Below are 55,656 nucleotides of genomic sequence, written 5' to 3' on the forward strand. Positions count from 1 at the left end.
GCACCATGTTCGCCCTGGTTGTCGGCGCGCTGGCAGACACCATCGGCTTCAGCCCGCTGTTTGCGGTACTGGCCGTCTTTGACCTGCTGGGCGCGCTGGTTATCTGGACGGTGCTGAAAAACAAACCGGCTGACGATGACTCGACGCCGCTTAGCAGCCGCAAACCCGCCACGCAGAGTTAGATCATGTGCTGATATGACCGCTTATCGAGCCGCCTTCTCAGGCGGCTTTTTCATGCCTGCTAGTGGTGGAAAGCGTGTAAAAGTGGTATAACAAATCGAATATTGTCGCCATCTTGCGGGAGCGAATATGGAAATCATTGAACCACGCCGTCTGTATCAGCAGCTTGCCGCTGAGCTGAAGACGCGCATCGAACAAGGTGTCTACCTTGTAGGGGATAAGCTGCCCGCCGAGCGCTTTATCGCCGATGAAAAAAACGTCAGCCGCACCGTGGTTCGTGAAGCCATTATCATGCTGGAAGTGGAAGGGTATGTCGAAGTCCGCAAAGGGTCGGGTATTCATGTCATCTCCAACCATCCCAAGTACCAGCAGGTGGCCGATGAAAGCCTTGAATTCGCCAACTATGGCCCTTTTGAACTCCTGCAGGCGCGGCAGCTAATTGAAAGCAATATTGCTGAATTCGCGGCGACTCAGGTGACCAAACAGGACATCATGAAGCTGATGGAGATTCAGGAGAAAGCGCGCAACGAGAAGTGTTTCCGCGACTCCGAGTGGGATCTCCAGTTCCACGTCCAGGTGGCGCTGGCCACGCAGAACAGTGCGCTGGCGGCGATCGTGGAAAAAATGTGGACCCAGCGCGTGCATAACCCGTACTGGAAAAAGCTGCATGAGCATATCGACCTGCGCACGGTCGATAACTGGTGCGACGATCACGATCAGATCCTGAAAGCCCTGCTGCGTAAAGATCCCAACGCCGCCAAGCTGGCGATGTGGCAGCATCTGGAAAATACCAAGCAAATGCTGTTTAACGAAACCAGCGATGACTTTGAATTTAATGCCGATCGCTACTTATTTGCCGATAATCCGGTAGTTCATCTCGATACGGCGGCCAACAGCGCGAAATAAGCGCTTATCCTGACGGCGCGCGGCCCCTGCGCGCCTGCCCCCCAGGCCGGCTGGAGTAAGTAAAACATATATAGTGTCAGCCTGTGTAAATCCTCTCGCCTCCCACCGCCGCAATCAGCAAAATCAACGAGCAACACCTTGCAATTTCTCTGACGTAAAGTCAGCTGATTTGTTACAATTAGATGCATTTTGCCGTTCTGGGGGTAAGTGTTTACTTACTTCAGTCTTATACAGGGAAGCGTTCAGAGCGCCTAAGCAGCGACCAAAATCTCATAAAAATCTTGTCGCCCAACATGCCACGCGCTCAGACGTGCCGTTAACCGATGTACCAGGAATCGTGAATGGAACTTTTAACCCAGTTATTGAATGCCTTGTGGGCTCAGGATTACGAAACGCTCGCGAATCCCTCCATGATTGGCATGCTGTATTTTGTCTTGTTTATGATTTTGTTCCTTGAGAACGGGTTACTGCCTGCCGCGTTTTTACCGGGGGATAGTCTGCTTGTACTCGTGGGCGTGCTGATAGCCAAAGGGGCGATGGGCTTTCCGGAAACCTTGCTGCTGCTTACCGCCGCCGCCAGCCTCGGCTGCTGGCTGAGCTACATTCAGGGGCGCTGGCTGGGCAATACGCGGATCGTGCAAAACTGGCTGTCGCATCTGCCCTCTCACTATCATCAACGCGCGCATCACCTGTTTCATAAGCATGGGCTCTCCGCGCTGCTGATCGGCCGCTTTATCGCCTTCGTGCGTACGCTGTTGCCGACGATTGCCGGCCTTTCAGGCCTCAATAACGCTCGCTTTCAGTTCTTTAACTGGATGAGCGGCCTGCTGTGGGTGCTCATCCTGACCTCGCTGGGCTATCTGCTGGGCAAAACCCCGGTATTCCTCAAGTATGAAGATCAGCTGATGTCCTGCCTGATGCTCCTTCCGGTCGCGCTGCTGGTCTTCGGACTGATCGGCTCGCTGGTGGTGCTGTGGAAGAAAAAATACAGAAGCCGGGGCTAATGATGGTCATTAAACGCCCCTCCCTGCGCCAGCTGAGCTGGCTGCTGGGTGGCTCTCTTGTGCTCTGCGCGCTGTTCTGGCTCTGGCTGGCAGTGCAGCAGCAGGAGGCCACGCTGGCGATCCGTCCGGTTGGCCAGGGCGTCAGCATGCCGGACGGCTTCTCCGTCTGGCATCATCTCGACGCCAACGGTATCCGCTTTAAGAGCATTACGCCGCAAAAAGATGGCCTGCTGATTAAGTTCGACTCCACCGCCCAGGGCGCGGCGGCGAAAGAGGTTCTCGGTCGCGCTCTGCCACATGGTTATATTATTGCCCTGCTGGAGGACGATAACTCGGCCACCGCCTGGTTATCCCGTCTGCGCGACGCGCCTCACCGGCTCGGGTAAACTACCGCCTTACTGCGTTTTTTACGCAGTCTGGTGGTTTCCTGCATTTGTTACTATGCTTAAACCTGCGGGAATCAACGCATTCCCGTTCACCATCGGGAACGGGTATATCCTCCGGGTATACCCTCAGACAATGGAAGGTACTATCCATGAAACACCGCATCGCTCTGCTTCTGGCCCTGACTTCACTTAGCGCCAGCGCCATAGCAGCCTCTCCCTGCCAGGAAAAAGAGCAGGATATTCAACGAGAGATCAGCTATGCCGAAAAGCATCATAATCAAAGTCGCATTGATGGGCTAAATACCGCGCTACGTCAGGTACGGGAAAACTGCAGCGACAGTAAACTCAAAGCCGATCATCAGCAAAAAATTGCCAAACAGCGGGAAGAGATCGCTGAACGTCAGCGCGATCTGCAGGAAGCCCGGAAGAAAGGCGATGCGGACAAAATCAACAAACGCCAGCATAAACTCAATGAAGCGCAACAGGAGTTAAAAACGCTGGAGTCTCGGGACTACTAATAACAGTTAACTTTCGCAACACGGACCACGCTACAGGAGAACGACATGGCTAAAGAGAATGTGACTGACGACCTTCGTGCAGAACTGAAAACGCTGGCGGATACCCTGGAGGAAGTTCTGAATTCCTCGGCGGACAAGTCGAAAGAAGAGATTGGTAAACTGCGTAGTAAAGCAGAGAGCGCGCTAAAAGAGAGTCGTGCCCGCCTGGGTGAAACCAGCGATGCGATTTTGCGTCAAACGCGCGAGACCGCCGCGCGGGCGGATGATTATGTTCGCGAAAATCCGTGGACAGGAGTCGGGATTGGTGCCGCCGTCGGGCTGGTGCTGGGTGTCCTGCTGTCGCGTCGCTGATTATGGCGAATACTCAACACACGCAGGGGCCAGGCCAGCGCGTGTTCTCCATTGGCCAGCGTATCGTCACGCTGCTGGTCGAAATGGTGGAAACACGGCTGCGCCTGGTCGTCGTGGAGCTGGAGGAGGAGAAAGCCAACCTCTTCCAGCTGCTGATCATGACCGGACTGACGCTGCTGTTTGCCGCGTTTGGCCTCATGAGTCTGCTGGTGCTGGTTATCTGGGCCGTTGACGCCCAGTACCGCCTGCACGTCATGATCGCCACCACCGTCGTTCTGCTCCTCGCCGCCGCGATCGTGGGTATCCTTACCCTACGTAAGGCGCGCCGCTCCACGCTGCTGCGCCTGACGCGTAAAGAGCTGGAGAACGACCGTGCCCTTCTGGAGGACGATAAACCGTGAATGGCCGACAGGAGCGTGAACGGCAAAAGGCGCTGCTGCTGCGCCAGATCCAGCAGCAACGACTGGAGCTTAGCGCCTGTCGTCGCCACTGGCTGGAGGCGACAGCGCCCCTCGATCGCGGCTGGCATACGCTGCTGAGTTTACGTTCGTGGCTGATGGTTGGCAGCGGTTTGATGGCCGTCTGGTCCATACGACACCCGCACTTTTTGATGCGCTGGACCAAACGCGGTCTCGGACTGTGGAGCACCTGGCGGATGGTCCGCGGGATCCTGCGCCAGTCGTCAACACACTAGCAGCCCGGAGCGCGGGCGCTTATCCCGGCGCCCCGCTCTGCCATTTCCCCGTCCGATACAATACGCCGTTCGCGGCAGCCGGGGCCTTCGCCGCAACCCGCGGTTAGCCCCCCTCAGATCTCAATTCATTCCGCTCAGCCACCCGATATCGGGACGGGTAGTTCCCCTCGTCGCCAGAAAATTTCTCCTCACCGCACTTATTGCTCAGAAACTTTGAAGAAGATCTACAGTTTTCCTTGCTAACAATTCCCTCTCCGCCTCGTTACTATCCTCTCCATCGACAGCAACACCGTGTAACCACGCGGGATTGCGCTAAAAAACAAAACTGCCGCCCTTTGGGTTTTCTGGAGTAAGAAATGAAAAAATTAGAAGATGTTGGTGTACTGGTAGCGCGTATTCTGATGCCGATTCTGTTTATCACTGCTGGATGGGGCAAAATCACTGGTTACGCCGGAACCCAGCAGTATATGGAAGCCATGGGCGTGCCGGGAGCACTGCTGCCGCTGACCATTCTCCTTGAATTCGGCGGCGGTCTGGCGATTCTGTTCGGTTTCCTGACCCGTACCACCGCGTTGTTCACCGCAGGCTTTACGCTGCTGACCGCGTTCCTGTTCCACAGCAACTTTGCGGAAGGCGTGAACTCGCTGATGTTCATGAAAAACCTGACCATTGCTGGCGGTTATCTGCTGCTGGCCATTACCGGACCGGGCGCATTCAGCATCGACCGCGTACTGAATAAAAAGTGGTAAGCGCACTATACTGAGTAAAAATCTAAAAAAAGCGAGGGGATATCTCCTCGCTTTTGCTATCTGCAGGAGGAAGTAATGGGACAATTAGTCGACGGCGTCTGGCAAGATACCTGGTATGACACCAAATCCACCGGAGGACGATTCAAGCGTTCCGTTTCGGCCTTCCGTAACTGGCTCACGGCCGATGGCGCGCCGGGGCCTGCGGGCGAAGGTGGCTTTGCCGCGGAAAAAGACCGTTATCATCTGTATGTTTCTTTAGCCTGCCCGTGGGCGCACCGCACGTTAATTCTGCGCAAGCTGAAAGGACTGGAACCCTTTATATCCGTCTCCGTAGTCAATCCGCTGATGCTGGAAAACGGCTGGACCTTCGCCGATGATTTCCCTGGTGCTACCGGCGACCAGCTCTATCATCATCAGTTCCTCTATCAGCTCTATCTGCAGGCTGACCCGCACTATACCGGTCGCGTCACGGTCCCGGTATTGTGGGACAAAAAACAGCAGACCATCGTCAGCAATGAGTCGGCAGAAATCATCCGCATGTTTAATACCGCCTTCGATGGTCTGGGCGCCAGAGCCGGGGATTACTATCCGCCGGCGCTGCGGGAAAAAATCGATGAACTGAACGGCTGGATCTACGACAACGTCAACAACGGCGTGTATAAGGCCGGCTTTGCCACCAGCCAGCAGGCTTACGACGAAGCGGTCGGGGCGGTCTTTACTTCACTGGAGCGGCTGGAGCAGATCCTCGGTCAGCATCGTTACCTGACGGGAAATCAGCTGACGGAAGCCGATATTCGCCTGTGGACCACGCTGGTACGGTTCGACCCGGTATATGTGACGCATTTTAAATGCGACAAACGGCGCATTAGCGATTATCTCAACCTGTACGGTTTTCTGCGCGACATCTACCAGATGCCCGGCATCGCGGAGACGGTGAGTATTCCGCATATCCGCCACCACTATTACCGCAGCCATAAAACCATTAATCCAACCGGCATTATCTCCATTGGACCGCAACAGGATCTCAACGAACCCCACGGCCGCGATCAGCGCTTCCGTTGATCTTTCGGGCGCCAGTGATGGCGCCCAATAATTCAGAAAACAGATATTTACCCACCATTCATTCACGTCTATTCTTATTGCGATCGCTTAAAAAACAAGTGATTGACGGTTAATTGAGGCGTAGAAATGGACTGGTATCTCAAGGCATTAAAAAACTATATAGGATTTGGCGGCCGTGCGCGGCGCAAAGAGTACTGGATGTTTATTCTGGTCAACCTCATCCTGACCGGCGTATTGAGCATCATCGATAAAATGCTGGGCTGGCAGCGGGCGGGCGGCGAAGGCATTCTGACGACCATCTATGGCGTACTGGTCTTTTTACCGTGGTGGGCGGTGCAGTTTCGGCGTCTGCACGACACCGACCGCTCAGCCTGGTGGCTGCTGCTGCTGTTGATCCCGGTCATCGGCTGGCTGGTGATCCTGATCTTTAACTGCCAGCGCGGCACCGAAGGCAACAATCGCTTCGGACCCGATCCGAAACCCTTCTCCTATTAATCTTCCCGCTCCTCCCGTTAACGGGAGGAGCGTCTTCATCACTATCTACCAGCAAAGAGCTTGGGGATCTCACGCAGACACCAGGACTTCGCCTCGCCCATGCTGTCCCGCCGCCAGGCCATGATTATGTCAATTTCATTGGTGTATTCCGGGCTGACAACCCGCAAACGTCCTTCGGCAATATCCTTCTCCACCAGCGGATAGGGCATGGTCGCCACGCCTAGCCCGGCCAACAGGGCCTGGCGCTTATCTTCAATGGTACTCACCGTTAAGCGCGGCTGTTTATCCAGCAGCTGAACGGTAAGGACGGGCCGCTCGCGTGCGGTATCCGCTACTGCGACGCCGCGGTATTTCACGCGGGTCACTTCCGAGAGCGGTTCCGGCTCGTGGTGGATCGGGTGATCCGGCGCCGCGACGTACACACTGAGCACCGAATAGAGTTTGCGCGAGTTAATCTCCGAGGAGGAACGAAAATGCATATCCGGCGCGACAACAATATCCGCCCGCCCCTGCTCCAGCCGCTCCCAGGCGCCGGCCAGCACTTCGGTGATAATCGACAACTGCGTATTAGATTTGGTCGCCAGTTTTTCAATTAGCGGAAACAGATCCGGGGTGGGCACCAGCGCTTCGGTGACGATCGTCAGGTGGGTTTCCCAACCGCGCGACAACGCTTCCGCATCGGTGGTGAGTTTATCCGCCGCTTCGAGCAGCACGCGCCCACGCTCAAGCAGCATCCGTCCCACGTTGGTGAACTTCGTGCGATGACCTGAGCGGTCAAACAGCACCACGTCCAGCTCCTCTTCCAGTTTTTGCATGGTATAGCTCAGGGCGGAAGGCACGCGTCCCAGCTCATCAGCCGCGGCAGCAAAGCTCCCACGGCGGTCGATCGCATCCATCACACGCAACGCTTCCAGCGTTAATGCTCTCTCTTTGGCCATCGCTTTCTCATTCAGGAAATTTGAACATACCGGGCAGAATATCTGGCTAACAATACAGCGTCCATACCTTTACCATTGATTTAGTGTAAAGAGAGGTCAAGAACATGATTACTACCCGAACAGCCAAACAATGCGGACAAGCAGACTTCGGCTGGCTGCAGGCCCGCTACACCTTCTCCTTTGGCCACTACTTCGACCCGAAATTACTGGGCTTCGCGTCCTTGCGCGTCCTCAACCAGGAAGTGCTGGCGCCCGGCGCTTCCTTCCAGGCCAGGACGTACCCAAAAGTCGATATCCTGAACCTGATTCTGGAAGGCGAAGCGGAGTATCGCGACAGCGACGGCAACCACGTGCAGGCCAAAGCCGGTGAAGCGCTGCTTATCGCCACCCAGCCTGGCGTGAGCTATAGCGAGCATAATCTGAGCAAAGAGCAGTCGTTAACGCGAATGCAGCTGTGGCTCGACGCTTGCCCGCAGCGGGAAAACCCGCTACAGCAGAAAACCGAAGTGGTGAGCGCACCGCTGCAGCTGCTGGCCTCGCCGGAGGGAGAGAACGGCAGTCTCCAGCTTCGCCAGCAGGCCTGGGTCTACCATATCGCACTGGAGAAAGGAGAGCAGATTAGCGTGCAGCTACATGGTCCACGGGCTTATCTACAGTCGATTCACGGCACCGTCCATGCCGTCGCGCAGGAACAACAAAAACAGGCTCTCACCTGTGGTGACGGCGCATTTATTCGTGACGAAGCTAACATTACCCTCGTCGCCGATACGCCGCTGCGCGCTTTGCTGATAGATTTACCGGTGTAACAACGGAAGGGATGGAGTCTGTCAGTGAGTAAAAAGAAAAACAGAAAAAAGGCGTCCCCGACGCCATCAGCCCCGACGCAGCCGGAAACCGCCGGCGTCGTCAGCTTTGGTTATGATGAGATGCTGAGCGAACTGGAAGCCATTGTTGTCGAAGCGGAGATTCGTCTGCGGGATGAAGAAAGTCTCGCCTGAAAAGGCAATATCAATGATTCGATTTTCGTTTATAGCCTGAAGATAATATCGGCCCCGAAAGGGGCCGATGACATTATTCGCTCAGCGCGTCGGCAAGATCTTTTTTCACCTGGGTACGCTGCTCCGGCGTCAGGACCTGATTCACATCGAAATAATACTTCACGCGGTAATAACGCACCTGCTGATCGATCTTACTGAAGGCAGCCAGCTGATCCTTGACTGCCTTTTCATCCCATTTTCCGGAATCAATCACGTTAATCAGGGCGCCATCTTTAATGTCTTGCTGCGAAATCTGTTGAACATTATTTTCCAGTTGCTGATGCAGGCTTTTAATTTTCGCAACCTGATCGCTGGTGAGTTTTAAGTGCTGGACAATAGGGTCCTGCGCCGGCGCTGGCGCCGCCTGCACGTCCGCGGCTTGCGCAGACAGAGAGAAACCGGTAGTCAGAAGGGCTGCAAACGCAATACGGGTCATTAATTTCATTGTTTTATCCTGAAGTGAAAGTGTCTGAAATAGCGGTTTATTATTTTACAGTTGGTAGTGAATAAATGTAAAAAATAATACCTAAAGATTATTCACAGCGTGCACCTGATCACAAACCATTCAATACATAAGAAATTCAAATGTTCTCACCAAATGAATTCATATGAAAAATACCACGTTTATATAAAATGACTTTAGCGCTTATCACGGAAATTAATTGACAGTAGCCACGGTTACTTTATTTAATTAGCGAGAAAGATGTCATACATAAAAGCAGGGATATCATTTTTAAAATATATAAGGAGATAGTTATGTTATTACGCACTCGCGTATTACCGCTGTTTTTTGTCATCTCGCTGTTAAGCGGCTGCGGCCTGGCTTCTAAAGCCTTTTATTCCGCGGGAGACAAATTATTTCAACCGGGAGATGACGCCGTCGCTTCGATGCAGACGTATTCAGTCGCCCAGTTCCTGCAGCCGTTTACCCTCAACCCGGCGAAGGCCAGCAGCGATTATCTGGGCAAATGGGTCAAGGTGCGCGGCGTGATTGTCGACATTCGCCGAATGAGCGGTATCGCCGGCAGCTACTATTTTACCGTGACCATGCGAGATGAGCAGAATAAAACGGATAAACGTCTGACCTTCAATTTTGGCTCACATAACAGCGCAGACGTTGAGGCGTTAAGCAATGGCAGCGTCGCCACGATCGTCGGTCAGGTTCATCAGGTACAAGATTCCACGATCCCGACGCTACAGAATCCTAAGGTGGTTAAATAACGGTAGCTGACCGATAAACCGCTTTCCGCTTTCCTAATAGTCAAAACCCCGCCGCAGCGGGGTTTTGACATAAAAAGGTGAAACTGACCGATAAGCCGGGTTCTGTCGTGGACAGTCATTCATCTAGGCCAGCAATCGCTCACTGGCTCAAGCAGCCTACCCGGGTTCAGTACGGGCCGTACCTTATGAACCCCTATTTGGCCTTGCTCCGGGTGGAGTTTACCGTGCCGCGGACTGTTACCAGCCGCGCGGTGCGCTCTTACCGCACCCTTTCACCCTTACCTGATCCCGCTTACGCGGGCCATCGGCGGTTTGCTCTCTGTTGCACTGGTCGTGGGCTGTGACACCCCCCAGGCGTTACCTGGCACCTTGCCCTATGGAGCCCGGACTTTCCTCCCCTCCGCCCGTCTCCCCCCGAAGGAGGACGACGACGAAGCGGCGACTGTCTGGTCAGCTTCGGCGCGCAGTATAGAGGGTTTACCGCCCGTTGTCATCCTTCTGTCGTCATCCCAACCTGCAGGGTGGCGGCGATATTGCGCGACGCGCGGTAAATGTTATCAAACGCCCCGCGAAATGCCTCTTCCAGCGTCGAAACTGTGGTTAACACGCTGAAAACCGCATCGATACCGTGCTGGTGAACCACGCCAACGTCGTGGGTCAGGCTGCCAGCAATACCGATCACCGGCTTACGGTATTTTTTCGCCACCCGGGCTATCCCCACCGGCACCTTACCGTGAATAGACTGGCTATCGATCCGCCCTTCTCCGGTGACCACCAGCGAGCAGTCATGGATCTGCTCTTCCAGCTTCAGCGCCTCGGTAACGATCTCAATCCCGCTACGCAGTTCCGCATTAAGAAAAGCCATCAGCGCCGCGCCCATGCCGCCGGCCGCCCCCGCCCCGGGGATCGGCTTAACGTCCACCTGCAGCGACGCCTTAATGACGTCGGCGAAGTGCGCCAGATTACGATCCAGCTCAACGATCATCGCCTCGGTCGCCCCTTTCTGCGGGCCAAAGATCCGCGACGCGCCGCGCTCGCCCACCAGCGGGTTAGTGACGTCACAGGCCACGTGGATCATCCTGTCACGTAAGCGTGGATCGATGGCGGAAAGATCGATCCGGCTCAGACGGCTCAGGCTACCGCCGCCATGGCCGATCTCCTGCCCCTCGGCGTCACAAAGGCGGGCGCCTAGCGCCTGCATCATGCCCGCTCCACCGTCGTTGGTCGCACTGCCGCCGATACCGATAATGATCCGTTTCGCGCCATGTTCCAGCGCCTGTAATATCAGCTCGCCGGTACCGCGTGAAGTGGTGATGAGAGGGTTGCGTTTTTCGGGCGGAACGAGTCCCAGGCCACTGGCCGCCGCCATCTCAATAAACGCAGTGACGCCATCGCCGGACATGCCCCAGCAGGCCTCCACTTTCTCGCCCAGCGGGCCAGTCACCCATGCGGAATGTTCCGTTCCCTGCGTCGCGGCAATCATCGCCTCCACCGTTCCCTCGCCGCCGTCGGCGACGGGCATGGAAACATACTGCGCGTCAGGGAAAATTTCCCGAAATCCTTTTTCTATCGCCTGAGCTACCTCGGTGGCAGAAAGGCTTTCTTTGTAAGAGTCTGGGGCAATGACGATTTTCATAATTTTGTAGCCTGACAGTGCCGCGCAAGGCAAGAATAACAGGGCGCGCAAGGCGCCCTTCTTGTTAGCGAGTGACTTCCACTTTCGCCAGTTTTTCGTAGTAGCACGCCAGCGCGCTATGGTCCGCGGTGCCCAGACCGTCTGCGCGCAGCGCCTGCATCATCTCCATCACCGCCGCTGTCAGCGGCAGCTGAGCGCCCACGCCGTGTGAGGTATCCAACGCATTGGCCAGATCTTTAATATGCAGGTCGATACGGAAACCCGGCTTGAAGTTACGATCCATCACCATCGGCGCTTTGGCATCCAGCACGGTACTGCCCGCCAGGCCGCCACGGATCGCCTGATAGACCAGATCCGGATTGACGCCAGCTTTGGTCGCCAGAGTCAGCGCTTCAGACATCGCTGCGATGTTCAGGGCGACAATCACCTGGTTAGCCAGTTTGGTGACGTTGCCCGCGCCGATGTCGCCGGTATGCACCACGGAGCCCGCCATCGCTTTCATCAGATCGTAGTATTTATCAAAGATCGCCTTATCGCCGCCGACCATCACCGACAGGGTGCCGTCGATGGCTTTTGGTTCGCCGCCGCTCACCGGCGCGTCCAGCATTTCAACACCTTTGGCCCTCAGCGCTTCGCTGATTTCCCGGCTCGCCAGCGGCGCGATAGAGCTCATATCAATCACCACGGTGCCCGGCTTTGCCCCTTCGATAATGCCGTTTTCTCCCAGCGCCACCTCTTTCACATGCGGAGAGTTCGGCAGCATGGTGATAATGACGTCGCATTGTTCGGCAATCGCCTTCGGCGTCGTGGCGGTCTCTGCACCCGCGGCGATCACGTCGGCAATCGCTTCCGGGTTACGGTCGGACACCACCAGCGAATAACCTGCTTTCAGCAAATTTTTGCTCATCGGTTTACCCATAATGCCAAGACCGATAAAACCCACTTTGATTGTCATAATGTTCTCTCTCTTCATCCTGGTGATTATTTTTTAAACGCATCAGCAAGTTTCTGCGTTGCTGAGCGGAAGACGCCCAGATCGCTGCCGACGGCGACGAAGGTCGCGCCCCATTCCAGATAGCGGCGCGCATCGGCTTCCACCGGCGCCAGAATGCCACTTGGCTTACCGTGTTTCTTCGCGCTGGCGAAGATATGCTGGATGGCGCGCTGTACCTCAGGATGGGCGGCATTGCCCAGATGACCTAAGGCCGCGGCCAGGTCGCTCGGGCCGACGAACAGGCCGTCGACGCCGTCAGTCGCGGCAATCGCCTCGACGTTGTCCACCCCGGTCTGGCTCTCAATCTGCACCAGAATGGAAATGTTCTTGTTGGACTGGGCGAAGTAGTCCGCCACGGTGCCAAACATATTGCCGCGGTGGGAAACGGAAACCCCGCGGATCCCTTCCGGCGGATAACGGGTCGAAGACACCGCCTGCGCCGCCTGTTCAGCCGTCTCGACAAACGGCACCAGGAAGTTATAGAAGCCGATGTCCAGCATGCGCTTGATGATGATCGGCTCATTGGTCGGCACACGGACTACCTGCGCGCTGGAGCTGCCCTTCAGCGCCATCAGCTGTGGGATAAGCGTGGTCACGTCGTTCGGCGCGTGTTCCGCATCCAGCACCAGCCAGTCGAAACCGGCCAGACCCAGCACCTCGGTGCTGATCGGGTTAGCCAGCGCGCACCAGCAGCCAATCTGCACCTGATGAGCCGCCAGCGCGGCCTTAAATTTGTTCGGGAAAATTGCGTTATCCATGATGTTTACCTTGCGTTAATCGTTGCTTACTTCTGCAATTCCAGGCGTTTAATCTCGCGAACCATAAATATAATCAGCAGAATAAAATAGCGAGTTGGTATTCCTTGTTTCTCATCCCATCCAGGATCATGAAGATATTCATCAAACACAGAACACCTTTTATTATTTTTTTAATCGGGTTCTTTATTTGTTAAATAGACGATATCAACGCTCTCTTATTGCCTATCAGCTACCTCAAAAACATGACACAGTATAATCAGCCTGCCATCGCCAGACACCATGCATAATCACAATATAAATGTCTTATCTGACGCTTTAGTTAGGCAAATGCCACAAGTCATGGGCGCTAATCCACAGTTCTCATGATTGCCTGTCGGTGCGTGAGCGTCGTCGCCGAGAGGGGTGACACAGATCACATTTTAAAGCCATTACTCCTGACATTCTTTATTTCATTATTCTTTTCTACAGCACCAGAATGACCATTTCATTCTTTTTTTAGCACCTGTTTGGAGATGACTGGACAATGGCTGACATTGCAATTCGACAACAATCGCCAACCGCGTTTTATATTAAAGTTGACCCGACAGATAACGTGGCGATTATTGTTAACGATCGGGGATTGACCGCCGGAACACGTTTCCCGGACGGCCTGACGCTCGTCGAACACATCCCACAGGGTCATAAAGTAGCCCTGGTGGATATCCCTGCCCGCGGTGAAATCATCCGCTACGGAGAAGTGATTGGCTTCGCCGTGCGCGACATCTCACAGGGAAGCTGGATTGACGAATCGCTGGTGGAACTGCCCACCGCCCCGCCGTTGAACACCCTGCCGCTGGCGACCAAAGTGCCTGAACCCCTACCGCCGCTGGAAGGCTATACCTTTGAAGGGTACCGCAATGCCGATGGCAGCGTGGGCACCAAGAACCTGCTGGGCATCACCACCAGCGTGCACTGTGTTGCGGGCGTGGTTGATTATGTGGTGAAAATCATTGAACGCGACCTGCTGCCGAAATACCCCAACGTCGACGGCGTGGTAGGCCTGAACCACCTCTACGGTTGCGGCGTGGCGATTAATGCACCGGCGGCGGTAGTGCCAATTCGCACTATCCACAATATCGCCCTCAACCCGAATTTCGGCGGCGAGGTGATGGTCATTGGCCTCGGCTGTGAAAAGCTGCAGCCGGAACGCCTGCTGCAGGGCACGGAAGACGTCAAAAGTATCCCGGTGGACAGCGCCAGCATCGTCAGCCTGCAGGATGAAAAGCATGTTGGTTTTAAATCGATGGTCGATGACATTCTGCAGGTCGCCGAGCGCCACCTGGCGAAACTGAACCAGCGCCAGCGGGAAACCTGTCCGGCTTCAGAGCTGGTGGTCGGCATGCAGTGCGGCGGCAGCGACGCCTTCTCCGGTGTGACCGCCAACCCGGCGGTGGGTTATGCATCCGACCTGCTGGTGCGCTGCGGCGCGACGGTGATGTTCTCGGAAGTGACCGAAGTCCGCGACGCCATCCATCTGTTAACCCCGCGGGCGATTAACGAAGAGGTCGGCAAACGCCTGCTGGAAGAGATGGCCTGGTACGATAACTATCTCGACATGGGCAAAACCGACCGCAGCGCCAACCCCTCCCCCGGCAACAAAAAAGGCGGCCTGGCTAACGTGGTGGAAAAAGCGCTGGGTTCTATTGCTAAATCAGGTAAAAGCGCCATCGTCGAGGTGCTCTCTCCAGGCCAGCGCCCGACCAAACGCGGCCTGATTTATGCCGCTACCCCCGCCAGCGATTTTGTCTGCGGCACCCAGCAGGTCGCCTCTGGCATTACCGTGCAGGTGTTCACCACCGGTCGCGGCACGCCGTATGGCCTGATGGCGGTACCCGTAATAAAAATGGCGACCCGTACCGAGCTAGCCAACCGCTGGTATGATTTAATGGACATTAACGCCGGGACCATCGCCACTGGCGAAGAGACGATTGAGGATGTCGGGCGGAAGCTGTTCGAATTTATTCTCGACGTCGCCAGCGGACGCAAGAAAACCTTCTCCGATCAATGGGGCCTGCACAACCAGCTGGCGGTGTTTAACCCGGCGCCGGTGACCTGATCGAGAGCGTGAGAATTTAACTACTTTTAGCCCGGATTTATCCGGGCTTGTTGGTTACGGATGCTGTGCGGCAAGGAAAGCGATTCTGCCCTTTTCTTCCGACATTTCTTCCGACATTTCTTCCGACATATCGGATGACGTTCAAGCCGCCCTTCAATTTCTGAAGAGCGGCTTGCTGCTCCCAAAGTCAGTTTACAGGCTTACTCCCCCTGCTGCTCCAGGGCGTACTTATACAACGCATTTTTCTTCACGCCGTGGATCTCCGCGGCCAGCGCGGCGGCTTTCTTCAGCGGCAGCTCCGCTTGCAGCAGCGCCAGGGTACGCAGCGCGGCTGCCGGCAGCGCCTCTTCCTGGGCCTTAAAGCCTTCGACAATCAACACCATCTCGCCTTTGCGGCGGTTTTCGTCTTCCTTCACCCACGCCACCAACTCGCCGATCGGCGCGCCGTGGATCGATTCCCAGGTTTTGGTCAGCTCGCGGGCCAGCACCACGTAGCGGGATTCTCCCAGTACCGCGCAGATATCTTCCAGACTCTCCACCAGACGGTGCGTTGACTCATAGAAGATGAGAGTGCGCGGTTCTTCTTCCAGCGCCTTCAGGGTATCGCGGCGGCCTTTCGATTTCGCCGGCAGGAAGCCTTCATAGCAGAAACGGTCGGAAGGCAGACCGGCGGCGCTCAGGGCGGCGATGGCCGCACAGGGACCCGGCAGCGGCACCACGCGAATATTCGCTTCGCGGCAGGTGCGCACCAGATGATAGCCAGGGTCGTTAATCAGCGGCGTGCCGGCATCGGAGACCAGCGCGATGTTTTGCCCTTCTTTCAGTTTAGCGAGAAGTGTTTCCGCCTTTTGCTGCTCGTTATGGTCGTGAAGTGCAAATAAGCGGGCGTTAATCGCAAAATGTTGCAGCAGCAAACCGGTGTGGCGGGTATCTTCCGCAGCAATTAAATCAACAGCTTGCAACACTTCCAGTGCGCGCTGCGTGATATCAGACAGATTCCCTATCGGAGTGGGCACAATATAGAGCTGCCCCTGAGAATTATCCGCTGATTCGTGTTGTTTCATTGTCTCGTCCGTATTGCCGATTTAATATTGAGCATTGAGCAAAAAAAATATCACTGGACACTTATGGTACCGTCAACATTTCTTCGTTCTAAGCCCGCGCGCTGTCTGCCCGTATTGCTGGCGACGCTTCTTTTTGCTGGCTGCGGCACCCACACGCAGGATCAAAGCACGGCGTTTATGCAGGGTACATCGCAGGCCAACTCCAGTTTCTACCTACAGCAGATGCAGCAAAGCACGAATGATAGCAAGACCAACTGGCAATTACTCGCCATTCGTGCACTGCTGCAGGAAGGGAAGAAGCAGCAGGCCATCGACCTGTACAACCAGCTGCCGTCGAACCTGAACAGCACCCAGGCCCGTGAACAGTCGCTGCTGGCGGTGGAAGTGAAGCTGGCGCAAAACGACTATCAGGGCGCTCGTACTCTGCTGGCAAAGCTCGACCCGACAAGCCTGGATCAACCCCAGCAGGCGCGCTACTGGCAGGCGCAAATCGATGCCAGCCAGGGCAAACCATCGCTGACCCTGCTGCGCGCCTTAATCGCCCAGCAGCCGCTGCTGAGTGACGCGAAACAGCGTCAGAAAAATATTGATGCGACGTGGCAAGCGCTCACCTCGATGCCCCAGGACCAGGCCAATGCGCTGGTGATCAACGCCGATGAAAATACCCTCCAGGGCTGGCTGGATCTGCAGCGGATGTGGTTTGACAACCGCAACGATCCGACGCTGCTGAAAGCAGGCGTTAAAGACTGGCAGACGCGCTATCCGCAAAATCCGGGCGCCAAAATGCTGCCGACGGCGCTGGTGAACATGCAAAACTATAAGCCCGCGTCCACCAACAAGATTGCGCTTTTTCTGCCGCTGAACGGTCAGGCGTCGATCTTCGGCCGCACTATCCAGCAGGGCTTTGAAGCCGCCAAAAATGGTGCGCCGTCGGTGACGGGTAGCGCGGTTCCCGCGCAGGTTGCCCAGGCGGCGAATGTCTCCGGTAATGATGATGTAGTGAGTCCGTCGCAGGCAGAAGTCAGCGATCTAACCGCCACCGGAAGCCGCGCTGAACCGGTGCAAGCCCCGGCACAAGACCAGGCGGCGCCTGCCGCGGAACCTACAGCCCAGGCGCCGGCAGCGTCCGCCACGCCGCAGACCACCGCTTCCCCGGTCACTCAGCCGGTCGCCGCCCCGACCGCACAGCCTCAGCCCGCAGTCGCCAGCGCTGCCAATCCCTCTGCGGAACTGAAAATTTACGACACCACCAGCCAGCCCATCAGTCAGTTGCTTGCCCAGGCTCAGCAGGATGGCGCCACTTTAGTCGTCGGGCCGCTGCTGAAAGAGAACGTAGATGATGTGATTAAGAGCAACACGCCGCTCAATGTACTGGCCCTCAACCAGCCGGAGAAAGTCGAAAGCCGCGCTAACCTCTGCTATTTCGCGCTTTCCCCGGAAGACGAAGCGCGTGACGCGGCCCGACATATCCACCAACAGGGCAAGCAGACGCCACTGCTGCTGGTTCCGCGCGGTGCGCTGGGCGATCGCGTGGTTAGCGCGTTTGCCGACGAATGGCTGAAGCTGGGCGGCGCCAGCGTCCTGCAGCAGCGTTTTGGATCCACGGCCGAGCTGCGCGCCGGCGTCAACGGCGGAGGGGGCATTGCGCTGACCGGCACCCCGGTCTCCACCCTGCCTTCGGCCCAGAACAGTTCCCTCGGCAGTGCGGATGAGATGCCGGTGAGCAGCGGCGGCAGCGTGGACGCCGCCTATATCCTCGCCACCCCGGAACAGATTGCCTATATCAAACCCATGATCGCCATGCGCAACGGCAGTCAAAGCAATGTCACCCTGTACGCCAGCTCGCGCAGCGCCCAGGGCACCGCAGGGCCGGATTTCCGTCTGGAGATGGAAGGGCTGCAGTATAGTGAGATCCCGATGCTGGCCGGCAGCAACCCGGCGCTGATGCAGCAGGCGCTGTCCGCTGTACGTAATGACTACTCGCTGGCGCGCCTGTATGCCATGGGAGCTGACGCCTGGTCACTGGCGAACCACTTCACGCAAATGCGCCAAACGCCGGGCTTCGAGCTGAACGGCAATACCGGCGATCTGACGGCCACCCAGGACTGCGTGATTAACAGGAAACTGTCATGGCTCAAGTACCAGCAGGGAAAAATCGTTCCGGCCAGCTAAGCAAACAGACTGGCGATGCCTGGGAAAACCAGGCTCGCCGCTGGCTGGAAGGCCAGGGCCTGCGTTTTATCGCCGCTAATGCCCGCGAGCGTGGCGGCGAAATTGACCTCATCATGCGCGACGGCGCCGTCACCGTTTTTGTCGAGGTGCGCTACCGCCGTAGCGCCCGGTACGGTGACGCGGCGGCCAGCGTCACCCCGCAAAAACAACAACGACTGCTTAAAGCCGCCCGTTTGTGGCTCTGCCGACAGAATGGGAGCTTTGAGACTGTGGATTGCCGTTTCGATGTGGTAGCCTTCACCGGAAACGACATCCAATGGCTAAAAAACGCCTTTGGCGAATAGCGTAATACCAGAAGTAAGGGATCCCGTGCTCGACAGAATCAAAGCCTGCTTTACCGAAAGCATTCAAACCCAAATTGCCGCAGCGGAAGCACTCCCGGACGCCATCTCCCGGGCGGCGATGACGCTCGTGCAGTCCCTGCTCAACGGCAACAAAATCCTCTGTTGTGGTAATGGCACCTCCGCCGCCAACGCACAGCATTTTGCTGCCAGCATGATTAATCGTTTTGAAACGGAACGCCCTGGTTTACCCGCCATTGCACTTAATACCGATAATGTGGTCTTAACCGCCATCGCCAACGATCGTCTGCATGACGAGATCTACGCCAAGCAGGTGCGCGCCCTGGGACACGCCGGCGATGTGCTGCTGGCGATCTCTACGCGCGGTAACAGCCGGGATATCGTCAAAGCGGTGGAAGCCGCCGTGACTCGCGACATGACTATCGTCGCGTTAACCGGCTATGACGGCGGTGAGCTGGCTGGCCTCTTAGGTCAGCAGGATGTCGAAATCCGCATCCCCTCGCATCGCAGCGCGCGTATTCAGGAGATGCATATGCTAACCGTCAACTGTCTGTGCGATTTGATAGATAACACCCTTTTTCCACACCAGGACGATTAAGGAGAACACATGAAGGCTCTCTCGCCCCTCGCCATCCTGCTTTCTGCACTATTGCTGCAGGGCTGCGTTGCCGCCGCGGTAGTCGGAACGGCAGCTGTCGGCACTAAAGCCGCAACGGACCCGCGTACGGTGGGAACCCAGGTCGATGACAGCACCCTGGAACTGCGCGTCAATAGCGCCTTGTCGAAAGATGAACAGATTAAGAAACAGGCCCGCATCAACGTCACGGCTTATCAGGGCAAAGTCCTGCTGACCGGCCAGTCGCCGACGCCGGACCTCTCCGCCCGCGCCAAGCAAATCGCCATGGGCGTGGAAGGGACCACGGAAGTGTTTAATGAAGTGCGCCAGGGCCAGCCGATTGGTTTAGGGACCGCCTCGTCTGATACCTGGATCACCACCAAGGTGCGTTCGCAGCTCCTGAGCACCGATCAGGTCAAATCCTCGAACGTGAAGGTGACCACGGAAAACAGCGAAGTCTTCCTGATGGGGCTGGTGACCGAGCGCGAAGGCCGGGCTGCCGCGGATATTGCCAGCCGGGTGAGCGGCGTGTCCCGGGTGACTACCGCCTTTACCTACATCAAATAAACCTGCAGTCTCCCGGCTGGCGCTGCGCTTAGCCGGGCTACCGTCCCCTATGCGTTGGGTGCCGGGTAAGGCGTAGCCGCCCGCCAGCCAATCCGGCTATCCATACGTTTACGGCAAACTACACCAGCGCCAGCGCACCGACAATCGCCCCGCAAAGCGCCACCAGTCCGCCCGTCAGCCACAGCGCTTTGGCCGGGAAGGCTTTGCGCAGCATAATCAGCGACGGCACGCTCACCGCCGGCAGAGTGATGAGCAGCGCCAGCGCGGGCGCTGTCCCCATGCCAGCCAGCATCATCGTCTGCACAATCGGAATTTCCGCCGCGGTAGGGATCACAAACAGGCAGCCGGCGATCGCCATCGCGATGACCCAGAACAACGTGTTATCCACCGCGCCATCGGCGTGCGGGAACAGCCAGACCCGCGCCGCTCCCAGCACCAGTACCGCGAGGATATAAACCGGGATCGTGTTCCAGAACAGGGTCCACAGCGCCCGCAGCCAGCGGCTAAAGAAGCTGTCTCTGGCCGCTTCAGACGGTGCAGCAGGCACCGCTACCGGCTGCGTCGCCGCCTCTTTCACCCATTTCTGCACCAGGGTCGCAACAATCAGCACCGTCGCCAGGCCAGCGACCAGGCGAACCAGCGCAAACTGCCAGCCCAGGACAAAGCCCATAAACACCAGTGTCGCCGGGTTGAGCAGCGGGTTACCCATCCAGAACGCCAGCGCCCCGCCCATCGACACCTGTTGTTTACGCATGCCAGCCGCGACCGGCGCGGCGCAGCAGGTGCACATCATGCCAGGCAGTGAAAAAATCGCCCCCAGCAGCGTGCCCTGAAAACGCGATTGTCCCAGGGTGCGCAGCAGCCAATCGCGCGGGATGAGCACCTGAATCAGCGACCCGAGCAGCACGCCGAGCACTGCCGCTTTCCAGACGGCGAGGAAGTAAACCATCGCATAGTCCCACGCGGCTTTCAGCGGATTGGCGTCGGCCTGGGCGAGAATGGATTTACCGATACTGTGGGTTTCCGCGGCGGTGAAGGCTTTCCCGTAATAGGGCTGCCATTTGACGAACCACAGGCCGACAATCACGACGAGAAAGAAAAGCGCGGGTTTCCACCATTGAAACGGTGACGCCGCCTGAGATGAAGACTGACCAGTCATAGCATTCCCCAGCAAGAAATGTGGATATGAATTGAAGCCGTGAATAGTACGCCGGATATTTGCGTTTGCAAAACGCTATTCAGCCTGCTGCGCGGCGCGCTCCCGCAGCTGGGATGACGTCAGAATTTGCACGCCTTCCTGGGAGGGCGACAGCGCCTCCGCCAGCAGGGCAATCGCCACGTCACGGGCCGGAATCGCTTTCCAGTTTCCTGGCAGCAGCCGGAACAGCGGTTCGAGGAAAGTCTCATTGGCCCGTTTTTTTTCCCGCTCGCCTGACAGCATCGACGGCCGGGCGATGGTCAGCCGCGGCCAGGCCTGTTCAATCAACGCCGCCTCCATTTCCCCCTTCACCCGATTGTAGAAAAACGGCGAGTGGGCATTGGCGCCCATCGCGCTAACCACCAGCATATGCTGCGCACCAAGTCGTTTGCCGGTCAGCGCGGTATCAACCACCAGCGTGTAGTCAGCATGGACAAAGGCCTCTTTGCTTCCCGCTTCCCGACGCGTCGTCCCCAGGCAACAGAAGACGATATCGACCGGGTCGACTACCTGCGCCAGGGCATCGGTCAGCTGGGGATCGTGGGGATTAAAGACACCTTCCGCCGGCGCCAGAGGGCGACGCGTCGGCGCGGCGATGGTGCTGATGCTTGGCTCATTCTGCAGCAGCCGGAGTAAGTGACCGCCAACTAACCCGGTCGCACCGGTTAATAATACCTGACTCATTGATTCTCCTTTACAGAATTCTCCGCCTTGCACTTTCGGGCTCATGTTCCAGGCTTAATACCTTACAAGGTAAGTATCCACCATCATCATGGAATTACCTCATTGACCATCCAGATAGCGGAGGAAGCATGAGTAAAAAGATAGCCGTGCTCATTACCGACGACTTTGAAGATTCTGAATTTACCTCTCCCGCCGACGCGTTCAAGCTCGCCGGGCATCAGGTCGTCACGATCGAAAAGCAGGCTGGCAAGACGGTGAAGGGTAAACAGGGAGAAGCGGAGGTGGCCATCGACAGAGCCATTGATGACGTCACACCGGGCGAATTTGATGCCTTGCTGCTGCCCGGGGGCTATTCCCCTGATCAGCTGCGCGGGGATGAACGCTTCGTCACCTTTACCCGCGATTTCGTCAACGGCGGGAAGCCGGTGTTTGCCATCTGCCATGGCCCACAGCTGCTGATCAGCGCCGATGTGATCCGCGGGCGTAAGCTCACGGCGGTGAAGCCTATCGTGGTGGATGTGAAAAACGCCGGGGGCGAGTTTTACGACCAGGAGGTGGTGGTCGATAACGAACAGCTGGTCACCAGCAGAACGCCGGACGATCTGCCGGCCTTCAATCGCGAAGCGCTACGCCTGCTCGGCGCCGGCATCACGCCGCCAGTGTAACTTTTTCCCGAAGCCCAGCGTGTTATCGGTAAACTTGATTTCGTCCGGACGAATCTCCCATACCGGCGCCGACAGCATGCGGGCCACTGGAAAGCGCTTGACGTAGCGCTGGCGCATCCGCGCCTCTTCGTCACCGCTCAGACGACGGATCTCGCCTTTGAACTGCACGCCGCGGATCAGGGCCACGGTTTTTGGCTGGCCATTAACCGTACCGGCCACTTTCGCCCGTTCGCCGGTCATCTGACCGTGGCGGGTGTGCTCATCGCTGAGCAGATAAAAGGCCACGGTATCCTGGTCATAGACGTAAAAGGCATTCGCACACCACAGCTCGTCGTCGCGGGAGACGCACCAGGTGACGACGTGCTGCTTACTCAGCCAGCGACCAATGGCAGCAAGGGTTTCCATCTTTCTTCTCCATTATGCTATGGTGCACACACCTTACCATAGTGACTTTGTGACCGTGTGCTGGTTTCTGTATCTCATTCGAACCGCGGACAATCGCCTTTATACCGGCATCACCACCGATGTGCCGCGCCGCTTTCGCCAGCATCAGGCGGGAAAAGGCGCGAAGGCGTTGCGCGGTAAAGGCGACCTGCTGCTGGCCTTTAGCCACGAGGTTGGTGAACACTCACTTGCGTTGCGACTGGAATACCGCGTTAAGCAGCTAACGAAGCGCGAAAAAGAGCGCCTCGTTGCCGGAGAGGATGCCTTCGATACCCTGCTGGCGAGGCTCAAAGGCGATTAAAATGGTCGCTGTATTCTACCTGGCCGTGGACGCCTTCGAGAGCGTCATCCGCCAGACGGTGAACCTGGAACGCCTCCGCGCTGTCCGGCCAGCGGCAGCGGAGATCGAAGCGCGCGGCCGGCTCAAAGCCGAAGCGACGGTATAAATCCGGGTCGCCCAGCGTCACCACCGCGGCATAGCCGAACTCATTCAGCGAATCCAGCCCTTCATAGACCAGTTGCCGGCCAATGCCCTGTCCACGATAGTGTTCATCCACCGCCAACGGCGCCAGACCGACCCACTGCAGCTCTTCACCTTCCACTGCAACCGGGCTGAAGGCAACGTAGCCGATCACCTGGCCTTCATCATCCGTTGCCACCACCCCCAGCGTGATCAGTCCATCTTCACGCAGATCGTGCACCAGCTGCGCTTCGGCATCGCGGCCGAAGGTACGACGCAGCAGCGCGTCGATTCCCGGTGCATCAATCCCAATCTCCACTCGAATCAGCATGCCTCACCTACCGATGTCTGTTCAGGTTTCTGCGGGCTCTTCAGTCCAGCTTCGACAAAATCCGCCAGTTGCAGCAACATCACGCGCAGCGCTTTTGGCATCTGCTCGAGCTCAATGGCGTCCATCAAATTTTTTACGTACAGCCCCAGCTCCGTATCGCCTTCAATCACCAGACGACGCTGGAAGAATAGCGTATCCGGATCCTGCTTGCGCGCGGCAATCATTAACAGATCGCTGGCGTCGGCGCTGAAGCTGACGTCGGCGTCGGCCTGCTGGCTGACCACCAGGCGACCATCGACTACCGAGGTATACCACAGCAGACCGATGTCACGCACATGAATACTTAACCAGCGCCCCTCGAGAAACGCCAGTTCTCCCTCTGCCAGCGCCTGACGGAACTGCCAGCTTAGCACCTGCTCCAGCACCTGGCGCTTGAGGGCAAAAGGCGCCAGCTTAACCGGCACGCTCAGTAAAGACGGGCCAAAGTGGACCAGCCGGGAACGCAGTTTATCCAACACAAGCTTTACTCCATGAATGCAATTGTTCCGCTATTGTGCCATATCACATAAACAACATAGCGGCGTAAATCAACAAAAACGCGATGACGGCCGCCAGTTATTGGCGCCACCAATACACTTTTAACTGCCTCAAATCAAAAATTGTCACCAGAAGGTTAACTAAAATCCCTGCTCGTTAACCATTCAGCGTCCCTGACGGGCCGCATTTTTCAGGAAAAATTATGGAGCTGCTCTGCCCAGCCGGTAACCTTCCGGCGCTTAAGGCGGCCATCGAAAACGGCGCCGATGCCGTCTATATCGGGCTGAAAGATGACACCAACGCCCGCCACTTTGCCGGCCTTAATTTCACCGAAAAGAAACTGCAGGAAGCCGTCAGCTTTGTGCATCAGCACCGTCGTAAGCTACATATTGCGATCAACACCTTCGCCCATCCCGACGGCTACGCCCGCTGGCAGCGCGCGGTGGACATGGCCGCCCAGCTGGGCGCCGATGCGCTGATCCTGGCCGATATCGCCATGCTGGAGTACGCCGCGGAGCGTTATCCACACATTGAGCGTCACGTTTCGGTGCAGGCTTCCGCTACCAATGAAGAGGCGATTCGCTTCTATCATCGCAACTTTGACGTGGCACGCGTCGTACTACCACGAGTGTTATCTATTCACCAGGTGAAGCAGTTGGCCCGCGCCACGCCGGTGCCGCTGGAAGTCTTCGCCTTCGGTAGCCTGTGCATCATGGCGGAAGGCCGCTGCTATCTCTCTTCCTACCTGACCGGCGAATCGCCGAATACCGTCGGCGCCTGTTCACCTGCCCGCTTCGTGCGTTGGCAGCAAACGCCGCAGGGGCTGGAATCTCGCCTTAATGAGGTGCTGATCGACCGCTATCAGGATGGCGAAAACGCCGGCTATCCGACGCTGTGCAAAGGCCGCTATCTGGTCGATGGCGAGCGCTATCACGCGCTGGAAGAACCCACCAGCCTCAACACCCTGGAGCTGTTGCCGGAATTGATGGCCGCCAATATCGCCTCGGTGAAAATCGAAGGCCGTCAGCGCAGCCCGGCGTACGTCACCCAGGTGGCGAAAGTCTGGCGCCAGGCGATCGACCGCTGCAAAGCCGATCCGCAGAATTTTGTGCCGCAATCCGCCTGGATGGAAACCCTTGGTTCGATGTCCGAAGGGACGCAAACCACCCTTGGCGCCTATCACCGTAAATGGCAGTGAGAAACATGAAATATTCATTAGGGCCGGTGCTGTACTACTGGCCAAAAGAGACGCTGGAAGATTTTTACCAGCAGGCGGCAAACAGCAGCGCCGACACCATTTATCTCGGCGAAGCCGTGTGCAGCAAACGCCGCGCCACCAAAGTTGGCGACTGGATCGAGATGGCAAAAGCGCTGGCCGGTAGCGGCAAACAGGTGGTGCTGTCTACCCTCGCGCTGGTGCAGGCCTCTTCCGAACTGGGCGAACTGAAGCGCTATGTCGCTAACGGCGAGTTCCTGATTGAGGCCAGCGACCTTGGCGTGGTGAACCTCTGCGCCGAACGCAAGCTGCCGTTCGTCGCCGGGCATGCGCTGAACTGCTATAACGCCGTCACTCTGCGCCTGCTGCTGAAACAAGGCATGATGCGTTGGTGCATGCCGGTAGAGCTTTCCCGCGCCTGGCTGGCAAATTTACTGACCCAGTGCGAAGAGCTGGGTATTCGCAACCAGTTTGAAGTGGAAGTGCTGAGCTACGGCCATCTGCCGCTGGCCTATTCCGCGCGCTGCTTTACCGCCCGCTCGGAAGACCGGCCAAAGGACGAATGCGAAACCTGCTGCATCAAGTACCCGACCGGACGCAGCATGCTGTCGCAGGAGAACCAGCAGGTGTTCGTGCTCAACGGTATCCAGACGATGAGCGGCTACGTCTATAACCTTGGCAACGAGTTAACCTCGATGCACGGCCTGGTGGATATGGTGCGCCTGTCGCCGATGGGCAACGAAACCTTCGCTATGCTAGAGGCCTTCCGCGCCAACGAAAACGGTGCTGCGCCACTGGATCTTACCAGCAATAGTGATTGCAACGGCTACTGGAAACGGCTGCCCGGTCTGGTGCTGCAAGCCTGATAAACCGCTCACTTTGTTAACAACAGTGCTCAGATTTTAATGCATTATTAAAGATGCAGCTTTTCTGGCTGGCGCGTCCAGGATGCGCCAGGCTGGAAGAAGACCTTCAATCTGATGACGATGCTGTAGCAAAGTGAGCCTTTATGACTGACAAATCTGTTCCGTTCTCGGTGCTCGACCTGGCGCCGATCCCGCAAGGATCTTCTGCCAAAGAAGCCTTTACCCACTCTCTGGATCTCGCCAGGCTGGCCGAATCGCGCGGCTATCACCGCTACTGGCTGGCGGAGCACCATAATATGGTCGGCATTGCCAGCGCGGCGACCTCAGTGCTGATAGGCTATCTCGCCGCCAATACCACCACTCTGCATCTCGGTTCCGGCGGGGTGATGCTGCCCAACCACTCACCGCTGGTGATCGCCGAGCAGTTCGGCACCCTGAATACCCTTTATCCCGGGCGTATCGATCTCGGCCTTGGCCGCGCGCCAGGCAGCGATCAGCCGACCATGCGCGCCCTGCGCCGCCATATGAGCGGCGATGTCGATAACTTCCCGCGCGACGTGGCGGAACTGGTGGACTGGTTTGACGCCCGCGATCCGAACCCGCACGTGCGTCCGGTTCCCGGCTATGGCGAACGAATTCCGGTGTGGCTGCTGGGCTCAAGCCTGTACAGCGCCCAGCTGGCGGCGCAGCTCGGCCTGCCGTTTGCTTTCGCCTCGCATTTCGCGCCGGATATGCTGTTCCAGGCGCTGCATCTGTATCGCAGCAATTTCAAACCTTCGGCGCGGCTGGAAAAACCGTACGCGATGGTGTGTATCAATATTATCGCCGCCGACAGCAACCGCGATGCGGAGTTCCTCTTTACCTCTATGCAGCAGGCGTTCGTTAAGCTGCGGCGCGGCGAAACCGGACAGCTGCCGCCGCCGGTGGAAAATATGCATCAGCTGTGGTCAGCGTCCGAGCAGTATGGCGTGCAGCAGGCGTTAAGCATGTCGCTGGTCGGCGATAAAACGAAAGTCCGCCACGGCTTAGAGTCCATTCTGCGCGAAACCGAGGCGGATGAAATCATGGTCAACGGCCAGATCTTCGACCATCAGGCTCGCCTGCATTCGTTTGATTTGGCGATGCAGGTGAAAGAGGAGCTGTTGGGGTAACACAAACGTCAGCCCGGTGGATGTTATGCCACCGGGCATTAACCTTACTGATAAACCGGCAGCAGATTAAAGCTCGACAGGAAGTGCACCACCGCGTTGCCGAGACCAAAGAGCAGGATCAGCACAATCATCGCTTTTCCGCCCCACACGCGGAACTGTGGGCTGCCGAAGCGTTTACGCGAAGCGCGGGCCAGCAGCGCCGGCACAATGGCCGCCCATACCGTCGCCGCCAGGCCGGCATAGCCGATGGCGTAAAGGAAACCATCTGGTTTCACCAGCCCGCCAATCATCGGCGGGATAAAGGTCAACAGCGCGGTTTTAAAGCGCCCCATCGCGCTATCGTCAAAGCCAAACAGATCCGCCAGATAGTCGAACAGACCCAGCGTCACGCCGAGGAACGAACTGGCGACGGCAAAGTTGGAGAACACTACCAGCAGCAGATCCAGGCCGCGGTTATTCAGTACGCCGCTCAGGGCCTGCACCAGTACATCAATGTTACCGCCCTTCTGCGCAATATCGATAAACTGCGGACGCGGGATATTGCCCATCGTCACCAGCAGCCAGACCACGTACAGACCCAGCGCCAGCAGCGTACCGTAAATCAGACAGCGGGTAATGGTGCGCGGATCCTTACCATAATATTTCATCAGGCTCGGCACGTTACCGTGATAGCCAAACGAGGCCAGGCAGAACGGCAGCGTCATCAGCAGGTAGGGCGCATAGGAGGCATTCTTCTCCGCGACGTTAAACAGCGTCGTCGGTTCGACGTGTCCCAGCAGGCTGCCGAAGGTCAGGAAGAAGGTGATGACCTTGGCGCCGAGCACGATAGCCGTCATGCGGCTCACCGCTTTGGTGCTCATCCAGACAATAAATGCCACCAGCAGCGCAAAGCCGAAGCCCGCCGCGCGCGCCGGTACGTTCAGCGACATTTCACTGAAGGTATGGTGCAGGATCGAACCGCTCGCCGAAATATAGGCGTAGGTCAGGATATACAGCACAAAGGCGATCGACACGCCGTTCACCAGGTTCCAGCCCTTGCCGAGCAGGTCTTTGGTGATGGTGTCGAAACTGGAGCCAATCCGGTAGTTGAGGTTGGCTTCCAGGATCATCAGACCGGAGTGCAACATGCAGAACCAGGTAAAAACCAGCGCCGCCAGCGACCAGAAGAACCACGCGCCGGACATCACCACCGGCAGCGAGAACATGCCCGCGCCAATAATCGTGCCGCCGATAATCACCACGCCGCCAAACAGGGACGGCCGGGTGGTCGTAGTGGTTAGTGTCGCCATTTACCGAAATCTCCAGTCAAACAAACTTTCCCACAGTGGGTGCGACGCACTGTACCAGTACACGAGTACAAAAGAAATAAAAAAAGCCCCAATCATGACGATCGGGGCTGTATTATTTACTTTACGCTAGCGTGTTGCGCTAATTACGCATCGCCACCGAAACGACGACGACCAGCGGAGTCATCACGGCGCGGCGCAGCTGCATCGTCACGACGCGGCGCACGGCCTTCACGACGTTCGCCGCTGAAACGACGACCATCACCACGACCGCCTTCACGACGTTCGCCACCGAAGCTACGGCCGCCTTCACGACGCTCACCGCCGAAACCACGACCGCCTTCACGACGTTCACCGCCGCCACGACGTTCAGTGCGCGGCTGCGCATCGCCCATCAGCTGCATGTTCATCGGTTTGTTCAGGATGCGGGTGCGAGTAAAGTGCTGCAGTACTTCGCCCGGCATACCTTTCGGCAGTTCGATGGTGGAGTGAGAACCGAACAGCTTGATGTTACCGATGTAACGGCTGCTGATATCGCCTTCGTTAGCGATCGCGCCAACGATATGACGAACTTCAACGCCGTCATCACGGCCTACTTCAATGCGGTACAGTTCCATCTCGCCAACATCACGACGCTCACGCTTCGGACGATCTTCACGATCGCCACGCGGGCCGCGGTCATTACGGTCGCCACGACGCTCGAAACGGTCATCACGATCGCGGAACTCACGCTTAGGACGCATCGGCGCATCCGGCGGGACGATCAGAGAACGTTCGCCCTGGGCCATTTTCAGCAGCGCGGCGGCCAGCGTTTCCACGTCCAGCTCTTCGCCTTCCGCCGTCGGCTGGATTTTCGCCAGCAGCGCACGGTACTGGTCCAGATCGCTGCTTTCCAGCTGCTGCTGAACTTTAGCCGCGAATTTTTCCAGGCGACGTTTGCCCAGCAGTTCTGCGTTTGGCAGTTCTACTTCAGGGATCGTCAGTTTCATCGTACGTTCGATGTTACGCAGCAGGCGACGCTCGCGGTTCTCAACGAACAGCAGGGCGCGGCCAGCACGACCCGCACGACCGGTACGGCCGATACGGTGAACGTAAGACTCGGAATCCATCGGGATGTCATAGTTAACAACCAGGCTGATACGCTCAACGTCCAGACCACGGGCCGCAACGTCGGTAGCGATCAGAATGTCCAGACGACCGTCTTTCAGACGCTCCAGCGTCTGCTCACGCAGCGCCTGGTTCATATCGCCGTTCAGCGCGGCGCTGTTATAGCCGCTACGCTCCAGCGCTTCAGCCACTTCCAGGGTCGCGTTTTTGGTACGCACGAAGATAATCGCCGCATCAAAGTCTTCCGCTTCCAGGAAGCGCACCAGCGCTTCGTTTTTACGCATGCCGTAGGCCGTCCAGTAGCTCTGGCTGATGTCCGGGCGCGTGGTGACGCTGGACTGAATGCGCACTTCCTGCGGCTCTTTCATAAAGCGGCGGGTAATGCGACGAATCGCTTCCGGCATGGTGGCAGAGAACAGCGCGGTCTGATGACCTTCCGGGATCTGCGCCATAATGGTTTCTACGTCTTCGATAAAGCCCATGCGCAGCATTTCATCGGCTTCGTCCAGTACCAGACCGCTCAGTTTAGAGAGATCCAGCGTGCCGCGCTTCAGGTGGTCCAGCAGACGACCTGGGGTACCGACAACGATCTGCGGACCCTGACGCAGAGCGCGCAGCTGCACGTCATAACGCTGGCCGCCGTACAGGGCAACCACGTTTACGCCGCGCATATGTTTAGAGAATTCCGTCATTGCTTCAGCAACCTGTACCGCCAGTTCGCGGGTCGGCGCCAGCACCAGAATCTGTGGTGCTCTCAGCTCAGGATCAATATTGTTCAGCAGCGGTAAAGAGAACGCTGCGGTTTTACCGCTACCGGTCTGGGCCATACCCAGAACATCGCGGCCGTCCAGCAGATGCGGAATGCACTCAGCCTGGATCGGAGATGGTTTTTCGTAACCCAGATCGTTAAGCGCTTCAAGGATGGGAGCCTTCAGGCCCAGATCTGCAAAAGTGGTTTCGAATTCAGCCATGTAGTACGTGTGCCTCAAAATTAATGGCGGCCAGTCTACATAACTCATCGTGAAAATTTACGGTAATTTTCATTGAAAAGTGTGAACCGGCTCAAAGTAGGTGTATTAACGAACAACAACGCCCTCACCCGCAAAGGTGATGGCAAGCAAAAAACTATGGGCTGATGTGTTCGTCAGCTATTGCTGGTCCGATTCTGCCAGGTCATCTTGCTCCTGGCCCAAGAGCGATAATTCCAACAATGCGTATCGGTGCTCAACGTAGTTATGTACGTTGTTAGCGACCGCCAGTTTGAACAGTGCCGTAGCGCTGTCCTTGTCCCCCAGACTTAGGTAGTACTTACCTAAATAGAAGTTGGTTTCACTGAGATGCTCAGCGAGCGAGGTGTTATCCGTTGCGTCTGCCTTCAGACGAGTCATCAGCTCTTTTTCGCTAATGTCGCCAAGGTAGAACTCGACAATGTTCCATCCCCATTGCTCTTTGTCCGACTTGTTTAAGCGCTCTCTGAGTGCTTCAAGCGCCCGCTTCTCGTCGAGTTTACGCTCGGCGATATAAAGCCACAGGCTACGGAAAGGATCATTGGGATCGTCTTGATAAAACGCCAGCAGATCATCTTGCGCTAACTTAGCCCGGCCGCCGTAATACAGGGCGATACCGCGGTTCAAGTGCGCGTAGTTGTAAGTTGGATCAAGCTCAAGTACAGAATCAAACGCTTCATAGGCAGCATCAAAATTGCCTGCCTGCGTTAAGTAAATGCCTAAGTAATTGAATACTTCAGGCATATCGGGTCGGATTGCCAGCGCTTGTGAAAAATCATTTCGCGCTAATGCCCTCAGACCGAGACTATCATACAACACTCCGCGCTCATATAAAAGCTGTGCGCGTTCGTCATCGGATAAAGCCCGACTGGCAAGAATTTGTTCCATGCGTGCCAGAATCACTTCTTGCTGTAAAGTCGGTTGCAATGGTACTGCGAGGACGGCGTCCTTACGCCAGGCGGTGCTACTGCATCCTGCCAGCGTGAGAGCTGTCGCCACGAAACACCAGCGCAAAAAAGGCTTCATTTCCCACTCCCGAAGACAACGATTGGATGAACGTCCTGTTCCCCGGCTGCAAACGAGGCGTCCTGCCCGTAAAACGCCCTCCGCAAAAGCGGAGGGCTAACGGCAACCTTACTCGCCCTGCTCGGCGACCGGAGCTTCCGGCGCTGCGGCAGACGGAGTCTGTTCAGTTGCTTCTTTGATGCTCAGACGAACACGGCCCTGGCGGTCAACTTCCAGAACCTTAACCGGCACTTCCTGACCCATCTGCAGGTAGTCAGTCACTTTCTCAACGCGCTTATCAGCGATCTGCGAGATGTGAACCAGACCTTCTTTACCGCCGCCGATGGCAACGAACGCGCCAAAGTCAACGATACGGGTCACTTTACCATTGTAGATGCGGCCAACTTCGATCTCAGCGGTGATCTCTTCGATACGACGGATAGCATGCTGTGCTTTATCGCCGTCGGTCGCTGCGATCTTCACGGTACCGTCATCTTCGATTTCGATGGTGGTGCCGGTTTCTTCGGTCAGGGCACGGATAACAGAACCGCCTTTACCGATAACGTCTTTGATCTTGTCCGGGTTGATCTTGATGGTGTGGATACGCGGTGCGAATTCAGAGATATCGCCGCGCGGCGCGTTAATCGCCTGCTCCATCACGCCCAGGATGTGCAGACGCGCACCTTTAGCCTGGTTCAGAGCAACCTGCATGATTTCTTTGGTGATACCTTCAATTTTGATATCCATCTGCAGCGCAGAGATACCGTCGCGGGAACCCGCAACTTTGAAGTCCATATCGCCAAGGTGGTCTTCGTCACCCAGGATGTCAGACAGAACGACGAAGTTGTCGCCTTCTTTCACCAGACCCATTGCGATACCCGCAACGGCGGCTTTCACCGGCACACCCGCATCCATCAGCGCCAGAGAGGCGCCACAGACGGAGGCCATGGAAGAAGAACCGTTGGATTCGGTGATTTCAGACACCACGCGAACGGTGTACGGGAATTCGTCGATAGTCGGCATCACGGCCAATACGCCGCGCTTAGCCAGACGACCGTGACCGATTTCACGACGCTTCGGAGAACCCACCATGCCAGTTTCGCCTACGGAGTACGGAGGGAAGTTGTAGTGGAACAGGAAGGAGTCGGTGCGCTCGCCCATCAGTTCGTCGATGTTCTGCGCGTCGCGTGCGGTACCCAGAGTCGCGGTAACCAGCGCCTGCGTTTCGCCACGGGTGAACAGTGCGGAACCGTGAGTACGCGGCAGTACGCCGGTACGAACGTCCAGACCACGGATCATGTCTTTTTCGCGGCCATCGATACGCGGCTCGCCTGCCAGTACGCGGCTACGAACCACGTTTTTCTCGATGGCGTGCAGGATTTCACCCAGCTCGTTAGCGTCCAGGGTTTCATCTTCTGCTACCAGCGTGGCGATGGTTTCAGATTTGATCACGTCAACCTGAGCGTAACGCTCTTGTTTGTCGGTGATACGGTAAGCATCGCTCAGGCGGGATTCAGCCAGCGCAGCCACGCGCGCGTTCAGCGCTTCGTTGACGGCTTCTGGCTGCCAGTCCCAACGCGGTTTACCGGCTTCTTTCACCAGGTCGTTGATGTTCTGAATAACAATCTGCTGCTGCTCGTGGCCGAAGACCACCGCGCCCAGCATCTGGTCTTCGCTCAGCAGTTCAGCCTCGGATTCAACCATCAGCACGGCCGCTTCAGTACCGGCAACCACCAGATCCAGTTTGCTGGACTTCAGTTCTTCCTGGGTTGGGTTCAGTACGTACTGGTCGTTGATGTAACCCACGCGCGCGGCGCCGATTGGGCCATTGAACGGAATACCAGACAGGGACAGCGCAGCGGAAGCGCCGATCATCGCGACGATATCCGGGTTAACCTGCGGGTTAACGGAAACGACGGTGGCGATAACCTGAACTTCGTTAACGAAGCCTTCCGGGAACAGCGGGCGAACCGGGCGGTCAATCAGACGCGCGATCAGGGTTTCGCCTTCGCTTGGACGGCCTTCACGACGGAAGAAACCACCCGGGATTTTACCGGCAGCGTAAGTACGCTCCTGGTAGTTAACAGTCAGCGGGAAAAAGTCCTGGCCTGGCTTCGCTTTTTTCTGACCCACAACGGTCACGAATACCGCGGTGTCATCCATGCTAACCATCACAGCGGCCGTTGCCTGGCGCGCCATCATGCCGGTTTCCAGGGTTACGGTATGCTGGCCGTACTGGAATTTACGAACGATCGGATTAAGCAAAATTCTATCCTTTTTATCTATAAATCACGCCATATCAAAGACATAGCGTCTATTGACCCGATCCTCTGCATCCTCGCGACTAATGACAACCTTTACCCGCCCCTGCGGATGAAGCCTCTCATTAGCCGCGCGAACCTCTGCATGAAGATCATTACTAGCAACAATACATGAGTTTTGAATGAATTGCTGCCGCCCGGTCGAAAAAAGGGGCCGTCAGGCCCCTTTTTCTGAAACTCGCAGAATTAGCGACGCAGACCCAGACGCTCGATCAGCGCAGCGTAACGTGCAACATCTTTACGTTTCAGGTAGTCGAGCAGTTTACGACGCTGAGAAACCATGCGCAGCAGACCACGACGGCTGTGGTGATCTTTTTTGTGCTCTGCAAAGTGGCCCTGCAGGTGGTTGATCTGTGCAGTCAGCAGTGCAACCTGAACTTCGGTAGAACCGCTGTCGTTTTCGCCACGACCAAACTCAGAAACGATTTTTGCTTTAGCTTCAACGCTTAGAGACATTTTAGAACTCCAAAAATTAAAAGAAAGAAAGGGTGCCGATCTCTAATTCAGCGACCCCTGATGCAACGCCCGAAAATGTTAAAACACTTTAGCGGACGTTAAGCGGCGATATTCTACTCGTAGCAGGCTTTTATCGCAAGAAAAGCGCTTACGCCGGGTATTCCACCACCAGACGACGCGGCGCCACGCGGCCTTCATCGTCAATTTCGCCCATGCCGAGAAACTTGCCGGATTCGTTTTCCATCGCCCGCACCAGCCCGTTAAGCGGCGCGCCTGACTGACGAACCGGGTTACCGTTTTTAAAGTAAACCGCGGAGGTCTCCGGAATCGCCACCAGCGGATAGTCCGACGCCGGGCTGTCCATCGGCATCAGCAGCGGATCAAGCAGCTGCGCGGCAGGAATATCCTGCGCTGCCGCCTGATCGACCAGCGCCTGCAGCTGCTCGAGGGTCACCATCCGCTCAACCGGGTATTTGCTCACCGCCAGGCGACGCAGGAAAATCACGTGCGCGCCGCAGCCGAGCTTTTCACCTAAATCATCGATAATCGTCCGGATGTAGGTGCCTTTCGAGCAGTGGATCTCCAGCTCCAGTTCATCGCCTTTATGGCGAATAAACAGCAGCTCATAGACCGTAATCGGCCGGGCTTCACGCGGGACCTCAATGCCCTGACGAGCATACTCGTACAGCTTCTTGCCCTGATACTTCAGCGCCGAGTACATCGACGGTACCTGCTGCGTCTCGCCGCGGAAACTATCCAGCGCCGCCGCCAGCTGCTCGTCGCTAAAGGTTAGCGGACGCTCTTCCACCACCTGACCGTCGGCATCGGAGGTATCCGTGCGCTGGCCCAGTTTGGCGATCACGCGATAACGCTTATCGGAGTCCAGCAGATACTGGGAAAACTTGGTCGCTTCGCCAAGACACACTGGCAGCATACCGGTCGCCAGCGGATCCAGCGCGCCGGTGTGGCCAGCGCGGTTGGCGTTATAAATACGCTTTACTTTCTGCAGCACATCGTTACTGGAAGCGCCCTGAGGCTTGTCCAGCAACAATACGCCGTGCACGTCGCGGCCGCGACGACGAGGACGACTCATCAGTCCTCCTTGCTGTCGTCCGGGTTCACACGACGTTCATCGTCGTGTTTCACCACGCTGGTGACCAGGTTGGACATACGCATCCCTTCCACCAGCGAGTTGTCGTAGAAGAAAGTCAGTTCCGGCACGATACGCAGACGCATCGCTTTACCCAGCAGGGAGCGGATAAAACCAGAAGCTTCCTGCAGCGCTTTGATGCCCGCTTTCACCGCGGCTTCATCTTTGTCGTTGAGGAAGGTGACATACACCTTGGCATAGGCCAGGTCACGGGACATTTCCACACCGGAAACGGTGGTCATCATACCCAGACGCGGATCTTTGATTTCACGTTGCAGGATGATGGCAATCTCTTTTTGCATCTCCTGGGCCACACGCTGCGGGCGACCAAATTCTTTCGCCATAATAAGTTCTCCAGAATAAAGACAAAAAAGGGGCCAAAAGCCCCTTTTTAAAATGATTGCCGGGTGGCGCTTCGCTTCCCCGGCTGCTTAGCCATCAAATGATTAATCGATGCTACGCTGGATTTCGATGATTTCGAACACTTCGATCATATCGCCAACGCGAACGTCGTTGTAGTTCTTCACACCGATACCACATTCCATGCCGTTACGGACTTCGTTAACGTCATCTTTGAAGCGGCGCAGGGATTCCAGCTCGCCTTCATAGATAACCACGTTGTCACGCAGGACGCGGATTGGGTTGTGACGTTTGATCGTCCCTTCGGTAACCATACAGCCCGCGATGGCGCCGAATTTCGGCGATTTGAACACATCACGCACTTCAGCCAGACCGATGATCTGCTGTTTCAGTTCCGGAGACAGCATGCCGCTCATCGCCGCTTTCACTTCGTCGATCAGGTTATAGATGACGGAGTAATAACGCAGATCCAGGCTTTCCGCTTCGATAACTTTACGCGCAGAGGCATCGGCACGAACGTTGAAGCCAACCAGAATCGCGTTGGATGCTGCTGCCAGGGTCGCGTCGGTTTCGGTGATACCACCTACGCCGGAACCGATGATCTTCACTTTCACTTCGTCGGTAGACAGTTTCAGTAAGGAATCGGAAATCGCTTCGACAGAACCCTGTACGTCCGCTTTCAGCACGATGTTCACTTCGTGAACTTCGCCTTCGGTCATGTTAGCGAACATGTTTTCCAGCTTAGATTTCTGCTGACGCGCGAGCTTAACTTCACGGAATTTGCCCTGACGATACAGTGCCACTTCACGCGCTTTTTTCTCGTCACGAACCACAGTCACTTCATCACCCGCAGCCGGCACACCGGACAGACCGAGGATTTCCACCGGAATGGACGGACCCGCTTCCAGCACTTCGCGACCCAGTTCGTCACGCATCGCACGCACGCGGCCATATTCAAAGCCACACAGGACAATATCGCCCTTATGCAGAGTACCTTCGCGAACCAGAACGGTAGCCACCGGGCCACGACCTTTATCGAGGAAGGACTCGATGACCGCGCCGCTCGCCATACCGTTACGTACAGCTTTCAGTTCAAGAACTTCAGCCTGCAGCAGAATCGCGTCCAGCAGGTCGTCGATGCCGGTACCGGCTTTCGCGGAAACGTGGACGAACTGGCTCTCGCCGCCCCACTCTTCCGGCAGGATGCCGTACTGGGACAGTTCATTCTTCACGCGATCCGGATCAGCTTCTGGCTTATCGATTTTGTTCACCGCAACCACCACCGGTACCTGCGCCGCTTTAGCGTGCTGGATAGCTTCGATGGTCTGCGGCATCACGCCGTCGTCTGCCGCCACCACCAGAACCACGATATCCGTCGCCTGCGCACCACGAGCACGCATGGAGGTAAACGCGGCGTGGCCCGGGGTGTCCAGGAAGGTGATCATGCCGTTGTCGGTTTCTACGTGGTAAGCACCGATGTGCTGGGTAATACCACCCGCTTCGCCGGAGGCAACCTTAGTAGAACGAATATAGTCCAGCAGCGAGGTTTTACCGTGGTCAACGTGACCCATGATGGTCACGACCGGTGCGCGCGGTTCAGCCGCAGCGCCGGTGTCACGGTCGCTCATTACCGCTTCTTCCAGTTCGTTTTCACGACGCAGGATAACTTTGTGGCCCATCTCTTCGGCAACCAGCTGCGCGGTTTCCTGGTCGATGACCTGGTTAATGGTCGCCATGGCGCCCAGTTTCATCATCGCTTTGATGACCTGAGAACCTTTCACCGCCATCTTGTTAGCCAGTTCACCAACGGTGATGGTTTCGCCGATGATAACGTCACGGTTAACGGCCTGCGCCGGCTTCTGGAAGCCCTGCTGCAGAGCGGAACCTTTACGGTGCTTACCGCCTTTACCACCGCGAACGGCCGCACGGGCTTCTTCACGATCAGCTTTAGATTCAGCGTGTTTGTTGCCTTTCTTCGCCGGACGCGCCGCTTTGCTGCTACGGCTACGGCCGCGACCGCCTTCAACTTCACGATCGTTATCATCTTCAGCCTGACGAGCATGCTGTGACGTAGTGACGTGATAGTCGCTGCTATCTTCCGGGCTGTCTGAGGTTTCAGACCAATTTTTTTCGTTTTCTTCTGCCATACGGCGTGCTTCTTCCGCTACACGGCGCGCTTCTTCTTCAAGTTTGCGGCGTGCTTCTTCTTCCGATTTGCGCTTCAGTTCCGCGGCTTCGTTCTCACGGCGGATCTTTTCAGCCTGGGCGGTTTTGGTCATTTCGTCGGTATGTTGATTGCTCACTTTGTCTTTTTCCGCAGCTTCACGTTTCGCTTTATCAGCGACTTCACGTTTAGCTTGTTCTGCGGCCTCACGTTCAGCTTTTAATTGCGCCTCGCGTTTCGCTGCTTCTTCAGCTTCACGACGGGCCTGCTCTTCCGCTTCACGCTGCGCCTGCTCTTCCGCGGCCAGACGTTCAGCCTCTTGCGGATCGCGTTTCACAAAGGTGCGTTTCTTGCGGACTTCGATTTGTACCGATTTACTCTTTCCACCGGTACCTGGAATATTCAACGTGCTGCGGGTTTTACGCTGCAACGTCAGCTTGTCGGGCGCCGAGCCGTGTTCACGGTTCAGGTGCGTCAACAAAGTTTGTTTCTCTTGCGCGGTCACAGAATCATCAGCCGATTTGCGGATGCCTGCGTCAGCAAATTGCTGTATCAGGCGATCCACAGAGATCTGAATCTCTGAGGCCAGCGCTTTAATAGTCACATCTGTCATGCTGTTCCTTCCTGCTACAGTTTATTACGCTTCGTCGCCGAACCAACAAATGTTGCGAGCGGCCATGATGAGCTCGCCAGCTTTCTCGTCGGTCATCCCTTCGATATCAGCCAGGTCATCAACGCCCTGCTCGGCGAGATCTTCCAGCGTACAAACACCACGGGCAGCCAGTTTGAATGCCAGGGCACGATCCAGACCTTCCAGATTCAACAAATCATCGGCAGGTTTGTTATCTCCCAGGCTTTCTTCCTGAGCCAGCGCCAGCGTAGTCAGTGCGTTTTTCGCACGCTCACGAAGTGCTTCAACGGTGGCTTCATCCAGACCGTCGATTTCCAGCAGTTCTTTCATCGGCACATAGGCCAGCTCTTCCAGCGAGGAGAAGCCTTCTTCAACCAGCACTGTCGCGAAATCTTCATCAATATCGAGATATTTGGTGAAGGTATCGATAGCGGCATGCGCTTCCGCCTGGTGCTTAGCCTGCAGGTCGTCAACGGTCATCACGTTGAGTTCCCAGCCGCTGAGCTGCGAAGCCAGACGAACGTTCTGACCGTTACGGCCAATCGCCTGCGCCAGGTTGCCCGCTTCTACCGCGATATCCATGGTGTGTTTATCTTCATCCACCACGATAGACGCGACGTCTGCCGGCGCCATGGCGTTGATCACGAACTGCGCCGGGTTATCATCCCACAGGACGATATCGATGCGTTCGCCGCCCAGCTCAGTAGAGACGGCCTGCACGCGCGCACCGCGCATACCGACGCAAGCGCCAACCGGGTCGATGCGCTTGTCGTTGGTTTTCACCGCGATTTTGGCACGAGAGCCCGGATCGCGAGCCGCCGCTTTAATCTCCAGCACTTCTTCACCGATTTCCGGCACTTCAATGCGGAACAATTCGATCAGCATCTCAGGTTTGGAACGGGTCACGAACAGCTGGGCGCCACGCGCTTCCGGACGGACAGCGTACAGTACGCCGCGGATGCGGTCGCCCGGACGGAAGTTTTCACGCGGCAGCATATCTTCACGCAGGATCACGGCTTCAGCGTTGTTGCCCAGATCCAGGGTGATGTTGTCGCGGTTCACTTTTTTCACCACGCCGGTGATGATCTCACCTTCGTGCTCGCGGAACTGATCGACCACCATCGCGCGCTCGGCTTCGCGGACTTTCTGCACGATAACCTGTTTAGCGGTCTGCGTGGTGATACGGTCGAAGGTAACAGATTCAATCTGATCTTCGACATAGTCGCCGACGTTCATGCTTTCATCTTCGTAACGCGCTGCTTCCAGCGTGATCTCGCGCGTCGGCTGAGTCACCTCTTCAACAACCAGCCAGCGACGGAAGGTGTCGAAATCGCCGCTCTTACGGTCGATTTCTACGCGAACGTCGATCTCTTGTTCGTATTTTTTCTTGGTGGCCGTTGCCAGCGCGCTTTCCAGCGCTTCGAAAATTTTCTCGCGCGGCAGCGCTTTTTCGTTGGAAACGGCTTCAACAACAGCCAAAATTTCTTTGTTCATCGGGGCCTTTCACCTCAATCCAGACTGTTAAAAGTGGGGAACCAGGTTCGCCTTCTGGATGTTACTCAGCGCGAACACTTCATCTTTGCCTTCGACGGTTACCGTGATCATTTCACCGTCTACCGCTTTGATAATGCCCTGCCATTTGCGACGGTTCTGAACCGCCATGCGCAGCACCAGCGCAACTTCTTCGCCAGTGAAACGTTGGTAGTGTTCGGCGGTGAACATCGGACGGTCGAGACCAGGCGAAGAGACTTCCAGGTTGTAAGCGACAGTGATCGGGTCTTCAACATCCATGACGGCGCTTACCTGGTGGCTCACATCAGCACAATCATCAACGTTGATGCCATCTTCACTATCAATATAGATGCGCAGTGTGGATGTGCGACCGCGAATAAATTCGATGCCGACCAGCTCAAAGCCAAGCGCTTCAACCGGCGCTGTGAGCATCTCTGTCAATTTTTGCTCTAATGTGGACAAACCCACCCCCAAGACATAAAAAAAGGGCGTATAGCCCAGTTATTCTGAAGTCAGATAACAAAAAACCCCGATAAATCGGGGCTTTAGATAACTGAACCCTGAGATCGCCATGGCGATCTGGAACACCTTCCGCAAGAATTCTTTCAAATTCGGCTACGAAGGACACTTAGTCCTCACAGTATATTTGAAAAAGTACTTAATGGGAAAGTGGTTGCGGGGGCCGGATTTGAACCGACGACCTTCGGGTTATGAGCCCGACGAGCTACCAGGCTGCTCCACCCCGCGCCTGAAACGTGGCATATTTTACTCTTATTGAGCAAAAGACGCAAATACTGCTGGGATTTGGTACCGAAGACGGGACATAAAATCGGGGTGAATTCTATCGGCAATTAGTATATTTTGTCAACATGCTTTTTATCGCCCCCGATTGCCGTTTGTGCTGGTATTTCAGGCTTTTTTAGCAAAAAGATGATGAAGCCCTTCCTGTCGCCAGTAAAAGATGGTTAAATGAATACTCACAATTAATGCATAAAAATGCAGTTAAGGTTGTTGAGTCGAACTCACCACAGTCTATCGAGCAGGGTTTTATTTTATGACGACGATTCTCAAGCATCTCCCGGTTGGTCAACGTATTGGTATCGCTTTCTCTGGTGGACTGGATACCAGCGCCGCGCTGTTATGGATGCGCAAAAAAGGCGCCGTGCCTTATGCATATACCGCTAACCTGGGTCAACCGGACGAAGACGACTACGATGCTATTCCGCGCCGCGCGAAAGAGTATGGCGCTGAAGGTGCCCGTCTGATCGACTGCCGCAAACAGCTGGTCGCAGAAGGGATCGCGGCGATTCAGTGTGGCGCTTTCCATAACACCACCGGTGGGTTGACCTACTTCAACACCACGCCGCTGGGCCGCGCGGTCACCGGCACCATGCTGGTGGCGGCAATGAAAGAAGATGGCGTCAACATCTGGGGCGATGGCAGCACCTATAAAGGCAACGATATCGAACGTTTCTATCGTTACGGCCTGCTGACCAATGCTGAACTGCAGATTTACAAGCCGTGGCTGGACAGTGATTTCATCGATGAGCTCGGCGGCCGTCACGAAATGTCCGAATTTATGATCGCCTGCGGCTTTGACTACAAGATGTCGGTTGAAAAAGCCTATTCCACCGACTCCAACATGCTCGGCGCGACGCACGAAGCGAAAGACCTCGAATTCCTCAATTCCAGCGTGAAAATCGTCAACCCGATTATGGGCGTGAAGTTCTGGGACGAAAACGTGAAGATCCCAGCGGAAGAGGTAACCGTACGCTTTGAGCAAGGCCATCCGGTGGCGCTGAATGGTAAAACCTTCGCCGATGACGTCGAGATGATGCTGGAAGCCAACCGCATCGGCGGCCGCCACGGTCTGGGGATGAGCGATCAGATTGAAAACCGCATTATCGAAGCGAAAAGCCGCGGTATTTATGAAGCCCCCGGGATGGCGCTGCTGCATATCGCCTACGAGCGTCTGCTGACCGGTATCCATAACGAAGACACAATCGAGCAATACCACGCCCACGGTCGTCAGCTGGGCCGCCTGCTGTATCAGGGACGCTGGTTCGATTCCCAGGCGCTGATGCTGCGTGATTCTCTGCAGCGCTGGGTCGCGAGCCAGATCACCGGCGAAGTTACCCTTGAGCTGCGTCGCGGTAACGACTACTCGATCCTCAATACCGTTTCAGACAACCTGACCTATAAAGCAGAGCGTCTGACCATGGAAAAAGGCGATTCCATGTTTACCGCCGAAGACCGTATCGGTCAGCTGACCATGCGTAATCTGGATATTACCGATACCCGCGAGAAGCTGTTCGGCTATGCCCAGTCAGGCCTGCTGAGCGCCTCCTCGGCAACCGGTTTACCGCAGGTTGAGAATCTGGAAAACAAAGGCAAATAATCGCCTGACGATGTTTGCTCCCCGCCGGCGGCCCTCCGCCGGCTTTTTATTTTTTGTTCCCTGTCAGCGCCAGAAAAATTGAAAAGAGGCATTTTTTCCTTATCGCCCGGTCAGCAAAATTGTTGACTATAATAGCCTCAATTGATTAATTCATATCTGGTGATAAACATCATGAATATTAAACCGCCGATCAGGCCGCAAAAGGCCATTGACCGACTGATCGATGTGCTTGAGCCAAACGCGACGCCCGTTAACGCGATCGCCAGAAAAAGACTCACCTGGGAATATAAAGGCAAAACCCAGCTCTTTATTTTTAAAAAAGGCGAGCTATCGATTATTCGGAATTCCGACAAGCTATTGATGGTGACCGTCTATGAGCCCCACCTTTTCGGCGTGGCGGAAATGCTACAGCCCAGCCGCAGCCATAGCCTGCGAGCGGAAGTCTCTTCCGAACTGCTACGCATCGACTATGACCTGGCTTCCGCGCTCTTTCGTCAGCATAACCTGTGGGAGGAGGTGACCAGCCTGCTGGCCTATCATACTTCTTACCTGGTATATCGTGACGATCTGGTCCTGCAACAGCGAACCTATTCAGTGATCCGTAACCATCTGCTGGAAATGATGCTATTAACCGCAGAGACCCGACTGCGCGTGTCTATTCTTGAATATATTCAGGACAGGACCCACCTGTCGCGCAGCAGTATTCTCAATGTCTTGTCAGCATTAAAGAAAGGCGGTTATATTGCTTTCGCCCGCGGCGGTTATTTGCAAAGCATCACCTCACTTCCTGAAAAATTTTGACCGCGTCAGTCACCTTTATTTGTTGTTACTCGCCTCAATGTTGAAAATGTTTAAATTTAAATTAATAAACGCTAACGGTAAAAAAAGAAAAATTTTATGCTGAGCACCTGAATTTACCGGCGGACAACATGTCCCTGGGCTCGACCAGCAGGCAACCACTCACGGCGTTAACCGCCGGGCCTGCACCGGCTCAGGATATGCCCCGGAAATCGGCCAGGCGTGAGCAGCGGTAGCGGGAGTTGACCCCCTCGCCTGCCGTCTGCAGCGACCATAACGATGAGATCCAAGAACCCGTTAATTTTGCCCGAACGCCCGTATCGGGCTTTTTTTTATCTGAAGGAATTCAACAATGAAGTCGATTGCTCCAAAATTGTTTGCCGTGATGATCGCCCTGGGGGCCAGCAGCGCCGTCTGCGCATCCGTTAACCTGCATGGTGAAGCCGGTGCCGAGTTCACCAATCTGTCCGCCAGCTTTGGCGCCGGGGAACCGGGTATGACGTTCAATACCCAGTGGGCTCACAGCGACAATGACGGGGACAGCGTAGGGCTGGGAATGGGCTACAACTTTAACCTTGGACCTTTTCTGATGACGCTGGGCGGTAAAGGCGTCTATCTGAATCCCAAAGATGGTGATGAAGGCTATGCCATCGCCGCTGGCGGCGGCGCAGAGCTGCCCCTCGGCCAGTACTTCACGCTCTTCGGTGAGGGGTATTACTCGCCGGACTCAATGTCCAGCGGCGTCGATGATTATGTGGAGGCCAATGCCGGATTACGTATTAACGTACTCCCGTCTCTGAATATCGAAGCAGGCTATCGTTATATCGATATGGCGGGGAAAGATGGCAATCGTGACAACACCCTTGCCGACGGGGCCTATGCCGGGGTTAACTTCCGCTTTTAATCCTTACACAGGGATTGCTGTCCGGCAGTCCCTGTCTTCTCTCAGCTGGCCAACGGCACGCTTTTCAGCACGCGGTTGATCTCCTGCAGACCGGCAACATTATTCTCTTTACGGTAAACATCATTCATGGACGCCATCTGCTCCAGACGGGTCAGGGCGCCATACACCTGGTACGCCTCACTATGTCTGTCAAACACATCGCGGCGCTCCACATCCTGCAAATAATGATTTTTCAACGAATGGTTAAGGCGACCAATCAGCGCCGTATTGTCCTGGAAATAGCGCGTCACCGCCTGGGCATTATTCGCTTTAGCCCCAGGCTCACTGTGCGATACCGGTACCGTTAGCGCATTAATCGTCTCCACCGTTTGGGAGGGTGATGTTGAACTGCACCCTGCTAAACCGAGCACACCGGCGACGATAAGCAACCCGATCTTGGTCATTATGTCACTTCACCTCTGTTAATTTGACGAGGCGACTTTAACGACAGTAAAAGAAGGGAACCAGCAAAGAGATGTTTATAATTAAATGGTCGGAGGGGACAAAAACAAAAAAAGACGCTTTTCAGCGTCTTTTTTCTGGAATATTGGTACCGAGGATGGGACTCGAACCCACAAGCCCGTTAGGGCACTACCACCTCAAGGTAGCGTGTCTACCAATTCCACCACCTCGGTACAGAATACTTAGTGCGGGATGTCGCTGGTCGGCTGAGCCGGCGCAGTTGGCTGAGTTTGCTCCGTTTTCGGTGCACTCAGGTTATCCCACTCACTTCCTTTACTGGTCTTGTTGCTGTTGATATTACCCAGCGCCAGACTGATGATGAAGAACAGCGCAGCCAGGATGCCGGTCATACGGGTCATGAAGTTGCCAGAACCGCTGGACCCAAACAGTGTGCCGGAAGCGCCTGCACCGAAGGAGGCTCCCATATCAGCGCCTTTACCTTGCTGCAGCATAACCAGACCAACAAGGCCAATCGCTACAATAAGGAAAACAACCAAAAGAGCTTCGTACATAATCAACCTGTTCCTTGCGGATTTGCCGCATACCAAGTGCTTCGACCAATAAAGCGGGACGTTTTAACGTTTCCCACTGAAGCGGGTGTGAATACTAACCAAAGCGAATGACCTTCGCAAGGGCAATTTCGACACATTGTATCAACTGCAGAAAAAAACAGCAAAAAGTCGGTTTTCTATCATAAAAAAGGCGGCAAGCGCCGCCTTTTTAACCACTTAGCCGGCAAGCTTAGACGCTTTTTACCGCTTCGGCGATGCGATGCGCAAACTCGTGCACCTGATCTTCATGCTCGCCTTCTACCATGACGCGGATCAGCGGCTCCGTTCCGGATTTACGCAGCAGGACACGGCCGCGTTTCCCTAACGCTGCTTCCACTTCTGCGGTCACCGCTTTGACATGCTCGTTCTCCAGTGGGTTACCGCTGCCTTCGGTAAAACGCACATTCACCAGTAACTGAGGGAACATCTTCATGCCACTGCAAAGGTCATGCAGACTCATATGGTTACGTACCATCGCCGCGACCACCTGCAGACTGGCGACGATGCCATCGCCGGTGGTGGTTTTATCCAGCAGGATCACGTGGCCTGAGTTTTCCGCACCAATGCGCCAGCCTTTTTCCTGCAGCATCTCCAGTACATAACGGTCACCGACCTTCGCGCGGGCAAACGGGATGCCTAACTGCTTGAGCGCCAGCTCCAGTCCCATATTACTCATCAGGGTACCCACGGCGCCGCCGCGCAGCTGCCCCTGACGCAGCCCTTCCCGGGCGATGATGTAGAGGATCTGGTCGCCATCGACTTTATTGCCTTCATGGTCAACCATGATCACCCGATCGCCATCGCCGTCGTAGGCAATACCCAGATCGGCTTTCTCCGCCAGCACGCGCGCCTGCAGCGCACGCACGTCGGTGGCGCCGACCTCTTCGTTGATGTTGAGGCCGTCAGGCTCGCAGCCCATCGCGATAACCTGAGCGCCCAGCTCGCGGAAGACATTGGGGGCAATGTGATAGGTCGCACCGTGCGCGCAGTCCACCACCACTTTCAGCGTGCCGAGGCTCAGTTCGTTGGGAAAGGTGCCTTTACAAAATTCAATGTAGCGCCCGGCGGCATCAACGATACGGCTGGCTTTGCCCAGCTCTGCCGAATCCACGCAGGTGAGTTCTTTCTCCATTTCGGCTTCAATCGCCTCTTCTACATCATCCGGCAGCTTGGTGCCCTCAATGGAGAAGAATTTAATACCGTTGTCGTAGAAAGGGTTATGCGAAGCTGAAATAACGATCCCCGCCTCGGCGCGGAATGCGCGCGTCAGGTAGGCGATGGCCGGTGTCGGCATTGGCCCGGTGAACGACGCAGAGAGCCCCGCGGCCGCCAGCCCAGCTTCCAGCGCGGACTCCAGCATATAGCCCGAAATACGGGTATCCTTGCCGATGATAATTTTACGCGAGCCGTGGCGCGCTAACACTTTCCCCGCCGCCCAGCCCAGCTTAAGCACAAATTCCGGAGTGATCGGCGCATCGCCGACGCGGCCACGAATACCATCGGTGCCAAAATACTTGCGGTTACTCATAACGTTTTTTTCCCTTAGCGGCGAGGGTGGCTTCCACCACGCGCAGCGCTTCTACCGTTTCTTTGACATCATGGACGCGGATTATCTGCGCGCCCTGCATTGCTGCAATGACGGCACACGCCAGGCTGCCGTTCAGCCGTTCTGACGGCCCGACGTTCAGCAACTGACCTACCATCGACTTCCGCGACATACCAACCAACAAAGGCAGCCCAAAGTGGTGAAATTCACCCAGTCTGGCCAGCAGCTGATAATTGTGGGAGAGATTTTTACCGAAACCGAATCCCGGGTCGAGCAGCAATTTTTCTTTTGCGATCCCCGCCTGCTCGCAGCGCACAATATGTTCTGCAAAAAAGCGCTCGACATCGGCGAAGACATCCTCATATTTCGGCGCCTCCTGCATGGTTTTCGGCTGACCCTGCATATGCATCAGACACACCGGCAGCCCGGTTTCCGCAGCGGCCTGCAGCGCGCCAGGTTCGGTCAGCGAACGAATATCGTTAATGATATGCGCCCCGGCCCGGGCCGATTCGCGGATAACCTCCGGTTTGGACGTATCCACCGAGATCCACACTTCAAAGCGCTGAGCGATCGCTTCGACAACCGGGATCACCCGCGCGAGTTCCTCTTCTACGCTCACCTCAGCCGCCCCTGGCCGCGTGGATTCACCGCCGATATCAATGATGGTCGCCCCTGCGTTAATCATCAGATTGGCATGCTTCACCGCCTCAACCAGCGAGTTGTGAGCGCCGCCATCGGAGAAAGAGTCGGGCGTCACATTAAGAATGCCCATCACATGCGGATGAGAGAGATCGAGGGTTGAGCCCTGGGCTACAAGTTTCATCACAAAATCCCTGAGACTGAAGAGGTTAAAAAAAGAAAAACCCCGGAGCGGGCGCCCCGGGGTTTTTAAGGTTAAAACAAGACATCAACAGCGGTAGCTTACTTGTCGCCCAGCTGCTCTGACATGGTGTTGCCCGGGTTCGGCGTACGCGGTTCATCAACCGGACGCGGCGCACGAGGCGTGCCATTGTTGTCAGAGTTATTCGAAGAACCCGGTTCTTCCCAACCCGCCGGCGGACGAACATCGCGACGAGCCATCAGGTCGTCAATCTGCGGCGCATCGATAGTCTCATATTTCATGAGCGCATCTTTCATCGCGTGCAGGATATCCATGTTGTCGTTCAGCAGCTGGCGAGCACGACCGTAGTTACGCTCGATCAGCGATTTCACTTCCTGGTCGATGATACGCGCGGTTTCATCGGACATATGCTTCGCTTTCGCTACGCTACGGCCGAGGAAGACTTCGCCTTCTTCTTCCGCATACAGCAGCGGACCGAGTTTGTCGGAGAAGCCCCACTGGGTCACCATGTTACGCGCCAGGTTCGTCGCCACTTTAATGTCGTTGGACGCGCCGGTAGAAACATGTTCCGGACCGTAGATAATCTCTTCCGCCAGACGACCGCCGTACAGGGTGGAGATCTGACTTTCCAGTTTCTGACGGCTGGCGCTGATCGCATCGCCTTCCGGCAGGAAGAAGGTCACACCCAGCGCACGACCGCGCGGGATAATCGTCACTTTATGGACCGGATCGTGTTCCGGAACCAGACGGCCGATAATGGCGTGGCCTGCTTCGTGGTAAGCGGTCGATTCTTTCTGCGCTTCCGTCATCACCATGGAGCGACGTTCCGCACCCATCATGATTTTGTCTTTCGCTTTTTCGAACTCAACCATCGAAACAACACGTTTGTTGCCGCGAGCAGCAAACAGCGCCGCTTCGTTGACCAGGTTCGCCAGGTCCGCACCAGAGAAGCCAGGGGTACCGCGCGCAATGATCGCCGCGTCGATATCCGGCGCCAGCGGTACGCGACGCATATGCACTTTCAGGATCTGTTCACGACCGCGAACATCCGGCAGACCAACGACAACCTGACGGTCGAAGCGGCCTGGACGCAGCAGCGCGGGGTCCAGAACGTCCGGACGGTTAGTCGCCGCGATAACGATAATACCTTCGTTACCTTCGAAGCCGTCCATTTCAACCAGCATCTGGTTCAGGGTCTGCTCACGTTCATCGTGACCACCGCCAAGGCCCGCGCCACGCTGGCGGCCGACGGCGTCGATTTCATCGATGAAGATGATGCAAGGCGCTGCTTTCTTAGCCTGCTCGAACATGTCACGCACACGAGATGCACCGACACCGACGAACATTTCGACGAAATCAGAACCGGAAATTGTGAAGAACGGCACTTTTGCTTCGCCAGCGATCGCTTTCGCCAGCAGCGTTTTACCAGTACCCGGAGGGCCGACCATCAGGACGCCTTTCGGGATCTTACCGCCCAGTTTCTGGAAGCGGCTCGGCTCACGCAGGTATTCCACCAGCTCACCGACTTCCTCTTTCGCTTCGTCACACCCGGCAACGTCGGCAAAAGTGGTTTTGATCTGGTCTTCCGTCAGCATACGGGCTTTGCTTTTGCCGAAGGACATCGCGCCCTTCCCGCCGCCGCCCTGCATTTGCCGCATAAAGAAGATCCAGACGCCGATCAACAGCAGCATTGGGAACCAGGAGATGAAGATGGAAGCCAGCAGGCTTGGCTCTTCTGGTGGTTCGCCAATAACTTTGACGTTTTTAGTCAACAGGTTATCGAGCAGCTTCGGATCGTTAACCGGAATGTAAGTCGTGTAACGGTTACTATCTTTCTTGGTAACGTTGATCTCACGTCCGTTGATACGCGCTTCGCGAACCTGGTCCTGATTGACCTCTTGCAGGAAGGTAGAATAATCCACCTTGCGGCCATTCGACTCGCTGGGCCCAAAGCTCTGGAATACTGACATCAGCACAACGGCAATGACCAGCCAGAGTATTAGGTTTTTCGCCATGTCACTCAAGGGATTAACCTCTTATTACAACTGTGTTAAAAACAGCGTCAGGATACTCTATATCCAGTTTCTTTCAAACTTTCGTTTGAAATCTGCCGGTTATGGTTTACGCCCGGTCGCTACAATATACACTTCACGCGAACGAGCGCGGGAAGAGTCCGGTTTACGAACTTTGACCTTCGTAAACAGGGAGCGAATTTCTCGAAGATACTCATCGAAGCCTTCGCCCTGGAACACCTTCACTACAAAACTACCACCTGGCGCTAATACATCACGAGACATTTCAAGCGCCAGTTCTACCAGATACATAGCCCGGGGAATATCCACCGCCGGTGTTCCGCACATATTCGGCGCCATATCGGACATGACAACTTGGACTTTACTGTCGCCCACTCGCTCAAGTAACGCTTTCAGGACTAATTCATCACGAAAATCGCCCTGAAGGAAGTCCACACCAACGATTGGATCCATTGGTAAAAGATCGCAAGCGATGATGCGGCCGCTGTTGCCGATCTGCGTGACCGCATACTGCGACCAGCCACCGGGAGCAGCACCGAGATCGACTATCGTCATCCCCGGCTTAAAAATTTTGTCACTTTGCTGTATTTCATCAAGTTTAAACCAGGCACGGGAACGTAACCCCTTTTTCTGTGCCTGTTGAACATATTTATCGCTAAAGTGTTCCTGAAGCCAGCGGCTTGAGCTGGCAGAACGCTTTTTACCTGTCATTTAACATTCCCGTTCGGGTTCATCGTACTTTACTGCGTAAAAATCGACGCGGTAGTTTGGCGATATATGGGAGATGGCGGTAGAATGACCCGTTTTCAATCCCAACGTAAGCAAAAAAACACGATGAATCTGAGTACTAAACAAAAACAGCACCTGAAAGGTCTGGCACATCCGCTCAAGCCGGTAGTTATGCTTGGCAATAATGGTTTGACCGAAGGGGTACTGGCCGAGATCGAACAAGCGTTAGGGCACCATGAGCTCATCAAGGTGAAGATCGCCTCAGAAGATCGCGAAACTAAAGCCTTGATCGTGGAAGCCATCGTACGTGAAACCGGCGCCTGTAACGTACAGGTCATCGGTAAAACGCTGGTTCTGTACCGCCCAACGCCAGAGCGTAAGATCTCGCTGCCACGCTAAGAATATCCTGAATCTCGACACAACTTTGTGTAAAACGAGGGATTTCTGCGGCCAGGCGAGCAAAATGCCATGCTCCTGACGTTGATAAAAGGCCGCTATGCGGCCTTTTTCCTTTCTTTACAATCTATAAACATCGTAGCGGGAAATACGCCTTACAGGTATTCAACCTTAGTAATTTCGTATTCCACTTCACCACCCGGGGTACGGATAGTCACGACGTCATCCTGCTCTTTGCCGATCAGACCACGGGCGATCGGCGAGTTCACGGAGATCAGATTCTGCTTAAAATCAGCTTCATCATCACCCACGATGCGGTAGGTCTGTTCCTCATCGGTATCGAGGTTGAGCACGCTGACGGTTGAGCCAAAAATTACCCGGCCATTGTTCGGCATTTTGGTGATATCGATCACCTGGGCATTGGACAGCTTCGCTTCAATATCTTTGATACGCCCTTCGCAGAAGCCCTGCTGCTCACGCGCAGCATGATACTCAGCATTCTCTTTCAGATCGCCGTGTTCACGAGCGTCAGCAATAGCGGCAATGATTTCAGGACGACGCACAGACTTCAGATAATCCAGTTCTTCGCGCAGTTTCTCAGCGCCACGTAAGGTCATCGGAATCGCTTGCATTAGTTATACCTCTTTATCATTCCTTCAGGGAACGGAGAGCTCCGCCCCGCCACCTGCCCTGCCCACAGGCAGGACACGAGCAAAAAGAAACCGACCCGGGAAACACTCCCCAGGTCAGCAGCAATTTTTCATTTGATAGGTATTTTACCCCGAAGTTCATTATGGGTCATCGTTTACTTTACTGGGCGTTGCACCGTAGTATGACGGCCTGGCTTCAGGTTGTTAGCGCGAGATTATGCGATTTCCCAGATTTATCATCGGATTGACTGCCGGTATAGCGCTTAGCGCTCAGGCGGCGAATATTGACGAGTACATCAACCAGCTTCCCGCCGGTGCGAACCTTGCCTTTATGGCGCAAAAGGTCGGCGCATCGACGCCGGAAATCGACTATCACAGCCAGCAAATGGCGCTCCCGGCCAGTACGCAAAAGGTTATCACCGCGCTGGCGGCTCTGCTGCAGCTGGGGCCCGATTTCCGCTTTACCACCACGCTGGAAACCAAAGGCTCACTTGACGGCGGCGTGCTGAAAGGCGATCTGATTGCGCGCTTCGGCGGCGATCCGACGCTCAAACGGCAGGATATTCGCAATATGGTGGCGACGCTGAAAAAAGCTGGCGTGCAGCGTATCGAAGGCAATGTGCTCATCGATACCTCGGTCTTCGCCAGCCATGACAAAGCGCCGGGCTGGCCGTGGAACGACCTGACGCAGTGCTTCAGCGCCCCGCCGGCGGCCGCAATTGTCGACCGTAACTGCTTCTCTGTCTCGCTGTATAGCGCGCAGAAACCGGGCGATCTCGCCTTCATTCGCGTTGCGTCCTATTATCCGGTCACCATGTTCAGCCAGGTGCGAACGCTGGCGCGCGGCTCAGCAGAAGCACAGTACTGCGAGCTCGACGTAGTGCCAGGCGATCTCAATCGCTATACCCTCACTGGCTGCCTGCCGCAGCGTAGCGAGCCGCTGCCGCTGGCCTTCGCCATTCAGGATGGCGCCAGCTACGCCGGGGCGATCCTCAAAGCGGAGCTGACCCAGGCGGGGATCACCTATAGCGGCACGCTGCTGCGCCAGACGCTGGCCAATGACCCCGGAACGGTATTAGCCACCACCCAGTCGGCTCCACTGCACGATCTGCTGCGGATCATGCTGAAGAAGTCAGATAACATGATTGCCGACACCGTCTTTCGTACCATCGGCCACGCCCGCTTCGGCGTACCAGGCACCTGGCGGGCAGGATCCGATGCCGTACGCCAGATCCTGCGTCAACAGGCTGGGGTCGATCTCGGCAATACGATCATCGCCGACGGCTCTGGCTTGTCGCGCCACAACCTGATCGCCCCGGCGACCATGATGCAGGTGCTGCAGTATATCGCCCAGCACGATACCGAGCTCAACTTCATCTCCATGCTGCCGCTGGCGGGCCACGACGGGTCGCTGCAATACCGCGCCGGTCTCCACCAGGCGGGCGTGGATGGCAAAGTCTCGGCGAAAACAGGTTCGTTGCAGGGGGTTTATAACCTTGCAGGCTTTATCACTACCGCCAGCGGACAAAAGGTGGCCTTCGTGCAATATCTCTCCGGTTACGCCGTGGAACCCGCCGACCAGCGTAATCGCCGCATCCCGCTGGTCCGCTTTGAAAGCCGCTTGTATAAAGATTTGTACCAGAACAACTAAAACAAAAGGGCCGCATCAGATGCGGCCCTTTTTGATCCAGCGAAGTCAGGATTAGCGTTTGTAGATGAATTCGACGCCTTCTTCGTCGTCTTCGTCCCAGTCGTCATCCCAGTCTTCGTCATCTTCCACTTCGACTTCGGCTTCTTCAAGCTGCTGACGGTGATAGTCGTCCCACATGAACTCGACTTTCTCCGGCTTCTGCTCTTCTTCCACATGCACGATCGGGTTTTCGATGATAAAGGTCATCACGTCCCAGCACAGCTCTTTCACGCCCTGCTGGCTGGCCGCTGAGATCAGGTAGAATTTATCTTCCCAACCCAGCGCTTCGGCAATCGCCTTCGCTTTGGCTTCGGCTTCCGCTTTGTCCATCAGGTCAATCTTGTTAAAGACTAACCAGCGTGGCTTGGAGGCCAGCTTCTCGCTGTATTTCTCCAGCTCGCCAATGATAATGCGGGCATTCTCAACCGGATCGGAACCATCGATAGGCTCGATGTCGATGAGATGCAGCAGCACACGGCAGCGCTCAAGGTGCTTGAGGAAGCGGATACCAAGGCCTGCACCTTCCGCTGCGCCTTCAATCAGCCCCGGGATATCGGCGACCACGAAGCTCTTCTCGTTGTCCATACGCACCACGCCCAGGCTCGGCACCAGGGTGGTAAACGGATAGTCAGCCACTTTCGGCTTAGCGGCGGAGACCGCACGGATGAAGGTGGATTTGCCGGCGTTCGGCATCCCCAGCATCCCGACATCGGCCAGCAGCATCAGCTCCAGCTGCAGGTCGCGTTTATCACCCGGGGTACCCATGGTCTTCTGACGCGGGGTGCGGTTAACGGATGATTTGAAACGGGTGTTGCCCAGACCGTGCCAGCCACCTTTCGCCACCATCAGACGCTGACCGTGTTTGGTCATGTCGCCCATGGTCTCGCCGGTTCCCTGGTCGATAACCCGGGTCCCGACCGGCACTTTCACCGTCACGTCTTTACCACGCTTACCGGTACAGTCGCGGCTCTGGCCATTCTGCCCGCGTTCGGCGCGGAACGATTTTTCAAAACGGTAGTCGATCAGGGTGTTCAGGTTCTCGTCCGCTTCCAGCCAGACATCGCCGCCGTCACCGCCATCGCCGCCGTCCGGACCGCCTTTCGGAATATACTTTTCGCGGCGGAAGCTTACGCAACCATTGCCGCCGTCACCTGCTACGACCAGGATCGTTGCTTCATCTACAAACTTCATTTTACTCTCCGTAAATCATTCGCCTGAGCGGGGCAGCGGTACTACCGCCTCTCGCTTACGCCAACGCCCCCAAAGACGATGGCCGATGGCGGAATACATCGCGCCCGCAACCACGACAAACGCACCGAGATAACCAATCAGGTTTAACATCGGTCTGGCGAAAACATCGGGCCAGGCCATTGATAATAAATCAGAAAACAGTAGCGTAAACAGTGGCGTCAAGGTGATTAACGCGCTGACCTGCGCCGCCTGCCAGCGCGCCATGGCTTCCGCCAGCGCCCCGTAGCCGACCAGGGTATTTAGCCCGCAAAAAATCAGGCATGCCAGTTGCCAGTCGCTTAGCTGGGATATCACCCCGGGCTTAGCGAGCGGCAGTAATGCAATCGTACATAAAGTGTACAGCAAAAATAGTATCTGCTGTGATGCCAGACGGCGCAATAACACCTTTTGCGCGACGCCATAGCTTACCCACACCGTTGCAGCAGCAACGCCGAAAATTACCCCCCATGTGTAATCCGTCAGGCGGGTAAAGATTTCAATCAGGCTGGTGTTGAAAAACATCACCAGCCCGCTGAGCAACATCAACGCGCCCACCACCTGGGTACCGCGCATGCGCTCTTTCAGAATCACGACGCTTGCCACCATCATGCCCACCGGCGATAGCTGGCCGATGACCTGAGAAGCAGTGGGGCTGAGATATTGCAGGGAAGAACTGAACAGAATGAAGTTACCGAACAGGCCACCGGTGGCAATGGCTAACAAAACCAGCCAGCGCGGCTTGCGAAAAATTCGCAGCGGCGGCAGTTTGCCTTTGATCGCGAGGATCGCGCCAAGCCCAATGCTGGCCATCAGGAAGCGATAAAACACCACCGTAGGCGGCTCCATCACCTCAAGAACCTGTTTCATCGCAATCGGCAACGCTCCCCAACACATCGCGGTGGTAAGCGCCAGAATAATGCCAATCCCAGCCTGCTGCTTCATGCCTGTTTCCCTGCAAAATTTTCCAGTAGACGAATGTAAAAAGCCCCGCAACGTGTTGCGGGGCTTTCATCCGTTACCGGGACGCGAAAAA

60 protein-coding genes, 2 tRNA genes and 1 other RNA gene (1 of these 63 cut by a window edge) are annotated in these 55,656 nt (G+C 56.0%); 29 read left to right on the forward strand and 34 right to left on the reverse strand.

Annotated elements, in window-relative coordinates; translation table 11 throughout:
• From A1WC_RS03730 to A1WC_RS03680, 11 genes are all read left to right on the forward strand, one after another.
• Positions 1-182, forward strand: the 3' portion of a protein-coding gene (locus A1WC_RS03730) for an MFS transporter (protein ID WP_008806582.1). 1,120 nt of this gene lie to the left of the window's left edge; 182 of the gene's 1,302 nt are visible here — the last part of the coding sequence; the start codon falls outside the window, past its left edge; the stop codon is at positions 180-182.
• A 127-nt stretch (positions 183-309) separates the two neighbouring features.
• A complete protein-coding gene (gene exuR / locus A1WC_RS03725) occupies positions 310-1,086 on the forward strand; it encodes a transcriptional regulator ExuR (protein WP_012967188.1) in 777 nt (258 codons plus the stop codon).
• A gap of 341 nt (positions 1,087-1,427) precedes the next feature.
• Positions 1,428-2,090: a DedA family general envelope maintenance protein YqjA gene (gene yqjA, locus A1WC_RS03720; RefSeq protein ID WP_004206121.1), complete on the forward strand. Its 663-nt coding sequence runs from the start codon at positions 1,428-1,430 to the stop codon at positions 2,088-2,090.
• Positions 2,091-2,098: 8 nt separating this feature from the next.
• A complete protein-coding gene (gene mzrA, locus A1WC_RS03715) occupies positions 2,099-2,476 on the forward strand; it encodes an EnvZ/OmpR regulon moderator MzrA (RefSeq protein ID WP_162493301.1) in 378 nt (125 codons plus the stop codon).
• Between the two features lie 149 nt (positions 2,477-2,625).
• The gene (locus A1WC_RS03710) at positions 2,626-2,994 is read left to right on the forward strand and encodes a DUF1090 domain-containing protein (protein WP_008806585.1); all 369 of its coding nucleotides are present in this window, start codon (positions 2,626-2,628) and stop codon (positions 2,992-2,994) included.
• Between the two features lie 45 nt (positions 2,995-3,039).
• Positions 3,040-3,345, forward strand: a complete 306-nt coding sequence (locus tag A1WC_RS03705) for a DUF883 family protein (protein ID WP_008806586.1) — start codon at positions 3,040-3,042, stop codon at positions 3,343-3,345.
• Positions 3,346-3,347: 2 nt separating this feature from the next.
• A complete protein-coding gene (locus A1WC_RS03700; protein WP_012540496.1) occupies positions 3,348-3,746 on the forward strand; it encodes a phage holin family protein in 399 nt (132 codons plus the stop codon).
• On the forward strand, positions 3,743-4,039 hold the full coding sequence (locus A1WC_RS03695) for a YqjK-like family protein (RefSeq protein WP_008806588.1): 297 nt from the start codon (positions 3,743-3,745) through the stop codon (positions 4,037-4,039). The genes A1WC_RS03700 and A1WC_RS03695 overlap by 4 nt, the downstream gene beginning before the upstream one ends.
• 356 nt (positions 4,040-4,395) lie before the next feature.
• Positions 4,396-4,788 (forward strand): DoxX family protein, encoded by a 393-nt coding sequence (locus A1WC_RS03690; protein ID WP_002917920.1) that lies wholly within the window; start codon positions 4,396-4,398, stop codon positions 4,786-4,788.
• A 75-nt stretch (positions 4,789-4,863) separates the two neighbouring features.
• The gene (locus tag A1WC_RS03685; RefSeq protein WP_016161864.1) at positions 4,864-5,850 is read left to right on the forward strand and encodes a glutathione S-transferase family protein; all 987 of its coding nucleotides are present in this window, start codon (positions 4,864-4,866) and stop codon (positions 5,848-5,850) included.
• A gap of 126 nt (positions 5,851-5,976) precedes the next feature.
• Positions 5,977-6,345, forward strand: coding sequence for a DUF805 domain-containing protein (locus A1WC_RS03680; RefSeq protein WP_008806590.1), 369 nt, complete (start codon positions 5,977-5,979; stop codon positions 6,343-6,345).
• A 41-nt stretch (positions 6,346-6,386) separates the two neighbouring features.
• Here A1WC_RS03680 and A1WC_RS03675 read toward each other — a convergent pair whose 3' ends face one another.
• Positions 6,387-7,283: a LysR family transcriptional regulator gene (locus A1WC_RS03675; protein WP_016161865.1), complete on the reverse strand. Its 897-nt coding sequence runs from the start codon at positions 7,281-7,283 to the stop codon at positions 6,387-6,389.
• Positions 7,284-7,387: 104 nt separating this feature from the next.
• Here A1WC_RS03675 and A1WC_RS03670 point away from each other — a divergent pair, with 104 nt between their 5' ends.
• Both A1WC_RS03670 and A1WC_RS28095 read left to right on the forward strand, forming a co-directional pair.
• A complete protein-coding gene (locus A1WC_RS03670; RefSeq protein ID WP_008806591.1) occupies positions 7,388-8,089 on the forward strand; it encodes a pirin family protein in 702 nt (233 codons plus the stop codon).
• A 24-nt stretch (positions 8,090-8,113) separates the two neighbouring features.
• Entirely contained in the window at positions 8,114-8,281 is a 168-nt protein-coding gene (locus tag A1WC_RS28095; protein ID WP_008806592.1) for a hypothetical protein, read from the forward strand.
• Positions 8,282-8,354: 73 nt separating this feature from the next.
• Here the strand turns inward: A1WC_RS28095 and A1WC_RS03665 are convergent, their stop codons facing one another.
• Entirely contained in the window at positions 8,355-8,765 is a 411-nt protein-coding gene (locus tag A1WC_RS03665) for a Spy/CpxP family protein refolding chaperone (RefSeq protein ID WP_008806593.1), read from the reverse strand.
• Between the two features lie 311 nt (positions 8,766-9,076).
• Between A1WC_RS03665 and A1WC_RS03660 the strand changes: the two genes are divergently transcribed.
• On the forward strand, positions 9,077-9,541 hold the full coding sequence (locus A1WC_RS03660; RefSeq protein ID WP_016161866.1) for an OB-fold putative lipoprotein: 465 nt from the start codon (positions 9,077-9,079) through the stop codon (positions 9,539-9,541).
• A gap of 75 nt (positions 9,542-9,616) precedes the next feature.
• On the opposite strand, the gene rnpB is transcribed toward A1WC_RS03660, so the two are convergent.
• The 4 genes from rnpB to garL all read right to left on the reverse strand — a co-directional run bounded on the left by rnpB (position 9,617) and on the right by garL (position 12,929).
• Positions 9,617-9,999: RNase P RNA component class A (gene rnpB / locus A1WC_RS25510), an RNA gene on the reverse strand.
• Positions 10,000-10,031: 32 nt separating this feature from the next.
• Positions 10,032-11,177 (reverse strand): glycerate 2-kinase, encoded by a 1,146-nt coding sequence (gene garK / locus A1WC_RS03655; RefSeq protein ID WP_012967185.1) that lies wholly within the window; start codon positions 11,175-11,177, stop codon positions 10,032-10,034.
• A gap of 64 nt (positions 11,178-11,241) precedes the next feature.
• On the reverse strand, positions 11,242-12,132 hold the full coding sequence (gene garR / locus A1WC_RS03650) for a 2-hydroxy-3-oxopropionate reductase (RefSeq protein WP_012967184.1): 891 nt from the start codon (positions 12,130-12,132) through the stop codon (positions 11,242-11,244).
• A gap of 26 nt (positions 12,133-12,158) precedes the next feature.
• Positions 12,159-12,929, reverse strand: a complete 771-nt coding sequence (gene garL, locus A1WC_RS03645) for a 2-dehydro-3-deoxyglucarate aldolase (RefSeq protein WP_016161867.1) — start codon at positions 12,927-12,929, stop codon at positions 12,159-12,161.
• 523 nt (positions 12,930-13,452) lie between these two features.
• Between garL and garD the strand changes: the two genes are divergently transcribed.
• Positions 13,453-15,024, forward strand: coding sequence for a galactarate dehydratase (gene garD, locus A1WC_RS03640; RefSeq protein ID WP_016161868.1), 1,572 nt, complete (start codon positions 13,453-13,455; stop codon positions 15,022-15,024).
• A 200-nt stretch (positions 15,025-15,224) separates the two neighbouring features.
• Here the strand turns inward: garD and rsmI are convergent, their stop codons facing one another.
• Positions 15,225-16,088 carry a 16S rRNA (cytidine(1402)-2'-O)-methyltransferase gene (gene rsmI / locus A1WC_RS03635; RefSeq protein ID WP_004144878.1) on the reverse strand — a complete coding sequence of 288 codons (864 nt, stop codon included), beginning with the start codon at positions 16,086-16,088 and terminating at the stop codon, positions 15,225-15,227.
• Positions 16,089-16,151: 63 nt separating this feature from the next.
• Between rsmI and A1WC_RS03630 the strand changes: the two genes are divergently transcribed.
• From A1WC_RS03630 to dolP, 4 genes are read left to right on the forward strand one after another with little or no spacing between them, the layout of a single operon-like run.
• Positions 16,152-18,260: a penicillin-binding protein activator gene (locus A1WC_RS03630; protein ID WP_016161869.1), complete on the forward strand. Its 2,109-nt coding sequence runs from the start codon at positions 16,152-16,154 to the stop codon at positions 18,258-18,260.
• Positions 18,218-18,604 (forward strand): YraN family protein, encoded by a 387-nt coding sequence (locus A1WC_RS03625; RefSeq protein WP_008806614.1) that lies wholly within the window; start codon positions 18,218-18,220, stop codon positions 18,602-18,604. Before A1WC_RS03630 ends, A1WC_RS03625 begins: the two co-directional genes overlap by 43 nt.
• 25 nt (positions 18,605-18,629) lie before the next feature.
• Positions 18,630-19,220 (forward strand): DnaA initiator-associating protein DiaA, encoded by a 591-nt coding sequence (gene diaA / locus A1WC_RS03620; RefSeq protein WP_002918211.1) that lies wholly within the window; start codon positions 18,630-18,632, stop codon positions 19,218-19,220.
• A 9-nt stretch (positions 19,221-19,229) separates the two neighbouring features.
• Entirely contained in the window at positions 19,230-19,805 is a 576-nt protein-coding gene (gene dolP, locus A1WC_RS03615) for a division/outer membrane stress-associated lipid-binding lipoprotein (RefSeq protein WP_008806615.1), read from the forward strand.
• Positions 19,806-19,923: 118 nt separating this feature from the next.
• Here the strand turns inward: dolP and A1WC_RS03610 are convergent, their stop codons facing one another.
• Positions 19,924-20,964, reverse strand: a complete 1,041-nt coding sequence (locus A1WC_RS03610; RefSeq protein ID WP_008806616.1) for a permease — start codon at positions 20,962-20,964, stop codon at positions 19,924-19,926.
• A gap of 75 nt (positions 20,965-21,039) precedes the next feature.
• Complete coding sequence (locus tag A1WC_RS03605; protein WP_016161870.1) at positions 21,040-21,687, reverse strand: NAD(P)H-binding protein; 648 nt, start codon at positions 21,685-21,687, stop codon at positions 21,040-21,042.
• A gap of 128 nt (positions 21,688-21,815) precedes the next feature.
• On the opposite strand from A1WC_RS03605, the gene A1WC_RS03600 reads away from it, so the two are divergent.
• On the forward strand, positions 21,816-22,352 hold the full coding sequence (locus tag A1WC_RS03600; RefSeq protein ID WP_008806618.1) for a type 1 glutamine amidotransferase domain-containing protein: 537 nt from the start codon (positions 21,816-21,818) through the stop codon (positions 22,350-22,352).
• Here A1WC_RS03600 and A1WC_RS03595 read toward each other — a convergent pair.
• Positions 22,314-22,757, reverse strand: coding sequence for a YhbP family protein (locus tag A1WC_RS03595; protein WP_012540486.1), 444 nt, complete (start codon positions 22,755-22,757; stop codon positions 22,314-22,316). The genes A1WC_RS03600 and A1WC_RS03595 overlap by 39 nt on opposite strands.
• A gap of 49 nt (positions 22,758-22,806) precedes the next feature.
• Here A1WC_RS03595 and A1WC_RS03590 point away from each other — a divergent pair, with 49 nt between their 5' ends.
• Entirely contained in the window at positions 22,807-23,097 is a 291-nt protein-coding gene (locus tag A1WC_RS03590; RefSeq protein ID WP_032691467.1) for a GIY-YIG nuclease family protein, read from the forward strand.
• Here the strand turns inward: A1WC_RS03590 and A1WC_RS03585 are convergent.
• Positions 23,084-23,587, reverse strand: a complete 504-nt coding sequence (locus tag A1WC_RS03585; protein ID WP_008806621.1) for a GNAT family N-acetyltransferase — start codon at positions 23,585-23,587, stop codon at positions 23,084-23,086. The two genes, A1WC_RS03590 and A1WC_RS03585, sit on opposite strands and share 14 nt — an antisense overlap.
• Complete coding sequence (ubiT, locus tag A1WC_RS03580) at positions 23,581-24,105, reverse strand: ubiquinone anaerobic biosynthesis accessory factor UbiT (RefSeq protein WP_016161871.1); 525 nt, start codon at positions 24,103-24,105, stop codon at positions 23,581-23,583. Before ubiT ends, A1WC_RS03585 begins: the two co-directional genes overlap by 7 nt.
• Positions 24,106-24,326: 221 nt before the next feature.
• On the opposite strand from ubiT, the gene ubiU reads away from it, so the two are divergent.
• The 3 genes from ubiU to A1WC_RS03565 all read left to right on the forward strand — a co-directional run bounded on the left by ubiU (position 24,327) and on the right by A1WC_RS03565 (position 27,357).
• The gene (ubiU, locus tag A1WC_RS03575) at positions 24,327-25,322 is read left to right on the forward strand and encodes a ubiquinone anaerobic biosynthesis protein UbiU (RefSeq protein ID WP_004206164.1); all 996 of its coding nucleotides are present in this window, start codon (positions 24,327-24,329) and stop codon (positions 25,320-25,322) included.
• A 5-nt stretch (positions 25,323-25,327) separates the two neighbouring features.
• Positions 25,328-26,206 (forward strand): U32 family peptidase, encoded by an 879-nt coding sequence (locus A1WC_RS03570; RefSeq protein ID WP_016161872.1) that lies wholly within the window; start codon positions 25,328-25,330, stop codon positions 26,204-26,206.
• Positions 26,207-26,349: 143 nt separating this feature from the next.
• Positions 26,350-27,357, forward strand: coding sequence for a luciferase-like monooxygenase (locus A1WC_RS03565; RefSeq protein ID WP_002918234.1), 1,008 nt, complete (start codon positions 26,350-26,352; stop codon positions 27,355-27,357).
• Positions 27,358-27,401: 44 nt separating this feature from the next.
• Here A1WC_RS03565 and mtr read toward each other — a convergent pair whose 3' ends face one another.
• The 12 genes from mtr to A1WC_RS03510 all read right to left on the reverse strand — a co-directional run bounded on the left by mtr (position 27,402) and on the right by A1WC_RS03510 (position 41,103).
• Positions 27,402-28,646: a tryptophan permease gene (gene mtr / locus A1WC_RS03560; protein ID WP_008806624.1), complete on the reverse strand. Its 1,245-nt coding sequence runs from the start codon at positions 28,644-28,646 to the stop codon at positions 27,402-27,404.
• Between the two features lie 143 nt (positions 28,647-28,789).
• Positions 28,790-30,721, reverse strand: a complete 1,932-nt coding sequence (gene deaD, locus A1WC_RS03555; RefSeq protein WP_012540481.1) for an ATP-dependent RNA helicase DeaD — start codon at positions 30,719-30,721, stop codon at positions 28,790-28,792.
• Positions 30,714-30,794, reverse strand: coding sequence for a protein YrbN (gene yrbN / locus A1WC_RS27680; protein WP_085903200.1), 81 nt, complete (start codon positions 30,792-30,794; stop codon positions 30,714-30,716). Before yrbN ends, deaD begins: the two co-directional genes overlap by 8 nt.
• Positions 30,795-30,898: 104 nt before the next feature.
• Positions 30,899-31,783 carry a lipoprotein NlpI gene (nlpI, locus tag A1WC_RS03550; protein ID WP_002918241.1) on the reverse strand — a complete coding sequence of 295 codons (885 nt, stop codon included), beginning with the start codon at positions 31,781-31,783 and terminating at the stop codon, positions 30,899-30,901.
• A gap of 108 nt (positions 31,784-31,891) precedes the next feature.
• Positions 31,892-34,027 (reverse strand): polyribonucleotide nucleotidyltransferase, encoded by a 2,136-nt coding sequence (pnp, locus tag A1WC_RS03545; RefSeq protein ID WP_008806626.1) that lies wholly within the window; start codon positions 34,025-34,027, stop codon positions 31,892-31,894.
• Between the two features lie 242 nt (positions 34,028-34,269).
• Positions 34,270-34,539, reverse strand: a complete 270-nt coding sequence (gene rpsO / locus A1WC_RS03540; protein ID WP_012540479.1) for a 30S ribosomal protein S15 — start codon at positions 34,537-34,539, stop codon at positions 34,270-34,272.
• Between the two features lie 148 nt (positions 34,540-34,687).
• A complete protein-coding gene (gene truB, locus A1WC_RS03535; protein ID WP_016161873.1) occupies positions 34,688-35,632 on the reverse strand; it encodes a tRNA pseudouridine(55) synthase TruB in 945 nt (314 codons plus the stop codon).
• A complete protein-coding gene (rbfA, locus tag A1WC_RS03530; protein WP_002918248.1) occupies positions 35,632-36,033 on the reverse strand; it encodes a 30S ribosome-binding factor RbfA in 402 nt (133 codons plus the stop codon). Before rbfA ends, truB begins: the two co-directional genes overlap by 1 nt.
• Before the next feature lie 102 nt (positions 36,034-36,135).
• Complete coding sequence (gene infB / locus A1WC_RS03525) at positions 36,136-38,826, reverse strand: translation initiation factor IF-2 (RefSeq protein WP_016161874.1); 2,691 nt, start codon at positions 38,824-38,826, stop codon at positions 36,136-36,138.
• 24 nt (positions 38,827-38,850) lie between these two features.
• Positions 38,851-40,338 carry a transcription termination factor NusA gene (gene nusA, locus A1WC_RS03520; RefSeq protein ID WP_008806630.1) on the reverse strand — a complete coding sequence of 496 codons (1,488 nt, stop codon included), beginning with the start codon at positions 40,336-40,338 and terminating at the stop codon, positions 38,851-38,853.
• A 27-nt stretch (positions 40,339-40,365) separates the two neighbouring features.
• Positions 40,366-40,818 carry a ribosome maturation factor RimP gene (gene rimP / locus A1WC_RS03515; RefSeq protein WP_002918364.1) on the reverse strand — a complete coding sequence of 151 codons (453 nt, stop codon included), beginning with the start codon at positions 40,816-40,818 and terminating at the stop codon, positions 40,366-40,368.
• 208 nt (positions 40,819-41,026) lie between these two features.
• A tRNA-Met gene (locus tag A1WC_RS03510) sits at positions 41,027-41,103 on the reverse strand.
• 307 nt (positions 41,104-41,410) lie between these two features.
• Between A1WC_RS03510 and argG the strand changes: the two genes are divergently transcribed.
• From argG to A1WC_RS03495, 3 genes are all read left to right on the forward strand, one after another.
• Entirely contained in the window at positions 41,411-42,754 is a 1,344-nt protein-coding gene (gene argG, locus A1WC_RS03505) for an argininosuccinate synthase (protein ID WP_008806631.1), read from the forward strand.
• Between the two features lie 171 nt (positions 42,755-42,925).
• Positions 42,926-43,555 carry a winged helix-turn-helix transcriptional regulator gene (locus A1WC_RS03500; RefSeq protein WP_016161875.1) on the forward strand — a complete coding sequence of 210 codons (630 nt, stop codon included), beginning with the start codon at positions 42,926-42,928 and terminating at the stop codon, positions 43,553-43,555.
• A 349-nt stretch (positions 43,556-43,904) separates the two neighbouring features.
• A complete protein-coding gene (locus A1WC_RS03495) occupies positions 43,905-44,456 on the forward strand; it encodes a YfaZ family outer membrane protein (protein WP_008806633.1) in 552 nt (183 codons plus the stop codon).
• 41 nt (positions 44,457-44,497) lie between these two features.
• Here A1WC_RS03495 and A1WC_RS28100 read toward each other — a convergent pair whose 3' ends face one another.
• The 7 genes from A1WC_RS28100 to rlmE form a co-directional block, all read right to left on the reverse strand.
• Complete coding sequence (locus A1WC_RS28100) at positions 44,498-44,746, reverse strand: hypothetical protein (RefSeq protein WP_162493299.1); 249 nt, start codon at positions 44,744-44,746, stop codon at positions 44,498-44,500.
• Between the two features lie 297 nt (positions 44,747-45,043).
• Positions 45,044-45,130, reverse strand: a tRNA-Leu gene (locus tag A1WC_RS03485).
• A 9-nt stretch (positions 45,131-45,139) separates the two neighbouring features.
• A complete protein-coding gene (gene secG / locus A1WC_RS03480) occupies positions 45,140-45,469 on the reverse strand; it encodes a preprotein translocase subunit SecG (protein ID WP_002918369.1) in 330 nt (109 codons plus the stop codon).
• 229 nt (positions 45,470-45,698) lie between these two features.
• Positions 45,699-47,036 carry a phosphoglucosamine mutase gene (gene glmM, locus A1WC_RS03475; RefSeq protein ID WP_002918370.1) on the reverse strand — a complete coding sequence of 446 codons (1,338 nt, stop codon included), beginning with the start codon at positions 47,034-47,036 and terminating at the stop codon, positions 45,699-45,701.
• Positions 47,029-47,877, reverse strand: coding sequence for a dihydropteroate synthase (gene folP / locus A1WC_RS03470; protein ID WP_012540474.1), 849 nt, complete (start codon positions 47,875-47,877; stop codon positions 47,029-47,031). Before folP ends, glmM begins: the two co-directional genes overlap by 8 nt.
• A 98-nt stretch (positions 47,878-47,975) precedes the next feature.
• Complete coding sequence (gene ftsH / locus A1WC_RS03465; RefSeq protein WP_008806637.1) at positions 47,976-49,910, reverse strand: ATP-dependent zinc metalloprotease FtsH; 1,935 nt, start codon at positions 49,908-49,910, stop codon at positions 47,976-47,978.
• Between the two features lie 99 nt (positions 49,911-50,009).
• Positions 50,010-50,639, reverse strand: coding sequence for a 23S rRNA (uridine(2552)-2'-O)-methyltransferase RlmE (gene rlmE / locus A1WC_RS03460; protein WP_008806638.1), 630 nt, complete (start codon positions 50,637-50,639; stop codon positions 50,010-50,012).
• A gap of 123 nt (positions 50,640-50,762) precedes the next feature.
• On the opposite strand from rlmE, the gene yhbY reads away from it, so the two are divergent.
• Complete coding sequence (gene yhbY / locus A1WC_RS03455; RefSeq protein WP_002918374.1) at positions 50,763-51,056, forward strand: ribosome assembly RNA-binding protein YhbY; 294 nt, start codon at positions 50,763-50,765, stop codon at positions 51,054-51,056.
• Positions 51,057-51,208: 152 nt separating this feature from the next.
• On the opposite strand, the gene greA is transcribed toward yhbY, so the two are convergent.
• A complete protein-coding gene (gene greA, locus A1WC_RS03450; protein WP_008806639.1) occupies positions 51,209-51,685 on the reverse strand; it encodes a transcription elongation factor GreA in 477 nt (158 codons plus the stop codon).
• A 235-nt stretch (positions 51,686-51,920) separates the two neighbouring features.
• Between greA and dacB the strand changes: the two genes are divergently transcribed.
• The gene (gene dacB / locus A1WC_RS03445) at positions 51,921-53,354 is read left to right on the forward strand and encodes a serine-type D-Ala-D-Ala carboxypeptidase (protein WP_008806640.1); all 1,434 of its coding nucleotides are present in this window, start codon (positions 51,921-51,923) and stop codon (positions 53,352-53,354) included.
• Positions 53,355-53,405: 51 nt separating this feature from the next.
• Here the strand turns inward: dacB and cgtA are convergent, their stop codons facing one another.
• Both cgtA and A1WC_RS03435 read right to left on the reverse strand, forming a co-directional pair.
• On the reverse strand, positions 53,406-54,584 hold the full coding sequence (gene cgtA, locus A1WC_RS03440; protein WP_008806641.1) for an Obg family GTPase CgtA: 1,179 nt from the start codon (positions 54,582-54,584) through the stop codon (positions 53,406-53,408).
• 15 nt (positions 54,585-54,599) lie between these two features.
• Positions 54,600-55,565, reverse strand: coding sequence for a DMT family transporter (locus A1WC_RS03435; protein ID WP_008806642.1), 966 nt, complete (start codon positions 55,563-55,565; stop codon positions 54,600-54,602).
• Positions 55,566-55,656: the final 91 nt, after the last annotated feature.

The organism is Klebsiella sp. KTE92 (assembly GCF_000398905.1).
In the GTDB taxonomy this organism is placed as follows: Bacteria; Pseudomonadota; Gammaproteobacteria; order Enterobacterales; family Enterobacteriaceae; genus Klebsiella; species Klebsiella variicola.

What these genes read in the sequence shown, in the direction of transcription:
- exuR (WP_012967188.1), top strand. Translation starts at nt 310, where the DNA reads ATGGAAATCATTGAACCACGCCGTCTGTATCAGCAGCTTGCCGCTGAG.
- yqjA (WP_004206121.1), top strand. Translation starts at nt 1,428, where the DNA reads ATGGAACTTTTAACCCAGTTATTGAATGCCTTGTGGGCTCAGGATTAC.
- A1WC_RS03710 (WP_008806585.1), top strand. Translation starts at nt 2,626, where the DNA reads ATGAAACACCGCATCGCTCTGCTTCTGGCCCTGACTTCACTTAGCGCC.
- A1WC_RS03705 (WP_008806586.1), top strand. Translation starts at nt 3,040, where the DNA reads ATGGCTAAAGAGAATGTGACTGACGACCTTCGTGCAGAACTGAAAACG.
- A1WC_RS03700 (WP_012540496.1), top strand. Translation starts at nt 3,348, where the DNA reads ATGGCGAATACTCAACACACGCAGGGGCCAGGCCAGCGCGTGTTCTCC.
- A1WC_RS03690 (WP_002917920.1), top strand. Translation starts at nt 4,396, where the DNA reads ATGAAAAAATTAGAAGATGTTGGTGTACTGGTAGCGCGTATTCTGATG.
- A1WC_RS03685 (WP_016161864.1), top strand. Translation starts at nt 4,864, where the DNA reads ATGGGACAATTAGTCGACGGCGTCTGGCAAGATACCTGGTATGACACC.
- A1WC_RS03680 (WP_008806590.1), top strand. Translation starts at nt 5,977, where the DNA reads ATGGACTGGTATCTCAAGGCATTAAAAAACTATATAGGATTTGGCGGC.
- A1WC_RS03675 (WP_016161865.1), bottom strand. Translation starts at nt 7,283, where the DNA reads ATGGCCAAAGAGAGAGCATTAACGCTGGAAGCGTTGCGTGTGATGGAT.
- A1WC_RS03670 (WP_008806591.1), top strand. Translation starts at nt 7,388, where the DNA reads ATGATTACTACCCGAACAGCCAAACAATGCGGACAAGCAGACTTCGGC.
- A1WC_RS03665 (WP_008806593.1), bottom strand. Translation starts at nt 8,765, where the DNA reads ATGAAATTAATGACCCGTATTGCGTTTGCAGCCCTTCTGACTACCGGT.
- A1WC_RS03660 (WP_016161866.1), top strand. Translation starts at nt 9,077, where the DNA reads ATGTTATTACGCACTCGCGTATTACCGCTGTTTTTTGTCATCTCGCTG.
- garK (WP_012967185.1), bottom strand. Translation starts at nt 11,177, where the DNA reads ATGAAAATCGTCATTGCCCCAGACTCTTACAAAGAAAGCCTTTCTGCC.
- garR (WP_012967184.1), bottom strand. Translation starts at nt 12,132, where the DNA reads ATGACAATCAAAGTGGGTTTTATCGGTCTTGGCATTATGGGTAAACCG.
- garL (WP_016161867.1), bottom strand. Translation starts at nt 12,929, where the DNA reads ATGGATAACGCAATTTTCCCGAACAAATTTAAGGCCGCGCTGGCGGCT.
- garD (WP_016161868.1), top strand. Translation starts at nt 13,453, where the DNA reads ATGGCTGACATTGCAATTCGACAACAATCGCCAACCGCGTTTTATATT.
- rsmI (WP_004144878.1), bottom strand. Translation starts at nt 16,088, where the DNA reads ATGAAACAACACGAATCAGCGGATAATTCTCAGGGGCAGCTCTATATT.
- A1WC_RS03630 (WP_016161869.1), top strand. Translation starts at nt 16,152, where the DNA reads ATGGTACCGTCAACATTTCTTCGTTCTAAGCCCGCGCGCTGTCTGCCC.
- A1WC_RS03625 (WP_008806614.1), top strand. Translation starts at nt 18,218, where the DNA reads ATGGCTCAAGTACCAGCAGGGAAAAATCGTTCCGGCCAGCTAAGCAAA.
- dolP (WP_008806615.1), top strand. Translation starts at nt 19,230, where the DNA reads ATGAAGGCTCTCTCGCCCCTCGCCATCCTGCTTTCTGCACTATTGCTG.
- A1WC_RS03610 (WP_008806616.1), bottom strand. Translation starts at nt 20,964, where the DNA reads ATGACTGGTCAGTCTTCATCTCAGGCGGCGTCACCGTTTCAATGGTGG.
- A1WC_RS03605 (WP_016161870.1), bottom strand. Translation starts at nt 21,687, where the DNA reads ATGAGTCAGGTATTATTAACCGGTGCGACCGGGTTAGTTGGCGGTCAC.
- A1WC_RS03600 (WP_008806618.1), top strand. Translation starts at nt 21,816, where the DNA reads ATGAGTAAAAAGATAGCCGTGCTCATTACCGACGACTTTGAAGATTCT.
- A1WC_RS03595 (WP_012540486.1), bottom strand. Translation starts at nt 22,757, where the DNA reads ATGGAAACCCTTGCTGCCATTGGTCGCTGGCTGAGTAAGCAGCACGTC.
- A1WC_RS03585 (WP_008806621.1), bottom strand. Translation starts at nt 23,587, where the DNA reads ATGCTGATTCGAGTGGAGATTGGGATTGATGCACCGGGAATCGACGCG.
- ubiU (WP_004206164.1), top strand. Translation starts at nt 24,327, where the DNA reads ATGGAGCTGCTCTGCCCAGCCGGTAACCTTCCGGCGCTTAAGGCGGCC.
- A1WC_RS03570 (WP_016161872.1), top strand. Translation starts at nt 25,328, where the DNA reads ATGAAATATTCATTAGGGCCGGTGCTGTACTACTGGCCAAAAGAGACG.
- A1WC_RS03565 (WP_002918234.1), top strand. Translation starts at nt 26,350, where the DNA reads ATGACTGACAAATCTGTTCCGTTCTCGGTGCTCGACCTGGCGCCGATC.
- mtr (WP_008806624.1), bottom strand. Translation starts at nt 28,646, where the DNA reads ATGGCGACACTAACCACTACGACCACCCGGCCGTCCCTGTTTGGCGGC.
- deaD (WP_012540481.1), bottom strand. Translation starts at nt 30,721, where the DNA reads ATGGCTGAATTCGAAACCACTTTTGCAGATCTGGGCCTGAAGGCTCCC.
- yrbN (WP_085903200.1), bottom strand. Translation starts at nt 30,794, where the DNA reads ATGAAAATTACCGTAAATTTTCACGATGAGTTATGTAGACTGGCCGCC.
- nlpI (WP_002918241.1), bottom strand. Translation starts at nt 31,783, where the DNA reads ATGAAGCCTTTTTTGCGCTGGTGTTTCGTGGCGACAGCTCTCACGCTG.
- rpsO (WP_012540479.1), bottom strand. Translation starts at nt 34,539, where the DNA reads ATGTCTCTAAGCGTTGAAGCTAAAGCAAAAATCGTTTCTGAGTTTGGT.
- truB (WP_016161873.1), bottom strand. Translation starts at nt 35,632, where the DNA reads ATGAGTCGTCCTCGTCGTCGCGGCCGCGACGTGCACGGCGTATTGTTG.
- rbfA (WP_002918248.1), bottom strand. Translation starts at nt 36,033, where the DNA reads ATGGCGAAAGAATTTGGTCGCCCGCAGCGTGTGGCCCAGGAGATGCAA.
- infB (WP_016161874.1), bottom strand. Translation starts at nt 38,826, where the DNA reads ATGACAGATGTGACTATTAAAGCGCTGGCCTCAGAGATTCAGATCTCT.
- nusA (WP_008806630.1), bottom strand. Translation starts at nt 40,338, where the DNA reads ATGAACAAAGAAATTTTGGCTGTTGTTGAAGCCGTTTCCAACGAAAAA.
- argG (WP_008806631.1), top strand. Translation starts at nt 41,411, where the DNA reads ATGACGACGATTCTCAAGCATCTCCCGGTTGGTCAACGTATTGGTATC.
- A1WC_RS03500 (WP_016161875.1), top strand. Translation starts at nt 42,926, where the DNA reads ATGAATATTAAACCGCCGATCAGGCCGCAAAAGGCCATTGACCGACTG.
- A1WC_RS03495 (WP_008806633.1), top strand. Translation starts at nt 43,905, where the DNA reads ATGAAGTCGATTGCTCCAAAATTGTTTGCCGTGATGATCGCCCTGGGG.
- secG (WP_002918369.1), bottom strand. Translation starts at nt 45,469, where the DNA reads ATGTACGAAGCTCTTTTGGTTGTTTTCCTTATTGTAGCGATTGGCCTT.
- glmM (WP_002918370.1), bottom strand. Translation starts at nt 47,036, where the DNA reads ATGAGTAACCGCAAGTATTTTGGCACCGATGGTATTCGTGGCCGCGTC.
- folP (WP_012540474.1), bottom strand. Translation starts at nt 47,877, where the DNA reads ATGAAACTTGTAGCCCAGGGCTCAACCCTCGATCTCTCTCATCCGCAT.
- ftsH (WP_008806637.1), bottom strand. Translation starts at nt 49,910, where the DNA reads ATGGCGAAAAACCTAATACTCTGGCTGGTCATTGCCGTTGTGCTGATG.
- rlmE (WP_008806638.1), bottom strand. Translation starts at nt 50,639, where the DNA reads ATGACAGGTAAAAAGCGTTCTGCCAGCTCAAGCCGCTGGCTTCAGGAA.
- yhbY (WP_002918374.1), top strand. Translation starts at nt 50,763, where the DNA reads ATGAATCTGAGTACTAAACAAAAACAGCACCTGAAAGGTCTGGCACAT.
- greA (WP_008806639.1), bottom strand. Translation starts at nt 51,685, where the DNA reads ATGCAAGCGATTCCGATGACCTTACGTGGCGCTGAGAAACTGCGCGAA.
- dacB (WP_008806640.1), top strand. Translation starts at nt 51,921, where the DNA reads ATGCGATTTCCCAGATTTATCATCGGATTGACTGCCGGTATAGCGCTT.
- cgtA (WP_008806641.1), bottom strand. Translation starts at nt 54,584, where the DNA reads ATGAAGTTTGTAGATGAAGCAACGATCCTGGTCGTAGCAGGTGACGGC.
- A1WC_RS03435 (WP_008806642.1), bottom strand. Translation starts at nt 55,565, where the DNA reads ATGAAGCAGCAGGCTGGGATTGGCATTATTCTGGCGCTTACCACCGCG.